Genomic DNA, 57671 nt, shown 5'->3' on the forward strand with positions numbered 1-57671 from the left:
ACTGGCGCAGGGTCGCAACCCGTTACGACAGATGCGCCAAGACCTTCCTTTCCGCCGTCGCACTCGCCGCAACCGTCCTGTTCTGGCTTTGACGATCAATGAGTCTGGAGCCTAAACCCACCGTTTGCCCAGGCGCGACGAATTGGGACTTTGTCCCGCACTGCCGTCGCTTGTTGGCGAAGCAGCAAATGGCGGCGATCATCTAACAAACCGACCTCACGGTCTTTTCCACGGCCGCACCCTCGGCATCGCCGGTGTCACCTCCAACTCCCGTAGCATCCGGCCCGTGATCAACCCATCCCGGATCCAGCCCAGTGAGCAGCCTTACCTGACTGGTCCAGTTTGATTGTTAGTGCATGAGCGGCCTCTGCGCCACTGGGATGATGGTCTCGGGTGCCGGTGATCGATAGCCGAGAGCGCTGTGTGGCCGCTTGGTGTTGTAGTGCCGTCGCCAGCTTTCGATGATGATCTGAGCCTCGCGCAGCGAGTAGAAGATTTCGCCGTCGAGCAGTTCATCTCGGAATCGGCCATTGAAGCTCTCGCAATAGCCGTTCTCCCAAGGCGATCCCGGCTCGATGTAGGCGGTCTTCGCACCGACCGCTCCGATCCAGTCGCGGACCTCCTTCGCCACGAACTCCGGGCCGTTGTCCGATCTGATGTAGGCGGGCGGTCCACGCAGGATGAAGAGGTCAGTGAGTGCATCGATGACGTCGGTCGAGTTCAGCTTCCGACGGACCCGGATCGCCAGGTATTCCCGGCTGAACTCGTCCAGGATGTTCAGCGTCCGGAATGCCTTGCCGTCATCGGTCCGGCAATGGACGAAGTCGTAGGACCAGACGTGGTTGCGATACTCTGGTCTGAGCCGAATGCACGAGCCGTCATGCAGCCAGAGCCGCCCCTTCTTTGGTTGTTTTGATGGCACCTTCAGCCCCTCGCGCCGCCACAGCCGTTCAATGCGACCGTCACTGACCTGCCAGCCCGCGTCTCTCAGCAGGGCCGCGACCCGACGGTATCCGTAACGTCCGTATTGGCGCGCCAGTTCGATCATGTCGGCCACCAGAAGCTCCTCATCGGCACGACCCCTCGGTCGATGTCGCTGAGTGGATCGATGCTGGCCAAGGGCCTGACAAGCCCGACGCTCCGATACTGCCAGCCGCGTGCGGACATGATCGATGCAGGCGCGACGACGCGAAGGGCTCAGAAGTTTCCCCGGGCGGCCTCGGTGAGGATGAGTTTGTCCAAGGTCAAGTCCGAGACGGCCTTCCTCAGCCGCTCGTTCTCCTTCTGCAGCCGCTTCAGCTCCCTCAGTTGGTCGGTTCCCTTCCCGCCAAACTGCTTGCGCCAGCGGTAGTAGGTCTGCTCGGTTACGCGCACTTCGCGGATCGCATCCACGCGCGCCATTCCCTGACCCACCAGCACGTCAACCTGCCGTAGCTTCGTGACAATCTCTTCCGGCTTGTGTCGCTTGTTCGCCATTCCTGGTCCTCCGTTCCCTAAACATAGCGGTGGACCAATTCAGTTGGGGAGGCTCACGAGGGAACCAAAACGTTGGGGTCCGCCTTGCCTGCCGGCGAACAGCCGGTCTACAGGACTTCGAAGAGGCCGGCTGCGCCCATGCCGCCGCCCACGCACATCGTGCAGACGACGTACCGGGCGCCACGGCGTTTGCCTTCGATCAGGGCGTGGCCCACCATGCGGGCGCCCGACATACCGTAAGGATGGCCGATCGAGATCGCGCCGCCGTTCACGTTCAGAAGCTCGTTCGGGATGCCCAGAACGCGGGCCGATTGCAGGACCTGGCTCGCGAAGGCCTCGTTCAGTTCCCAAAGGCCGATGTCATCCATTGTCAGCCCGTGGGCCTCCAGAAGTTTCGGCACCGCATAGATTGGGCCGATGCCCATCTCGTCGGGCTCGCAGCCCGCGGCCATGACGCCGACGTAGCGGCCCAACGGCTGCAGACCGCGCTTCTCGGCCTCCTTCGCCTCCATGATCACGGCCGCCGATGCACCGTCGGAAAGCTGCGAAGCGTTCCCTGCGGTGATGAAACGGCCTTCCTTCACGGTCTGGCCATCCTTGAACACGGGGCTGAGGCCCTGCAGATTCTCCAGGGTGGTCGAGGGGCGGTTGCCTTCGTCCTTCGCGAGCGTGACCTCCTGGTAGGAGATCTCCTTGGCTTTCCTGTCCATGACGGCCATGGAAGTGGTCAGCGGCACGATCTCTTCGTCGAACTTTCCGGCCGCTTGCGCCGCTGCCGTGCGCTGCTGCGATTGCAGCGCATAGGCATCCTGATCCTCGCGGCTAACGCCGTAGCGAGCCGCCACGATCTCCGCCGTCTCCAGCATCGTCATGTAAAGTTCGGGCTTGTGCTGCCGGGTCCAGGGGTCGGCCAGCCAGTCCGTGCGCATCTTCTCGTTCTGGACGAGCGTAATCGACTCCACGCCGCCGCCGATGCAAATCTCCATGCCGTCATGGATGATTTGCTTGGCCGCGGTAGCGATCGCCATCATGCCCGAGGCACATTGGCGATCCAACGACATGCCGGCGATGGACACCGGCAGACCGGCGCGGATCACGGCCTGACGGCCGATATTGCCCCCGGTCGAGCCCTGCTGGATGGCCGTGCCGATCACGCAATCGCTGATCTCATGGCCTTCCAGCCCGGCACGCGAAACGGCGTGCTTCACCGCATGGCCGATCAGTTCCTGCGCCGAGGTGTTGTTGAACGCGCCGCGAAAGGCCTTGCCGATCGGGGTGCGGGCGGTGGAGACGATGACTGCACCACGCATTCTGGGTGTCCTGAGGCTGGAGGTCATTCATTCCACGGCAGTGGCAGGCCACCGGCCGCCGCCGCCATGCGGGCGTATTTGCGGGTCTGGACAAAGGCATTGTCCATCACCTGCTGGTTCGACGGATCACGGATCTTGTCCATCGCGGCGAGAACGCCTTCAGGCGTTAGGTCGGCGCCATGCAGGGCGACGCCTTCCGTCTCGTAAATCCGGGTTTCGGCGAAACAGCCCGCACCACCACCCATGATCATCTTGGTCGGCGCCGCTTCGCTGACGAGCGCCAGCAGCCCGGGCGTGATCGTCTCGGGCTGCAGCAGTTCGAGCAGATCTTGATTCAGCAGCCCCTCGGTCATCCGTGTCGCTGCGGTCGGCGCCAGCATGTTCACGCGGATATCGTACTTGGCCCCTTCCTGAGAAAGCACGTTCATCAGGCCGAGCATGGCGGACTTGGCGGCGCCATAGTTCGACTGGCCGAAATTGCCGTACATGCCGCTGCTGGAGGTCGTGTAGACGATCCGGCCATATCCACGCGCAACCATGTGCTGCCACAGTGCGTGGGTGGTGTTGACCGAGCCCATCAGATGGACCTCCACGACCGTCCGGAAATCTTCCAGCGTCATCTTCGCGAAGGTCTTGTCGCGAAGTATGCCCGCGTTGTTCACCAGGATGTCGACATGGCCAAACTCGGCAATCGCTGCGTCGACCATTGCCTGAACCTGTTCGGCATTCGCAACGTTGGCGCCATTGGCGATCGCTTCGCCGCCGGCGGCCCGGATTTCCGCGACAACGGAGCGTGCAGCGTCTGAACCGGAGCCTGTGCCGTCTCTGGACACGCCCAGATCGTTAACGACCACTTTGGCGCCGCGCGCGGCAAGACCCAGCGCATGGCTGCGGCCCAGACCTGCGCCCGCACCTGTAACGATGGCCACGCGGCCATCAAAACGGACTTCGCTCATTCCTTTCCCTCCGACATGTACCGGCGGCCGATCCATTCCGCGATCAGCGCCGGCTTTTCCTGACCTTCGATTTCCACCGTCACCGAGAGAAGGATCTGGAGTTCCCCCGGGCGTATCTCTTTCATCTCGGTCAAGACGAAACGGCCGCGCACGCGGGCGTTCACCTTGACAGGCGAGACGAAACGCACCTTGCCGAACCCGCAGTTCACGCCCATCACGACGCCTTCGATCGACGGAATTTCGTAGACCATCGACGACAGCATAGAGAGGGTCAGGAACCCGTGGGCGATCGTTGTGCCGAAGGGTGTCTTCGCAGCGGCAACGGGATCAACATGGACAAACTGATGATCGTTAGTGCAGTCCGCGAACTGGTCGATCTGAGCCTGCGTGATCGTGTACCAGTCCGATACACCGAGTTCCTTGCCCATCAGCGCCTCGAACGCGGCCCGGGACAGCAATTCTCCGGATGGAAGTGTCATCTCGTAACTCCTCGTCGAACGGTATATTCGCGATTGCCCACCGCCCGATCCAACGCAGGCACCGCAGAAAACCAATAGTCTAGAAAAGGTCTTACAGTAAAAAAACTGACCAATGGTAACTTAAATTTCTCCGATCCCCACCCCATAGGGCGCCCGCCGCTTCCCGAGTGGCGGAAAGAGGCGTCGTGGCCAGGTTTTAATGTTGCTATTCAATAGCTTGCGCGCGCGGCCCCGGTGTCGGGGGGGGGCGAGGCGATCCGCAGTGACGTTGCGTTCCGACCGTTCACGACTGTCGATGTCGCGCCCGAACTACACGGCATTCCCGGTCCATCACGGCGAATCAACGGTTTGTATTCAGGCATCTGCGGGAAATCCCGCGCGATCGAACGGCGTCAAGCCGATGGCGTGTCGATCGGATGGGCTCGCGCCTGCGCCCCAACAGACGGCGCAGGAAACGCTGGGCGCGGAATGTTCCGACCAGCATTCAAAGCAGATGTACCGCGCCCGCGATGCGGGTCAGGCGAGAAACCCTTGCAAAGTCTCCCGGGCGATGTTTTCGGCCACCTCGGCGGGTTTCATCTTGCCGCCGGGCCTGAACCAGATGCCGACCCAGTTGGCGGCGCCCAGGATGACGAGGCTGGCGAGCCTGGGGTCGAGGTCCGCCCGCATGGAGCCATCCTTCACCCCGTCGGCAAGCAGCTGGCGGATGATCGTGTCAACCTCGTCCCGTCGTTCCTGAACGATGGTTCCATCGGCTTCCTTGACCACTGGCGGAACATAGTTCCAAAGATATTGCATGTCGTTTCGGGTCACGATCTTGATGTATTCGACGATCGTCTTGTGCAGTTTCTCGGCTGCCGAACCCGGGCCTTCCGCAGTCTTGCGAATGGCCTCCAAAATGCTCTCCAAGCCCGCCTGATAGCACTGCATCAGAAGGTCGGACTTGCTGCTCACATAGTGGTAGAGCGCGGTTTTGGTGACGCCCAGTTCGGACGCGATGGAGTTCAGGGAGACGCTGTCAAACCCTTCCCGCCCGAATTTTTCGGATGCGCAGCGAACGATCTCGCGTCGCTTTATCTCGCGCAGTTCATCTTTCGTCGGGAAGCCACGGAATTCGGTCATGCGATTTTGTCACCTGCGAATTGCTTGAAGTCAAGCATATTACCAATGGTCTATTGACTGACCCGTGGTAGGTTTTGTATCCCATTTCATGAGCGCGCGGCTCGAGACCAAGAATCGGCGTCCGTCACTGGCGTAGGCGCGGATGACCTGGGCCGGACCGTCAGGGTGAAACCGCTGGCCAAACTGGTGCCGCGTTTGCTGCGTGAGGACCTGGCTGAGCATAGCCAGGGAATTTTGGAGGCAACCGGTGCTGAAAAAGATCCTGATCGCCAACCGTGGTGAAATCGCCATTCGCATCGCCCGGACTGCTGCGGCGATGGGCATCAAGACCGTGGCCATCCACTCGCCGGATGATGCGCTGTCGCTGCACGTCAAGCATGCCGACGAGGTTCGGAAGCTCAGCAAGCCGGGCGTGTCAGGCTATCTCGACATCGAAGAGATCGTGGCGATTGCGGCCGAGACCGGGTGCGACGCGGTGCATCCGGGCTATGGCCTGTTGAGCGAACGCGCGGATTTTGCACGGGCCTGCGCGGTGAGGGGCATCACCTTTGTCGGGCCCGACGAAGGAATGCTGGCCAGTCAGGGGGACAAGGTTTCGGCCCGGACGCTGGCCAAGCGGGCAGGGGTGCCGGTGATTGAAGGATCCGAGCCGTTGACCTCGGCCGAGGAGGCGCGGGCGTTCTTCGAAACGCAAGGCGGCAAGCCCCTAATGCTCAAGGCGGTTAACGGCGGTGGCGGGCGCGGGATGCGCGTCGTCCATGCGGCGGACGAAATAGAAAGTGCCTTCCGGCAGTGCCAAGCCGAGGCACTGGCCGCCTTCGGCGAAGATGCGGTCTATGCCGAACGGTTCCTGCCCTCAGTGCGGCACATCGAAGTGCAGATGATCGGCGATGGTCAAAACGTCACCCATCTGTGGGAGCGCGACTGCTCGGCCCAACGCCGCAACCAGAAGATCATCGAACTTGCCCCCGCGCCGAACCTCGACCCCGAAACCCGCGCGGGGCTTCTCGACGCGGCGGTCGCGATCGGCAAAGCCTGCGACTATCGTGGACTTGGCACGGTCGAGTTCCTCGTCGAGGCCGGGACGACCGGGCGCGCCGGCTTCTATTTCATCGAAACCAACCCGCGCATTCAGGTCGAACACACGATTACCGAGGAAATCACTGGCCGCGATCTGGTCGAGATCCAGCTGCGCATCGCCGGCGGCGAGACGCTGGCCGACATCGGCCTCGAAGTCGCGAACCCCGCGCCGCCATTGGGGTTCTGCGTCCAGACGCGCGTCAATACCGAGACGTTCAAGGAGAACGGTGACGTCGTCCCGACAGGCGGCGTGCTGACCGCATTCGAGGCCCCGTCAGGCCCGGGCGTGCGCGTCGATACCTACGGCTACGCGGGCTATCGCACCAACCCGAACTTCGATTCACTCCTGGCCAAGGTGATCGTCCATGAGAAATCAGGCGATCTGACGCGTCTGTTTGCGCGGACGGAACGCGCGCTTTCCGAACTGCATGTCGGAGGTGTCGAAACCAATGCCCGGTTTCTCCGCCGCCTGCTGCGCCTGCCGGAACTGTCGGAATGGCGCGTGGACGTCCGTGCCATCGACGCGAAGATCCGCGAACTCGCTTCAAGCGCCGACCACGGCTCGCGCAACCGGTATTTCGACAGGTTCGAAGAGCAGGGCAGCCCGTCCGCGGCCGCTCACATCGACGTGCCGGACGGGGCCGAAGTCGTCCGTGCCCCGATGCAGGCGGTGCTTTACGGCGTGTCCGTCGCCGCCGGTGACGAGGTCAGCAAGGATCAGGAACTTGCCGTCATCGAGGCGATGAAGATGCAGCACGTCTTGACCGCACCTTGCGCGGGTACCGTGATCGATATCTATGCCGAGGCGGGCGCCGTTGTCGGCGGAGGGGACCCCATCATCGCCGTCGAGCCGAATGCAGATGCGGGCGCCGAGACCGAAGCCAGTACGGCGGTCGATCTTGACCGGGTGCGCCCCGACTTGCGGCGACTGCGCGACCGGATCGAGTTGACGCTTGATGAGAAACGTCCGCGCGCAGTTGCGCGCCGCCGCGATCGGGGGCAGCGGACCACCCGCGAACACGTCGCTGCGCTTTGCGAAGGCGGGGATTTCCACGAATATGGCCAGCTGGTGATTGCCGGCCAGCGCCGCAAACTCGGGCATGAGGCCTTGCTGGAAGTGTCGCCGGCCGACGGTATTGTGACCGGCGTTGGCTCCGTCAATGCTGAACAGTTCACGGAAGAGCGCAATCAGGTTGCAATCCTGGCCTATGACTCGACGGTCATGGCGGGCACCCAAGGCATTTTCGGCCACAAGAAAACCGACCGGATGATCGAGGTCGCCCACGATCTGGGCCTGCCGACCATCTTCTTCACCGAAGGCGGCGGTGGGCGGCCGAACGATGTGGATTTCGCCGATACGATGCACTCGGCGCTGGATATCAAGACCTTCAGCGAATTTGCTAGGCTGAAGGGCTGGGGCCCGCGGATCACGGTCAACTCGGGCTACTGCTTCGCCGGGAACGCGGCGCTTTTCGGCACAGGAGACATTCGCATCGCCACGCGCAACAGCTGGATCGGTCTCGCCGGGCCGGCGATGATCGAGGCCGGCGGTCTGGGTAGCTACTCGGCCAAGGAGATCGGCCCGGCACCGATGCACGCGCAAACCGGCCTGCTCGACATACTGGCCGAGGATGACGAAGATGCGGCCAGGCTCGCGCGGCAGGTCCTGTCCTATTTTCAGGGCGCGGTTGCCGACTGGGACGCCGCAGATCAGCGGCATCTGCGCCACATCGTGCCTGAGAACCGAATGCGCGCCTACCCGGTGCGCTCCGTCATCGAAACACTGGCCGACACCGGAAGTTTCCTGGAACTGGGCGCGAAACACGCGCCGGGTCTTGTGACCGGATTCCTGCGCGTCGAGGGACGGCCCCTTGGTCTGATCGCGAACAATCCCCATCATCTGGGTGGCGCGCTTGACGCTCCGGCCTCGGCCAAGGGCGCGCGGTTCCTGAAGCTCTGCGCGCGTTTCGGCATGCCGGTCCTGTCGCTCTGCGACACACCCGGCTTCATGGTGGGGCCCGAAAACGAACGCCAGGGCGGCGTCGCCGCAGCCAGCGACCTCATCGGTGCCGGTGCGCATCTGGGCAGCCCGCTTTTCCTCGTCGTGCTGCGCAAGGGATACGGGATCGGTGCGCAGGCGATGGCAGGCGGCAGCTTTGCCAACCCGGTCTTCGCAACCGCCTGGCCCACCGGTGAATTCGGCGCGATGGGGCTTGAGGGAAGCGTCCGCCTTGGCTTCGCGAAAGAGCTTGAGGCCGAGAAGGACCCCGAGGCGCGGCAGCGACTCTACGACAAGCTGGTGGCCAGCGCCTATGCCGAAGGCGGCGCGCTCAACGTGGCCTCCTACCAGGAGATCGACGCCGTGATCGACCCCTTCGATACCCGCAAGTGGCTTGTCAAGGGGTTGCGCATGTCGGCGGCGAAGAAGCCGTTTTGAAACGTTGACCTGGATCGCTGCCGGCGCATGACCGCATTGTTCGACACGCGATCATGCGCCGCGCTGGCCGGTCGAGGTCAGCATCCAACGAGAAGTCAGGATCGTCGCCGGAGTTTTAGAGGAGGGAGAAGCGTCTCACGGGGTGGTGCGGTCCATACCTCACTGCAGAAGCTGTGCCGCCTCGGCGTATGACAGGCCTTCTACTTCGCACAGGCTATCTACGAGCGTGCAGCGAAAGGTCATTGCATGTTTCGCAACCCTCGCTGCTCGCTCATAGCCCAGTTGATGTACGAGATCGACGGCATTAACCAGGCTGTTCGCCAGCAGCGAGGCGCAGCGCTGCTCATCCGCCTTGATGCCGCGGACACATTTCTCCGCAAGGTGCTCGAACGCGCGACTGAGCATCCGCATGGATTGCAGGACATTGAGCGCGGCGATTGGTTCCATCGCATTGAGTTGCAGCTGACCGGCTTCCGCCGCCAGCGTGACGGTGAGATCATTGCCGATGACCTGAAACGCGACCTGATTGACCACCTCCGGAATGACGGGATTAACCTTGCCCGGCATGATGGACGAACCGGCTTGTATCGGGGGCAGGACAAGTTCGCCGATCCCAGCGCGCGGTCCGCTGCTCAGAAGGCGCAGATCGTTGCACACTTTCGATATCTTGACCGCGATGCGTTTCAGCATGCCGGAAAACATGACGATGTCACCAAGCTCCGAGGAGGCCTCGATCAGGTTGTCGGCAAGCCGAAGCGGGCGGCCAGATATCCGCGACAACTCTTCGATGACACGCGGGGCGTAACCCGTCGGCGTGTTGGTTCCGGTGCCAACCGCAGTGCCGCCAAGATTGATTTCATGCAAAAGCGCCGCTACCTCATCAATGCGCCGGCAGTCCTCCGAAAACGTCACGGCAAAGGCCGCGAATTCATCTCCCAACGAGATCGGCACCGCATCCTGAAGCTGGGTGCGTCCGACCTTCATGATGGGACGGAACTCATCCGCCTTTTCGTTGAAGGCCGCGACGAGCGAGGAAATCGCGGCTTTCAGTGGGCCAATTCCCGCCAACATGGCCAGCCGCAACGCCGACGGATACACGTCATTCGTGGACTGCGACCGGTTGACGTCGTCATTCGGGTGCAGAACGCGATAGTCCCCGAAGGGCAATCCCAGATGCGCCAGAGCCGCATTGGCGATCACTTCGTTGGCGTTCATGTTGGTCGAGGTGCCCGCGCCACCCTGCACCATATCCACGACGAACTGGTCATGATGCTGCCCGCCGATCACCTCTTCGCAGGCTTCACAGATCGCCTGGGACTTCTCTGCGGAAAGCACGCCCAGATCCCGGTTGGTAAGGGCCGCGGCCTTCTTGATCATCGCCAGTGCCACGACAAGCTCGGGAAAGTCCGACAGCTTCAGCGCGGTGAACTGAAAGTTCCCCCGTGCCCGTTCCGTGTGTGCGCCATACATGGCACTGGCTGGAACCTGTACCTCGCCGAGCGAATCCCGTTCAGTGCGATAGGTCTGAGTCATTTCGGAGTTCCGATCTGATGAGGACAGGGTTCGCGATGTTAGCGCGGGCATTCTGAGCTCCGGTCGTCGCAGCTTCCGAGGTAGCGTTCAGGACAAAACTTCCTTTACGGCGTCCGCCAGCTTGCCGACGACCTCATCCGCCTCTTCGCGGGTAAGGCAGAAGGGCGGCGCGAAGCCAAGGATGTCACCCTGCGGCATGGCCCGGCTGATGACCCGGCGGTTCAGAAGCGCGGCATTCACCTTCGCACCCACCGCCCTGGCCGGATCGAAGAAGGTGCGGTCAGCCCTGTCCTCGACGAACTCGACCGCGCAGAGCAGGCCCTCGCCCCGGATGTCACCGACATTCGGATGATCGCCCAGGGCGGAGACAAGTGCGTCCTTGAAATACGCCCCGGTATCGCGGGCATTGCCGATCAGGTCGAGATCGTCGATGAGCTTGAGATTGGCGACGCCGGCGGCGGCGCCGATCGGGTGGGCCGAATAGGTCCAGCCGTGGCCGATCGAGCCGAACTGGTCGGTGCCCTGTTCCAGCACCGTCCAGACCTTGTCCGAAACGATCGAGCCCGACAGCGGCGCATAGGCCGAGGTCAGACCCTTGGCGATGGTGATGATGTCGGGCTTGATGCCGTAATGCTCGGACCCGAACATCGTGCCGAGCCGGCCGAAGCCGGTGACGACCTCGTCGGCGATCAGCAGGATGTCGTGCTTTTGCAGCACGGCCTGGATCGCCGGCCAGTAGCCGGCCGGCGGCGGCACAAGGCCGCCGGTGCCAAGCGCCGGCTCGCCGATGAAGGCGGCGATCGTGTCCGCGCCCTCGCGCTCGATCAGCGCTTCGAGTTCGGCCACGCAATGGGCAACGAAATCGGTTTCGGACTGCGCGAGGTCCCTTCGGCGGAAGTAATAGGGCGCCTCGGTGTGCACGACCTGCGTCAGCGGCAGGTCGAACTTCTTGTGGAACAGGTCGAGACCCGTCAGCGACCCGGTCATCAGACCCGAGCCGTGATAGCCGCGCCAGCGCGAAATGATCTTCTTCTTCGCGGGCTGACCCAGCACGTTATTGAAATACCAGACCAACTTGATGTTGGTTTCGTTCGCGTCCGATCCGCTCAGGCCGAAATAGACCTTGCTCATGTGATCGGGCGCGCGATCGAGAATCATCTTGGCAAGCGTGATAGACGCCTCGGTGCCGTGGCCGACATAGGAATGGTAGTAGGCAAGCTGGTGCGCCTGTTCGGCAATGGCCTCGGCGATCTCGGTGCGGCCATAGCCGACGTTCACGCAGTAGAGCCCGGCAAAGGCATCGAGCAGACGGTTTCCGTTGCGGTCCTGGATATGGCAGCCCGAACCGCCGGTGACGACACGCTGGGGAAGGTTGCCGCGGGCAAATTCCGCGAGGTGGGTCGAGGGGTGAAAGAAGTTCTCGCGGTCCCACTGTTCAAGTTGGTCATTGTGCAGCATCGTGTTTCCTTTCCCTTCTCAGGCCCAGTCCCGGCAGACGTATTTGATCTCCATGAATTCCTGCATTCCGCACCTCGCGCCTTCGCGCCCCAGACCGGATTGCTTGGTCCCGCCGAAGGGAATCGGCGCGCCCGTGACCTTGGTCCGGTTGACCGCGACCATACCGTATTGCAGCGCCCGGCTTAGTCGGTAGATGCGCCGCGGATCGTGGCTGTGCAGATAGGCGATCAGGCCGTACTCGGTGTCGTTGGCCAGCGCGACGACCTCATCCTCGCCGTCGAACGGCGTGATCGCCGCCACCGGGCCAAAGGTCTCCTCGCGCATGATCAGCGCCTCGGCGGGCACGTCGGTCAGCACGGTCGGCTCGTAGAAAAGCGGACCCAGTGCATGACGCTTGCCGCCACAGCCAAGCCGGGCGCCTTTTGCCAACGCGTCGGCGACGTGCTCTTCCTGTTTGGCCACGGCCTTTTCGTTCATCAGCGGCCCGATATCGGGATCGTCCATCCCCTTGCCGACGGTCAGCGCCCGCGTTGCGGCGATGAATTTCGCGCAGAAGGCGTCATAGACCGGACGTTCGACAAAGATGCGGTTGGCGCCAAGGCAATCCTGCCCCGATGTTGCGAACTTGGCCTTGATGCTCTCGGTCACGGCATGGTCGAGATCGACGCCTTTAAATATGATGACCGGCGCATGTCCGCCCAGTTCCATGACCAGCTTCTTCACGGTATCGGCGGACTGGCGGTAAAGCAGCCGCCCGACCTCGGTCGAACCGGTGAACGATAGGGCGCGCACGCGGGTATCTTTCGTCCAGGGTGGAACGACGGTCGAGGCGCGGCCCGTGACCACGTTAAACACCCCCGGCGGAAAGCCCGCGCGCTCGGCCAGTTCGGCCAGCGCCAGCGCCGAATACGGCGTTTCCGACGATGGATGAGCGACGATCGTGCAGCCGGCGGCCAGCGCCGCTGCCGCCTTGCGGGTCAGCATCGCGGCTGGAAAGTTCCAGGGCGTGATCAGCGCCACGACCCCCACCGGTTCCAGCCAGAGTTCAACCTCGGCATCGTTAAGATGGCTGGTCACGCCCTCGATGTTCGGACGCTTTGCCTCTTCGGCATAGTATTCAATGAACGAGGCAGCATAGTCGATCTCGCCGCGCGCTTCCGAAACGGGCTTGCCCTGTTCGAGCACCATGATCCGGGCCAGGTCTTCCTTCGCGGCGATCACCAGATCGAACCAGCGGCGCAGGATCGCGGCGCGGTCCTGCGGCAGCATTCCGGCCCAGCCGGCGAAGGCGCCTTGCGCCGCATCGACCGCGCCCGTGCTTTCCTCTTCCGAAAGCGCCGAGACCTCGCCCAGCAGCGCACCGGTGGCCGGATCGCTAACGGCCAGAACGGCGCCGTCGGCTGCAGCGGTCCATTTTCCGCCGATATAGGAAAAAGACCGGACGAGCCTGGCGTCAGCCACCGGAATTCCGGTTGGGGAGGTTTCTTGGTTCATCACGCGACCTCGAAAAAGTTGCACTTTCGTTGGCCGAAAGAATAGTGCAGCGCGGTCCGTGGGTGTCTCTGTTCTCGCGTTGAAAATCAGAAGAAACAGTAAGTTACGACGGTGAATCCACGGATTTTATCTGCCTGCTGCCGGAAGCTCCTCGGGGATGTCCTTGACGGTCTTGGTGACGATGTAGCCGAAGTACCGCTCGATCCCCAGATCGCTATCGAGAAGCACGTCCATCAGGCGCTGATACGCATCCACATCCGCCACGACCGCCCGAAGGATATAGTCGATGCCGCCGCCGGTCGCCCAGCAGGCCTGGATCTGCTCGACCCCCTGCACGGCCTGCTCGAACCGGCGAAAATCCCCAGCCTTGTGTCCGGCAAGCGTAACCTCGACGAGAACTTCGGTCACGGGTGCGATAGCACGAATGTCGATCATGGCGCGATAACCGGTGATCAATCCGGCCTTTTCAAGCTTCTTCAGGCGTTCCCAGCAGGGGCTCGGCGAAAGGTTGACCCGCTCAGCGAGCGCCGTCTTGGTGATGCGTCCGTTCCGCTGTAGCTCTCGCAGGATAGCGAAGTCAAAGGCGTCGAGTTTCAATGGTCTTGCCATCGCACTCTCCTTGTTGCGCCAACGGCGAGGGATGGGCTGCCAGCCTATTTCAAGAAACATCCTCCGGCGCTGGTGCACCGGAGGATCTTAGGCAGCCGATCAACTGTTGCCTCAGGCTTGGAAGACTTCCTTCGGGAAGTCAAAAAGCGAGCGGCAACCGCTCTCGGTCACGACGATCGACTCGGTGATGCCGACGCCGCCGAAGCCCGGAACTTGGACCCAGGGGATCAGGTGGAAGGTCATGTTCTTCTCCAGCGGCCGGTCATGGGCGTCCACCATCGACAGGATGTGGCCTTCGCCCCAGTCGGGCGGGAAGCCGATCCCGATGGAATAGGCCGTCCGCGCGGCCTGTTCGACATGCGGCGCGCCCTTCTTGATGATGTCGCGGGCGATCTTGTCGATATCGCATGCGGGGACGCCGGGCTTGATCGCTTCCATCGTCGCCTGCATGGCCTCGAGGCAGACCTTCTCGCCGTCCTTGATCTCCTGCGGGGTCTTGCCAATGGTCACGGTTCGCATCATTGGCGCGTGATAGCGGTTGTAGCAGCCCGCGACCTCGAGGAAGACATAGTCTTGGGCATTGGTCACGCGCCGTTCCCAGGTCATGTGACCAACCGCACCACGCCAGCCGGTCGCGACGAAGGGCGCCATCGCCGGCCATTCCGATCCGGCCTTGAGCATCGCGTGATAGATCTCGGCGGCGATGTCGTTTTCCGACACGCCCGGACCGGCGGCCTTGATGCCCGCCATCATGCCCGCCTCAGTCGTCTTGGCGGCCAGTTCCATCTTTTCGATCTCGAGATCGGATTTCACGACACGCAGCTCTTCGACGATGCCGGTGCAGTTGGCGAACTTGGCGTTCGGCAGTTTCGAGATCAGCCCTTCCTGTTCGTGCTTGCGGAAGAAATAGGCGTTCATGTCGAGCCCGATCCTGCCCTTGTCGAGGCCCCATTCAATCAGGGCGTCGGCCAGCACGCGCGTCGGGTCGGTGAAGTCGGCATAGGGCCGCGAATGCTTGATCCAGGTGCGCGCCGGGATGTTGCTCGATTCCAGCAGGCGCGTGACCATGAAGGGTTCTTTGTCGAGCGGAACCACGATGACCTGGAACCAGTAGTAGCCAGGGGTCTGGTAGCCGGAAAGGTAGAACAGATCGTGCGGCATCGACATGATCACGGCATCAAGGCCGCGTGCCGCCATCAGCTTGCGCAGGTTCGCGACACGGGTGTCGAACTCCGCCTGTGGAAATACAAGATCGCCATGTTCGGGCATTCTGAGTGTCCTTCTTGGTTGGTCGGTAGGGGCAGTCGCTCCGGCGGAGCAGCTGGGGGTTGGGTCGATCAGATCACGGTCGGCGGGCGCCATCCCTCGCGCCTTGTCAGATCGGGTAGGAAAAGAGACCGGCCCGCGCCGAAGCGCGAACCGGTCAGGGAGCATCCTCATGAACGGGCAGCATGTTTCGTCGTGTCGGAGGCCAAGCGGCCGGCAACCAGGTGATAAGTCGAGTTCGGGCGGGTCATCGTGCTAACGTTGATGTTGGCGTTGCGGCAGCACGCGATGCCCAAACAGATCGGGCCGATTGCTGAAACCGAAGCGGTCATTATGAGGCCCTCACCAAATGAAATACCGAATGTCACCGTAGAGGTTCCCGCGATCTGAGCCCGATCGGAACATCGCTCGCCGGGCCGTTCCTTGGGATTGAAGCGCAGGTTTCACTATTGTTGAACCCACGAGAACTCGAACTCACTTTGAAGAACCTCAAAGAATTATGATCGTTGGGTCACGGCAAAAGAAAAGCGGCCGAATTTCTTCGACCGCTTATTGTTAATACTTTCAGATTCTTAGTTCATCCAGGCTGACCACATGCTCCGGTTGGTCTCGATCCACTCCTGCGCTACCGCCTCAATATCGCGCCCCTCGACGTCAACTTCGCCGGTGGCGTTTGAAACCGCGGCCGTTTGCATCTGGAACAGATGGACCAGACGCGCCGCTTTCGGGTCGCGATCGCTGAAGGACTTGCTGCCGATCTTCCAGAGCCAGCCTGCGGAATAGCCGCAATCATAGGTGGCATCCGGGTTCGGACCCCAAGCGGCGTCTTCATAGCAGGCGTCGTCATGTTCGCCGAATTCGACGAAGCCGCCCGGTACCTGTTCGAAATACCAGTGCGGCACGAAACCCCAGCCGAGGATCGGTTCCTCGTTGTCGACCGCGCCCTTGACCGTGGCCACCATCGTAACCGGCGAACCCGAGCTGATGGCCTCGAAGTTCAGTTGCAGCGCGTCCATGCGACGCTGGCCGTCGGTTTCCCAATCGGCGGGTGCGTCGACGTACCGGCCGCGCGGTTCGGTTTCAACCGTTGAGAGCGCCTTGACGCAGGCTTCGTTCTGAAGCGCCGTCCAATCAGGCAGGCCCGGGCAGACTTCGGTCATGTAGTCCGGGTACCACCAGCCTTCCTTGATCCGAACGCCGGAGGTACCGAAGTTCACGACAGCTCCCGCTTCCACCGAGTCCATCAAGGTGTGCCATCCCGCAGTATCCCAGAAGGCCGCGACAACATCGATGTCACCGGTTTCCAGCGCGGGGACGAGCGCGGTATAATCCACCCGGACATACTCTACGTTGATCCCGGCCTCTTTCAGCACGCCGCCCAGCGTGTAAGTCAGGAAATCGCCATCAGTCGAGTCAATGACTGCGATCCGAACCGGCTCGGCTGATTGCGCGACGGCACTGCTCGCTGTCGAGAGGATGGAAGCTGCGGCGATGCCCAGAACTGTTGCAGTGGTTTTCATTCGTCTCTCCCCGTGGATGAAAGCCGGTCGCCCGATGCCGGGCAGACCTTCAGAGGCAGGATGCGGACTTTCAGGTTTTCAAGAAGGGACAGTGGCTCAACGTTACTTTGAGAAACACTAAACCGACGGAGTTCGGCTCTGAGGGGCGACCAATGCTTCGAGCATGGCCAAAGCTTACTTGTGGTGTCCAGTCTCCTACCGACAACTCAGTTTGTTAGCCCGTGGTGGAGATTAGCTTCATCGAGAAGGATGAGAGAATGGCACCCAAATGCATGGTTCTGAGTTCGACTGGACCAGAGGGCGGACTTGCCCGCGTACATGACATCGATCCGGCTATGGTCCTGAGCGGATCGCCAAACGAGCACAGCGCGTCATTTGCGAGTGTCGATGGAAAGTTCGATGTCGGGATCTTTCAGGCCGATGCCTACGAAGAGCGCATCGAAAACTATCCCGTGGCCGAGGTGATGGTGATCCTTGAGGGGCAGGCCCGGCTTGAATCCGATGACGGCACCGTAACTGAACTGCGCAGGGGCGATGTGGCCTATATCGAGAACGGCTGGACCGGCTACTGGCGCCAATCGGCGCGAATGCGCAAGTTCACCGTGATGTATACGCCCGATTGACGGAAAGGGGGGGCAATTCACCCCTCGTGGGTGATCTTGCCATCGCAGACGGTCAGCACCGCTCGAACGTCAAGAAGATCCTCCGGTTGCAACGTTTCGAGGTCTTGCGAAAACACGGTCACGTCCGCCAGATAGCCCGGTCGAAGCCGCCCCTTCACATGTTCCATCCCCTCCGCATAGGCAGCGTCGCAGGTATAACCGGCGATCATCTGCATCAGCGTTTGTCTGTCATCGGCGTGATCCTCGCGCAGGCGCGGCCGGGTCATACCGGCGTGGAACGTGACCATAGGATCAAGGGGGGCCACAGGCCAATCGCTGGAAAACGGCATGGCCGGGCTGACGGTACGCAGGCGGCTCCAAGCCCAGCCGTTGCCCAAACGGTCTGCCTGAACGCGCGGCAGGATGAAATCCGCGGGAAGGATGTAGCCCGGGTAATGCGTGGGCTGGAAGCAGGCGATTACGCCAAGTTCTGCAAATCGCGGCAGATCGGCGGGATCCACATGCTCGGCGTGTTCGATGCGATGCCGGCGGCGTTTGGGTCCGTTCTCCCGTATCGCTATCTCGATCCCGTCCAGGGCACGCCGTACGGCCGCGTCGCCGATACAGTGCAGGTCCAGCTGCAGCCCCCTGGCATCGGCCTCGATCGCGATCTTCGCCCAGGTTTCGAAGTCGAAATTTGCCGCCCCCCGATGTCCCGGCTTGTCGGCGTAATCGTTCAGCATGAACGCGGTGTGGCTGTCGAGCACACCGTCCATGAAGAGCTTGACCCGGCCGGAGCGTACGCGGTCGTCGCAGTAGGTAAGGTGCATTTCTTCGGCAATTGCGAGATCGGCCAGCGCCTTGTCGCTTGTCATGTGAAACGGGCTTTGCACGCGAAGGCGGAAATCGCCCGCAACGTCAATCTCGCGGCACAGCTCAAGCGTGTAGAGATTGCCGTCCATGTTGTGGACCGAGGTGAACCCGTAAGTTGCGCAATGCGTCATCCCGTTCAGAAGCATCACCCGGTCACGGGCGCGCGCGGTCCCATCCGGCGCGGGATCGGGCTCGCGCCCGGTCGTGTATCCCAGGGCATCGCGGCCTCCGGTCGGGCCAAGGGCCAGAACCGGGCCGAAGGCGCCGGCCTCAAGCAATTCGCCCGTCGCCGTGCCATCCTGCCCGATCACGACCTGGCTGCCGAACGGCACCTTGCCGCCACGCAAGAGCCCCACCGCGCTCAATGCACAGCTATTGGCCCAAGCCGTGTGCAGCCCGGCATCCATGATCGCAAGGCACCGGTCCGGCAAGATGTGATCCAGCGCGTGTCGGTCGATCACAGCCCCGCCGAACATCGCGTAGGATCCGCCCTCCACATGGATCAGGGCGTCCTGCGGCCGGGTTGCGGCAAAGACGCGGATCCGTTCGGCAACTGCTTCAAAGCTCTCAGCGCCTGACAGGTTTAGCCGTTCGAGCGAGGCGGCGCCCATGAACAGGTGAAGGTGGGACTCTATAAGGCCCGGCGTGGCCGTGGCACCCCGGGCATCGAGTATCCGGGTGTTGGTCCCGCGTAGGGCTGCGATGTCGGCAACGCTTCCCAGCGCCAAGATGCGATTGCCATGTATGGCGAGTGCCTCCGTCCGGGGGCAGGCCGGGTCCATGGTCAGGACCCGAGCATTGGTGATGATCAGATCAGCGCGCAAACGCGGCTCCGGCGCCCACGGCAACCGCGCGGCGGCGGGCGAAATTGGCGATCGCGGTGTCTTGGGCACCGGTTCCGGTCAGATCGCAGATGGTGATCGCCTCGGATGACGGCCGGCCAGCTACCGCACCGGTGACTATCTGGCCCAGCTCCGGCGGCGTCACATCCGTCAGAAATCCGGCCGCACGGGCAGACCGCAACTCCCCCAGCGCTACGCATTGGCTCACACGGTCGCAGACATAGAGATCGGCGGCCGCGATGGCCTTGGGGTCGATCTCGTTTTTGCCGTGCTGATCCGATCCCATGCAGGTGATGTGCAGGCCGGGATGCAACCAATCCGCCATCAGCACCGGGGTGCGCGCCGGGGTCGTCGTGACGACAAGGTGGGATTGGCGCACCACCTCTTCCGCGCTTTCGGCCACCCTGACTAAAGCGCCCGTGGCGGCCGTAATCTCGGCGGCGGCTTCCTGGTTCAGGGCGTCGTCCGGCGACCAGACCAGCGCGTGGCGGAAAGGCCGGACCAGATGGGCCGCGATCATTTGCAGGCGCGCCTGTACACCCGCACCAATGACCCCGGCGGTTTCCACCACCGTCGGCGCCAGGTGCCGCGCCGCAACCGCGCCTGCGGCGGCGGTACGCACATTTGTAAGATACCCGTTGTCGAGCAGCAGCGCTTCGACCAGCCCCGTCCGGGCCGACAGCACGACCATCATGCCGCTCAGGCTGGGCAAGCCGATCTTGGGGTTGTCGAAGAAGCCGGGGCTGATCTTGATCGCGAACGAGTCCATGCCGGGCAGGTAAGCCGTTTTTACATCGACCTCGCCATTGGCCTCTTTCATCTCCATCGACAGGATCGGCGGCATCACCACGCCCGGCCCGGCCAGAGCGCGGAAACAGCTCTCGACCGTGTCGATGGCTTCAAGGTTCAAGGGTGCGGCCCGGCGCAGCTCGGTTTCATTCAGGATGAGGATATCATTCATTTGGAGGACCCCTTCACGGTCAGATCGCCCAGCGTCACGGGGCGCCCCGCAGCCACGGCAGAGAATTGCCTCATGTCGACATTGCGCCCGGTGATGATCGTGGCCGTAGGTCCGCTAAGGGTCAGGCGGCCCGAGAGGATGGCGGCATGTGCGACAGCCGACGCGCCTTCGGCGACAAGCCGGTCTTCGAGGAATAGAGCGCGCATGCCGTCGTAGATCTCCTGCTCGCTCAGCAAGACGACGTCGTCGAGGTAGCGCTGGCAGGCGGCGAAGGAAAAGCGGTTCCGCAGCCCAATTCCGCCACCCAGAGAATCCGCGAGCGACGGCACCTCGGTCACCTCGACAGGCCGCCCCGCTTTCAGGCTTTCGGCCATGGCCGCGCCGCGATCCATGCTCAGCCCAATGACCCGGATCTTCGGATTCAGGGACTTCGCGGCCAGGGCGATGCCGCCGGCAAGGCCGCCACCCGACAGCGGCACCAGGATCGTTTCAAGCTCCGGAATGTCCTCGATCAGCTCGATGCCGAGCGTGCCCTGGCCACAAAGGACGTCGAAATTGTCAAACGGATGAATGTTGGTCACACCGTCCGAGGCGACCAGCCTTTGGACCTCTTCTTCGGCTTCGTCCTGGCTTTGACCGACACGGCGTACTTCCGCACCCAGGGCTTCGATGGCGCGGACCTTCACGTCGGGCACAAGTTCGGAAAGGCAGACGACGGCGCGGATGCCGCGGCGGGCGGCGGCGTAGGAAACGGCGCGCCCATGGTTGCCGGTCGAGCAGCAGGCCACGCCATTCTCAGCCTTGGAGATGTCGAGGTTCAGGATCGCATTGGTCGCGCCGCGCAGCTTGAATGCGCCGGAGGGTTGCAGTGTCTCCAGCTTGAGGTGAAACGGAACGCCACCCGCCCCCACAAGCGCCGAGGCGATGGCCGGCGTGCGGACCACCGCGCCTGCGATCCGCTTGCGCGCCGCGTAGATGTCTTGAAGGTCGGGAAGGTTAGCCATGATCTCCTACTTCTCAAATAGTCGGGCAGAAATCCGAACCGTCCCCAGGCGCAAAGAGGATGTGCGGACGGCAACGCGGAACCCCCAGCCACGGCGACGATTGGCTGTCGTTGCCCCGACGCCGCATGAACGGGTCTCAACATGAGATCGCTTAAGCGAAAATCATGAGTCCCATGAACACACTTGAGGAAAGATCAAAGTGAAACGGCCCGATCAGCCGTCCTCACGCCGCCGCAGCGTGGCAACCTTCTTCAGCGCTGCGACGAAGGGGTTGAGCGCGATCGACTCCCTTGCGCCCTTCTTGGTGATGACCGCATGTTCCGACACGTAAGTCATGCTGACGCGGTCAACGGCGTACAGCTTGCCCTGCTGCTCCCACGGTTTCGCAAAATGACGCGGCAGGAAGCCGAGATAACCCCCGGACAAGAGCATCGTCAGCATACCTTCCATACTGTTGACGGCACCGCCCTCACGCACCGCGTCGAAATGCTCGACACTGAAACCGCGATGATAGGGCCGCTGGATCGTGGCGTATTGGGTAAAGTCAACGTTCTTGACATCGTTGATCGTCGCACCGAATAGCGGGTGCCCTTCGCCGCAGTAAAGATCGTGCGGCTCATAGAAGAGCGGCGTGACGTTCAGCGCGTCGCTGTCCCTCTTGAATGGCCCAAGAGCGGCATGAATCTGGCCCGACAGGACATCGCGCTCCAGGGATTGGCGGGTGCCGACGATCAGGTCGAATTCCACCTCGTTCTTGACCTTGTTGAATTCACGAATTGCCTCGGCGAGCGGAAAGTCGGCATGCGCAGTTAACGCATCGACCATGCCGACCACCAGGCGCCCGGCCAGCAGGCTCTTAGTGCTGGCTACGATGCCAGAGAAATCGTCTATGGTTTTCAGCAGGCGCTTGGTTTCTTCGAAGACGACCTTGCCCCTTTCCGTCAGGCTGAACCCGCGCCGCCCACGTTCGCACAGGCGGATGCCAAGCCGGCTTTCGAGGTTGCCGATATGCAAGGAGATGGTCGAAGTCGATACGTTCAGCACGGACTCGGCCGCCGCAAATCCCTCGGATTCCACGACAACCACGAATACCCGCAGCAGACGCAAATCGATGTCGGAAACGCGATTCATTCTTTGGCCACCCCCGCAGCGCCGCTGACGATTCTTTTGTGAACGCTAAAGTGAACGCCTGATACGAGCAATCCTAGTTGCGAGGGCGGGATGATACTCGGACCAGACACGATGCCTCCCGATCTCACTGGGCGATCGGCGCAGGCGATGGCGAATGCAGGAGGTCGGACGTGTCGCAACTCGGGTTTTCTTCTTTGGAACCGGATCTGCTTGTCTCTGATCTGAGCGAACTGGCGAAGATTGGCGCCACGGACTCTGGCGGGATCACGCGTCCGGCCTATTCGGCTGCTTATAAGCAGGCGCAAGCTTGGCTCATCGCCCGCATGCAGGCGGCCGGGCTTGTGACCAGGGTGGACCCGGCCGGGAACATAATCGGGCGAATTGGGCCCGAAGACGCCCAGGTGATCGCTTGCGGCTCACATATCGACACCGTCCCCGGGGGTGGTGCCTATGACGGCGCGCTCGGGGTGCTTGCGGGACTCTCCGTGGCGCGCGCCCTCGCTCAACACCAGAACAAGATGGCCCTCGCGTTCGAGGTGATCGCGTTCTCCGACGAGGAGGGCGCCTATCTCAGCGAGGCGGGCGCGCGCGCGATGGCGGGCGATCTAACCGCACGCGAGATCCATGAGAACATTGGCCGTGATGGACGAAAAATGAGCGACGCGCTGGTCGATTTCGGGCTGGACCCCGAGGAGTTCGCGGCCGCCCGCCGCCCCGCGAGCGATTTCGCCGCCTATCTGGAACTGCATATCGAGCAGGGTCCCGTGCTGGAGGCGGCCGCGGTCGATATCGGTGTCGTCGAAAGCATCACCGGCATTCATACCGGCGAGCTGACGTTTAGCGGGCAGGCCAATCACGCGGGCACCACGCCGATCAGGCTGCGCCACGACGCCTTTCGCGCGGCCGCCGAAACCGTGAACGCGTGTTTCGACAAGGTGGAAAAATCCTTTCCGGACGAAACCCGTATCACCTTCGGCAAGGTCGACGTGGGACCGGGCGCCACGAATGTTGTTCCCGCCGAGGTTGTGCTGTCGTGTGAGATCCGGGCCGGGAGCGAAGCGCTCATCTCATCAGTTGCGGAGGAAACCGACGAGATCGCCAGGAGCATCGCCGAAGCCCATGGCGTCGCCGTGGAATCGCGGATGATTTCGCGCGAAGCACCGGCCGTGATGGACGGCCTGATCGTGCAAACAATCGAAGCATCCTGCAAGGCAGCGAACGTCAAGTTCGTGCGGATGAATTCCGGCGCGGGCCATGATGCCCAGATCATGGCCGGGTTCTGTCCGACGGGTATGATCTTCGTCCCCAGCCAAGGTGGCATCAGCCACAATCCGGCGGAATACACGTCGGCGGAACAAATCGAGGCAGGCGCGCGGGTATTGCTTGCGACGGTCCGCGCGCTGCTGCGCGAAGAGGAGCGCCGCGTACGTCAGGGGTTTTGACGCCGGACTTCGCGTGTTCGGTGTCAGTTCGACCACTTACTTTGAGAAACTCAAAACTGAACCACAGTATCCCGCTCTGTCTTTGGTGTAATCCGCACCTGAAACTGAACCGGACACAAGAAGAAAAACGGCCCGGACGACACGACAGAGTCACGACCAACAGGAGCCACGGTAAGACCATGACAACGCAAAAAGCTTTTCTCGAATGCAAAGGTGTCTGGAAGGTTTTCGGTCCCGGCGCGGAAGACTTCGCCACCAATCCGGGGGGCGAGGCCAGCACCGAGGAGTTCTCAGCACACGGTCTGATCGCAGGTGTGCGTGACGCCAGCCTGAGCGTCGCCAAGGGCGAGATCTTCATCATCATGGGTCTTTCCGGATCGGGGAAATCCACTCTCGTGCGGTGCATGACCGGGCTGCACGAACTGACGGCGGGCCATGTGCTGATCGATGGCATCGATATCAACAACATCTCTGAAAAAGAGCTGGTCAAGCTGCGCCGGAAGAAGATTTCGATGGTGTTCCAGGACTTTGCCCTGTTGCCGCATCTAACGGTCCTAGGAAACATTGCCTTTCCCCTGAAGGTGCAGGGCGTGCCGCGCGCAGAGCGCGAGGCAACTGCCCGCAAGATGATCGAACTTGTCGGTCTTAGCGGTCGCGAAAGTTACTATCCCGACGAGCTGTCTGGCGGCCAGCAACAGCGCGTCGGTATCGCCCGCAGCCTGACCACCCAGCCCGAGGTATGGTTTCTGGACGAACCGTTCTCTGCTCTCGATCCGCTCATTCGTCAGGAGATGCAGTCGGAATTCCTGCGGTTGCAGGCGATGCTGCACAAGACCATCGTCTTCATCACCCACGATTTCGACGAAGCCATCCGCTTGGCCGACCGGATGGCGGTAATGAAGGATGGTGAGATCGTGCAGATGGGCACGCCGGAGGAGTTCATCCTGAATCCAGCCAACGACTACATTCGCGAATTTACCAAGCACATTCCGAAAGACAAGGTTCTAAAGGTGGGCTCCATCGCCAACGGATCCGACGCGCCCACAAACGATCAGCCGCTACAGGCAAGCGCGAGCCTTCAGTCCGTTGCCGAACAGGTCATCGCCGGTGACGGGCGGCATCCGGTCATCGACGCTGCCGGCCAAGTGATCGGATCGCTGCATCGCAGTGAACTCGGCCCCTACCTGCTCTGAGGAGGGCCCGGCATGTCGCATCAAGGTTCAAGCAAGGCCTCGGCCGCGATCCGCGTCACGGCAATCCTGGCCGCAATCGCGGTTGCGGCTGCTTTCTGCTATCTCCTGCCGCGCAGCAACGGTCTGGTGGTGTTCCCCGCCGATTGGACCGTCGACTGGGCAACGCCGCTGACCGACTGGATGAAATACCTGTCGCGCGATTTCGATGTCTTCGGCCTGCAATTCGCCAAGATCACCCGCTTCCTGGGCTGGCTGGTCTCTCAACCTTTCGAGATTCTCGGCGGTGTCATGGGCACGGGCTTTACCTTCTACCGTGTCGATGCCGAACCTTTCGTGATCCCTCCGCTGCCATGGACCGGCATCACGATCTGTATCGTGCTGGTCGCCCATCACGTCGGCACATCCCGGCTCGCACTCTGGAGCGCCGCCACATTTCTCTTCTTCGCTGTCTTCGGGCTGTGGGAATCGGCGATGCTGACTCTATCGTCGGTAACGATCGCGGTGATCATCGGCGGGTTTATTGGGGTTCTTCTCGGGGTGCTAGGCTATCGCAAGCCGTGGGTCGACGCGCTGTTGCAGCCGATCTACGACATCATGCAGACACTGCCGTTGTTTTCGTATCTTGTGCCGATGATTCTTTTTTTCGGCTTTGGCCCCATCGCCGCGCTCATGGCCACCGTCATCTTCGCGTTGCCGCCGATGGCCCGCGTCACCACGCAGGCGCTGAACGCGGTCCCCAACTCAGTGAAGGAGTTCGGACGGATCGCCGGGGCAACGCGGTTCCAGCGCACCTGGTGGGTGCTGGTACCAGCGGCGCGCAAGCAACTGCTGCTCGGGCTCAACCAACTCATCATGCTGTCGCTCGCGGTGGTGATCGTCGCATCCCTTATCGGTGCTGGCGGGCTGGGCGGCGATGTGCTCAAGGCGCTCCGGTCGGTGCGGATGGGCGATGCGCTTGCTTCGGGTTTTGCGATCACCTTCATGGCGATCACGCTGGACCGCCTCTCGTATGCCGTAGCGATGCGCCGCCACGTCCACGAAACGGTGACACGCGGGTGGTTACAACGCAACAAGCTGCTTGTGTCCTGCCTGGCGGCCATGGCCGCGACGATCGCCCTGTCGACTGTCCTGCCCGCCCTGCACACCTATCCCGATGCATGGACGGTCGAACTCGGCCGCTTCGGCAACGGCGTGGTCAGCTGGATCAGCTCGACCTTCGACGCCCAGATCACCGGATTGCGTGATGGGACCATCGTCTGGTTCCTGAAACCGACCAAGATCTTCTTCCTCAGCGTTCCGTGGGCGGGTTTCGTCCTGGTTGTGGGCGTTGTCGGCTGGGCTCTGGGCGGTTGGCGGCTAGCGCTCCTCGGGGTTGCGATCTTCACGGCCATCGCTCTGCTCGGCTATTGGAAGAAAGCAATGATCTCACTCTACATCGTCGTTCTGTCGGTGTTCGCATCCATGATCATCGGGTTTGCCCTCGGGCTTTGGGGTGGCCTGTCGGACCGGGCAAACCGCGCGCTGACCGCTCTTGTCGACATTCTGCAAACCCTGCCCACCTTCGTCTACCTGATCCCGGTCGTGATGCTGTTCTCGATCGGCGATTTTCCGGCCTTCGTCGCGATCGTTCTCTATGCGATCGCACCGGGCATCCGTTACACTGCGGCGGGCATTCGCGGAGTCAGGGAGAACCTGATTGAAGGCGCGATGATGTCGGGCTGCAACCGGCGTCAGATGATCTGGCAAGTCAAGGTGCCGCTAGCCCTTCCAACCATCCTTCTCGGGCTCAACCAGGTCGTGATGATGGCCTTCGGCATGCTGGTGATCACTGCGCTCGTCGGCACACGCGGCCTGGAGGAAGTTACCCTGGTGGCGATCTCGCGGGTGAACCCGGGTGACGGGCTTATGGCCGGGCTCGGTATCGCCGGCATGGCCATCGTGTTCGACCGTTACATCAAGGCTCTCAACCGGAAGTTGGCCCACCAACTGGGCCTCCCGGTCCCGAAATGAGGAGATCAGACATGCGGGAAGTCTTCGACTATATCATCGTCGGCGCGGGCAGCGCGGGCAGCGTCCTGGCGGAGAAGCTCTCGGCCAGCGGCCGCCACAGGGTGCTGCTGCTTGAGGCCGGCGGAACCGACATCAACCCCTTCGTCGCGGCCCCGGTTGGGGAAACCCAGCTCCTGGAAACCCGCTGGGACTGGGCCTTCAAAGGCGAACCCGAAGAGCGTCTGGGCAATCATCGCCTGGTCCTGTCGCGCGGGCGCTGTCTTGGCGGCTCATCCTCGATCAATGGCCAGCTCTGCTTCCGCGGCCATCCCGGCGACTACGACCGTTGGGCGCGCATGGGCAACGACGGCTGGGCCTACAAGGACGTTCTTCCGCTGTTCCGCGACATGGAGCGGTGGGAAGGCGGCGGCAACGAATATCGCGGCGACAAAGGGCCGCTGCGCACGGCGCGCGGCTATTCTGGCAATCCGATGTTCCAGGCCTTCGTCGACGCCGGCGTGCAGGCGGGCTACCGCGAGACCAACGATTTCAACGGGCCCGAGCCGGAGGGGTTCGGCCATTGCCAGCACACCCACTACCATTGGCCGATCCTGCGGTGCTCGGCTTCTTACGCGTTCCTGCTCAAGGCGCGCTGGACCCGCAAGAACCTGGAGATTCGCAAGGGCGCAACCGTGCACAAGATCGTCCTCGACGGCAAGAAGGCGGTGGGTGTGCGCTATGAGCGCAAGGGCCAGATGCATGAGGCGCGCGCCAATGCCGAGGTGATCGTGTCGTGCAGCCCCTATCAGAGCCCCAAGCTCCTGATGGTTTCGGGCATCGGCCCGGCCGCCCATCTGAAAGAGCACAATGTTCGGGTGGTGCATGACCTGCCCGGCGTGGGCCAGAACCTGATGGATCAACTCGGCAGCTTCGTCCAGCACGACTGTCTTCTGCCGATCACCTACTATCGCTACAAGAACCCGATCCGGGCCTTTGGTGCCGTGCTGGAGTGGCTGTTCCTCTCGCGCGGGCCGGCGACGCTGTTCCCGATGGCGTCGAGCGGGCTGGTGAAATCTTCCCCGGAGGTCGAACTGCCCGACCTGCAGTTCTACATGTTCCCGGCCGCGGTGAACCCGCACAGCGAAGGCACCTATGATTTCAAGCACCACGGGTTCAACGTGCATTGGGGGCTGGTCCACCCCAAGAGCCGGGGCACGGTGCGTCTGCGCTCGTCCGATCCCACGGCGGCGCCGGTGATCCACAACAACTTCTTCAGCCACGAGGACGACCGCATCCTGAACCGCAAGGCGTTCCGCATCGCGCGCGAGTTGCTGAAGCAACCGGCGCTGGACAAGTATCGCGGTGAGGAAATCGCGCCGGGGCCAGATTGCGTCACCGATGAGCAGATCGACGAACACACGTCGCGCTACTTCGCGAATCATTACCACCCGAGCGGCACTTGCAAGATGGGTGTCGATGATATGGCCGTGGTCGACCCCAAGCTGCGTGTGCACGGTATGCAGAACCTGCGCGTCATCGACAGTTCGATCATGCCGATCGTCGTCACTGGCGGGCTCAACGTGCCCTCGATGATGATCGGGGCAAACGGGGCCAAGTTTATCCTCGACGAGCAGCGCTAGGTGATCACGCGCCCGGCCAAGTCGCTTGTTAAAAAAACCAGAAAGACAGAGTCCCATGCATGACAGCGTCAAAGCATATCTCGACCGATACTCCATCACGCCGCAAACGCGGTCTTTTCTGGGAGCAGCGCCGAAATTGTTCGTGAACGGTCAGTTCATCGAAGGCGCCGCCACCGGTACTCTTGACGTGATCGAACCCTCTACCGGGGCGAAGATAGCCGAGGTTCTCATGGGGGCAAAGTCGGATGTCGACGCGGCTGTCGCCGCAGCGCGGCGCGCATTCGACGAGGGGCCCTGGCCACGCATGGCCCCTAATGCGCGCGAACGTATCCTGCACAAGCTGGCCGATTTGATGGAACGAGACGCCCGGCACCTGGCCGAGATCGAATCGCTGGATACCGGCAAAGCCATCGGTCCCTGCCTGGAGGCCGACATTCTCTCTTCGGCCGATCTGTTGCGCTACATGGCCGGTTGGGCGACGAAAATCGAAGGCGCGACGCGCGATATTTCGAGCAAGGGCTTCTTCAGTTACACGCGAAAGGCGCCGGTTGGCGTTGTCGGCGCGATCACACCTTGGAATTTCCCTCTGAACACCTTGTTGTGGAAGTTCGCAGCGGCGATGGCCGTTGGCTGCACGATGGTCGTCAAGACCTCCGAAATCACGCCAATGAGCGCCATGATCTTCGCCCGCCTTACGCAAGAGGCAGGCATCCCCGAAGGTGTGTTCAATGTCGTGACGGGCGCGGGGCGCGAAGTCGGGGCGTCTCTGGCCGGGCATCCCGGTATCGACAAGCTGACCTTCACCGGCTCGACCGCCACGGGTCGCGCGGTGGGGCACGCAGCCATGGACAACTTCACGACCCTGACGCTCGAGCTCGGCGGCAAATCCCCGATGTGCGTATTCCCCGACGCCGATCTCGATGCCCTGGCCGAGGGCACACGCTGGAGCGTCTATTTCAACACAGGGCAGAACTGTTCGGCCGGGACGCGGCTGTATCTGCACAAGGATGTCTACGATGCGGGCGTGAAAGTGATCGTGGACCGGATCGGCCGCATGAACGTCTGCGAGGGCCTCAACCCGGACTGCGATATGGGCCCCATGGTGTCCGCCGCGCAACGCAACAGCGTCCGTCGTTACATTGATATGGGCCGCACGGATGGCGAAGTTCTGATGGGAGCCGAACAGCCTGACGGCCCGGGGTTTTTCGTCAACCCCACCCTAATCGCCATGCGCGACAACAAGCACCCGCTGGTGCAGGAGGAGATCTTCGGTCCGGTCCTCGTCGTCTTGCCGTTCGAGACGGAAGACGAGGTGATCGGCCTCGCCAACGACACGCGATACGGGCTGGCAGCCAGTGTCTGGACTGCCCAAAACGCCCGGGCGGTCCGTGTGTCGGAACGGTTAAACGCGGGTTCGGTCTGGATCAATTGCCACGACATTCTGGACAGCGCCATGCCCTTTGGTGGTGTCAAAGCCTCGGGCTTCGGCAAGGACATGGGACGTGAACAGCTTGACAGCGTTCTTAAGACCAAGGCCGTGACCATGGCCCTGTAGCGGCCAGGCCTCGCCCGAAACACAAGGACTGCGATGTGCCTTTGCTGTCACAGCGTGCAGATGCCGCGCGCACGGTTCGGGCGCGCGGCATTGTTTTCAGGCGTGTGCGGCCACCTCTGTTTCGCCATCGACGCCGGGAAGAACGCGCCCGTGCTCCGACACAATGAAGGTCAGGTCGACGCCAGCGGCCAGCGCGGTCGCGCAGGCGCGCTCCATTTTCCGGGCCATGGCGTCGACATGCGCGGCGGTAATCGGCCTCATGGGGTTGTAATAGACGATCACGAGGAACTGGCGCCCGAACTTGGACACCGAAAGGTCGACGAGCGCGCCGGCATCGTCTTGCACGACCGGGCGGACGGACCGTCGGACGGTCGCGATATGGCGGGGATGGGCGGTGACGCCCGCGAGTTCACCCAGGCCGGACATGAAGTCCCTGTAGTATTGCGAGACCGCAGCGACGCAGAGAAACAGGACGACGATGGAATCCCCGACCGGAGCAATCGGGGCGAGGAAACCGTCGCGAAAGATGTGAACGCCGAACAGACCCACGGCGGCCGATCCGGTGATCAGGGCGTCAAACGCGGCCGCCTGAGCCTCGATCCGCAACACATCGCTGACGCGCCCGGTCTTTCGCCACGCGCGGTAATGAAATCCCCAGAGCAGAACACAGGTCAGCCCGATGAACAGGAAATAAACCACCATCGGTTCGAAGATCAGTTCCTGCGGCGGTTCACCCCGCAGGTAGTCGGCAATGCCGAGCAGTGCGCTCAATGAGGCAAAGAGGACCAGGCCGATCAGCGACAACGACCGAAATGTCGCGAAGACCGCCTCGTCGCCAGAGTAGCCGATGGGGCGCCACTTGTCGGCCTGGCGCGTCACCCGGCGCGACACTCGTTTTCCGAGATAGGCCGCCAGAAAACCGATCAGCGAAAACAACCCATCGAGCAGGATTGCCTGCGAGTTCGAGAGGTAAGCGGCCAGGATGCCAGCGGCGCCCATGAATAGGTTGCCCGCCATGCCGATGTTCATCGCCCGCAGTTCGAAGTGTCTGGCAGATTTCATTTCCGGGCTCCGATAGGCTTGGCGGCACAGCTCATATCGCGGTCTTCCCGCCGTCAATGGCGATCGACTGGCCGGTCGTGTAGCTGTTCACCGGATCGCAGAGCCAGAGCATCGCCTGGACAATCTCTTCGGGGCGGCCGACACGGCGCATCGGGGTGCCGGAGCCCAGCTGGGCCATGCCCTCTTCCACGCCACCGCCACGACGGGCGCCAAGGTTGGCGGCAAACTCCTCGGCCATCGGCGTTGCGGCAAAGAACGGACAAAGCGCGTTCACCCGAATGCCCTTGTGAGCGACTTCGCACGCCGCCGCTTTGGTCAAGCCTACCACCGCGTGCTTGGCGGCAAGATAGGCAGACATCTGCGGCGATCCGCGCAGGCCCGCAACCGAAGCTATGTTGAGGATTACGCCTGCACGGTTCTCGATCATCCCGGGAAGCTGGTATTTCATCCCCAGGAACACGCCACGCGCATTGATGGCCAAGACCCGTTCGAAAGTGTCGAGTGACATGTCTTGAAGCGGCGTGGGGGATTGGCCCGCGCCAGCGTTGTTGATGGCGATGTCGATCCGGCCGAACCGTTCGATGGTCCGCACGGCATGCGCTGCGACCTGTGCTTCGTCCGTGACATCCACCCGGTCGACGATCGCCTCAGCCCCTTCGGGCGTTCCGGCCGCGGCGATGTCGGACAAGGCTAGCCGCGCGCCCTCGGCGGCGAAGCGTCGTACGGCGATCGCGCCGAAACCGCTCGCCGCGCCGGTGATCATGACCACCTTGTTATCGAAGCGCCCGTCAGCCATCCAGTGCCTCCATGCCCTGTCTGGCGAACGACGGCGCCAGGGCGCCCATCTTCAGCCCGTGTTCCACATCCGACGCATTGCCGCTAAGCGCGCGCTTCTTCACGCCCTGAAGAATCCCGGCCATGCGGAAGAAGGTGAAGGCGAGATAGAAGCCGAAATCGGGAATGTGCGTCAGTCCGCGGCGCGCGCAGTAGCGCGCGATGAACGCCTCATCCGACGGAAGGCCCTGTGCTACGCGATCGACGCCGGCCAGCCCGCGGCCCTCGGCCCCTACGGGCATACGCCATTGCATGATGACGCCGGCAAGGTCCGCGAATGGGTGGCCTATGGTCGACAGTTCCCAGTCGAGGACCGCGAGACAGCTCGGCCAATTCTTGGCAAACAGCAGGTTGTCGAGCCGGTAGTCACCGTGGACCAGGGTTCGCTGTCCGTCATCGGGCGGCATACGCTGGGGCAACTCCTCGATTAGCTTGTCCATCGCCGGGATGCATTCGGTCTCGGCGGCGCGGTATTGCTTTGCCCAACGGTCGATCTGGCGGGCGAAGTAATCACCAGGCGGGCTGTAATCGGCAAGACCGGCTGCCTCGATATCGACCGAATGCAGTGCGGCGAGAACCCGGTTCAGCTCGTCGATTATCGGCGCGCGGTCTGCACGTGGAAGGTCTTCGAGGCGCGGATCGAAGAAGCTGCGCCCGTCGACATGGTCCATGACATAGAACATCGAGCCGATGACCGACTCGTCCTCGCATAGCAGGTGCATCTTCGCGACCGGCACATCAGAGCCCGAAAGCGCCGACTGCACCCGGAATTCGCGATCGACCGCATGCGCGGATTTCAGAAGCTGCCCCGGCGGCTTGCGGCGCAGGACGTAGCGCCCCGACGGCGCGGTGAGAAGGAAGGTCGGGTTGGACTGTCCGCCCGCGAATTTCCGGGCCTCGACCGGACCTTCGAAACCCGGCAGATGCGCGGCCAGATAGGTCGCAACGGCTTCGGTATCGAGGGTTTGGGTGATGTTCACCATCTTCGAAGGTTCCTCCTCAGCTATAGGTCGCGAGCGCCGCGCGTTCCGCTGACGCCATGTGCGGCACGGCGTTGAACAGGTTCAGCATGAGCCCACGCGCCAGGCGGATCAGCCGCGTGACACCGGTGTTTCTGCTCTGCAGGTTGAGGTCGATCATCCGGCTGCTCTCCACGCCCAAGGCCTTTGTCACGATCGTGGCGATCACCCCGCCGGAGGTAATCGCCAAAGTCCGCTCAGATGCGGCGAGCTTCGCGAGTGCCACGTCGATGCGCGCCGGAAAGTCCACCCAACTTTCGGGCGCATCGTTCAGGGCGTCGGCGGTCCAGCGCAGGAGCGTCTCGCGCAGTTGACGGAAGTGAAGGTGCCGGTCGGATGCCGGGTGCGCGTGAAAGCCCGCCGCGTTCGGGAGGTCCGTCGCGTCATACTCCTGCAGCCCCTCAACGACCTCGACAACTGCATCCAGCGCCTCCGCGGTCTGCCCCTGCCGGGCCAGAGAACCGCAGACGATGCGGTCGTACCTGTCGCCGGATTCGGCGAAATACACGCCAATCCAGCGCGCCTGCTGAAAACCAATCTCGGTCAATTGATCGTAGTTCGCGGCGCCGAGCGAGGCCTGCCCATGCCGCACGAGTGTCAGCTCCGCCATCGCTCTGCCCGCTCAGTCGCCGCCGAAAAGCGCCGGCCCGGTCGAGACGTTGATGCCGCCGCCACCGGCAGGATCGCACCGGTCAGGAAAGAGCCGCCGCGACCGCACGGGAACAGGAGACACCCGCCGATATTATCAGGCCGCCCGATCCGGCCGCGCGGAACGTGGCGCTGCATCTTCCGTTCCCCCTCGTCGTGGCCGATCGCGAACCTTGTCATCTTGGATTGCAACGGCCCGGGGGCGATGGCATTGACGGTGATGCGCGCGCCCGCGAGCTCCTTGGCAAGGACGCGGATCATGTGATGCACGGCGGCCTTGGAGGCGGCATAGCTGTAGACGGTCTCGCCCAATGGTACCTCGCCCATCACCGAACCGGTGTTGATGACGCGCGCTGGGTCGTCCTCCGTTGCCGCCGCCTTCAGAAGCGGCAACATCGCCTGGGTCAGCGCAAATGGCCCGGTGACGTTGACCGACATGACCTTGTCCCAGACGCTGTAGGGAAACTCCCCGAGCTGCGTGCCCCAACTGACGCCGGCATTGTTGACCAGAATATGCAGCCGGTCGATCCGCTTGCCGATCTCGGCGGCAAGGGCCCGAACCCCGTTTTCGGTACCGATGTCACCGGCAAAGCCCTCGGCCCGCCCCGTGTAACCCGCCGCGTTTAGTTCCGCCGCCACCTCTTCGCAGGCATGGCCCTTGCGGCTGACAATGAGGACGCGCGCCCCGGCGGCCACCAGCGCCTCGGCGGCCATCCGCCCGATCCCAGTTGCACCGCCCGTTACCAAGGCGATCCTGCCCTCGAGCGAAAAAAGGTTGTTCAGGTCCATGGGGTCCTCCAGTCGAAAAGCCCGGCGATCGAGGCAGGTGTCTTAGGCGCGGGAGTTGCGGCCCTGATATTCGCGCACCAACTGCCGACCGAGTGCCATCATGTGGACCTGGTCCGGCCCGTCGGCCAATCGGCACTGACGGGCGTAATTGTAGAGCTCCGCAAGGGGCAGGTCGTCGGTCAAACCGGCCGCGCCGTGCATTTGCATCGCCCGGTCAATCACGGTCTGCGCCATCGTCGGGGCGACGATCTTGATCGCCGCGATCAGATCCTTGGCGACCTTGTTGCCGTAGCGGTCCATCTTGTCGGCGGCTTTCAGGGTCAGAAGCCGCGCCTGCTCAATCTCGCAATAGGACTTGGCAAGGTCTTCGCGGACCGACTGATGCTCACTCAGCTTCCTGCCGAAGGTCTGGCGTTTCTCGACGCGCTCCAACGCCAGATCGAGCGCGCGCTGCGCGCCGCCGATCAGCCGCATGCAGTGATGAATGCGCCCCGGGCCAAGCCGCCCCTGCGCGATCTCGAACCCCCGGCCCTCGCCAAGAAGGATGTTCTCGACGGGGACACGCACATTGTCGAACTCGATCTCGGGCTCGCCATAAGGCGCGTCGTCGAAACCGAGCGTCTTGACCGCGCGCAGCACTTTGACGCCGGGCGTGTTCTTCGGCACCAGGATCATGGATTGCTGTTGATGGCGGTTGGGGTTGTCGGGATCGCTCTTGCCCATCACGATAAGGATTTCGCAGTTCTCGCGCATCGCGCCGGTTGAGAACCACTTGCGTCCGTTGATGACGTAGTGACCACCATCGCGCACGATGGCACAGGATACATTGGTTGCGTCCGACGATGCGACGGCCGGTTCGGTCATGCAGAAGGCAGACCGGATCTCGCCCGCCAGAAGGCCCGGTAGCCAGCGCGTCTTCTGCGCCGCGGTGCCATACATCTGGATCGTCTCCATGTTGCCGGTATCCGGCGCCATGCAGTTGAAGATCTCGGCCGACCACCAGACCTGACCCATGATTTCGGCAAGCGGGGCGTATTCGAGGTTGGTCAGCCCGGCGCCGTGTTCGCTATGGGGTAGGAACAGGTTCCACAGGCCTTGGCGCCTTGCCTCTTGCTTCAGGTCCTCGAACAGCGGCGGGGTCTTCCACTTGTTGTCAGTGGTCTCGATGTAGGTCTTGAAAGCCTGCTCGTTCGGAAAGATGTGCTCCTGCATGAAGCGCTGCAGCTTCTCGCGGAGCGCCTGTACCTTGGGCGAATATTCGAAGTCCATGACATCTCCTGTGTTGCGGGTGCCCTGAGGCTTGGACCCCAGGAAGTCGGTCATCGTCCGCGACCCGGCGTCTGGGCAGGCCATATGGCCAACGGCTCATACCCCTCGCAGTCTCGCGTCAGCAGGAGCCGGCCCGTCCGGTCGAGTCGTTGGCTCCCGGACTCCGGGTCCGATGCTATTTTTCATATCAGATATAATATTGCAATCCATTTCTATTATATATGTGATTTATGCTACTATTCGAAGCACTCCCTGAGGGCTTTTTGCCCGCCACAAGCCGGCCCTGTTCGCCGAGAACATGGCAGAGCTTTTCGCGAGGTAGGCGGAGGTAAGTGCGGCTCGTGATGGATGCGGCGATGCGTCTGGGCCCGCGCCCGAAGCGTTGGACCGGGTGATGTGGCGCAAGGACGAAGGTAAGATTGCGCTTGAGCCCTGAGGCCGAATTTCAATTCAGAACTGCTTGGCGGGTGGAAGCTGGTCACCGATCGCGACCCTGCGCGCCTCAGCGATGCGCGGCGCATTCATCTTCCGGGCCTTTTTGCTGATTGGCTCGGCCCTGGCCCTAAGCATCCGTCCGGATCACTTCGTTACCCACGGCAATCAGCCCGATCAGCGCCCGTGTCCTTTGCCGTATCGACTCGATCAGGTCATCGAGATCCGCATCGTCATCGCGGAAGAAGAAGAGTTGCCGCATCGACATCGATTCAGAAAGCATGTCCCCGATCAACATGACGTCCACATCGGGGCGAAAGAGTCCCTGATCCATCAGCGCTTGCAGCAGCTTGCGCTGAAGTTCCTCGACCATGTTGTAGTTGTCCATGTAAGACGTCGCGAATTGCGTGTGCGGCTGGCTGATCACGATCGCCACCGCTTCACGCCACATCTCCTTGGTCAGCGGGTCAAGCAGTCCCTCGCACATCTTGAACGTCAGCAACTCGACCGCCTCGACCGGGTCAGCCGGCGGATTCTCGACCACCTTCAGGCCGATCTCATACGCCGCCTTGGCATTGGCGTCGACGATGGCGATCAGCAGTTCGGCCTTGTTGCGGAAGTAGTTGTAGATCGTTCCGGTAGAGATCTCGGCGGATACCGCGATTTGCTCCAGCGTCGTTGCCTGGAACCCCTGAGATTGGAACAGCGACACGGCCGCGCGCAGGATACGCTCGCGCCGTTTGGTTTTCTGTCGTTCACGTAAACTTGGCATGCGAATCCAGTACAACATGTCGATGCAGGGCACAATTTTTTATTTCAACTCAAAAATAGATGAGATTTACTTTTGCAGCCGACGCCATAATTATCCCATGCGGCTTTGGCCAGATGCAAACGGGGTGCAGTTGAGTCCGCTGCTCAAGCTTCATGCCGGGGTCTGGGATCGGCTGGTCCGCACGCTCTTGCATCCGATCAGTGCAAGGGCTTTGTCGGAGACGTGGCTCCGCCCGACGAGATCGGGTAAGGCTTGGAGCGTAGCGTCAGACGCCTCGTGGGGGGCGATACGCAAACGGCAACACATTACGCCTGAAGAGTAGGGTACTCGCAGCAGCGAACATAAGCCCGCCGACGACGCCGTTGTCTTGCTCCTGAAGCTTGACGCCGGCCGCAAACCTTAACCGCCTTGGTCACCTCAACGCGGAAACGCATGCGAGTCCGCCGATGACCGCCTTGGGGCCAACCGAAACCACGCATGAAATTGTGACCGTGAGTTCCACAGGGCCGCACCTATCACCTGTCCAGATTTCGCGACTGACAACCGGACCATCACCGATGACTCCGCCAACAGCACGAGTCTCGTTAATTTTTCCCTTCAAGTTAATTTTTATAGGCGGTTATAAAAATTTGTTGAAACGCAATGTTACCTTCGGTAGATTCACTGTACGATGGTATGTCTTGCGATTCTTCGAGGAGGAAGGCCGCAAGCTCTGGGATGGTGCCGAAAAACGGCGAAACTGTTGGAGGAAATCGAATGCCTTTCACCTTCACACGGCGCGCGATCCTTGCTGCCGCGACCGCCTGCACGTCCCTTGGGCTTTCGCTCGCGACGCCTGCCGATGCGGCCGAGAACGTGTTGACCGTCGCGTGGCCGCAGGACATCTTCGACTGGGACCCGGCCAAAGCGGCCGGGGTGGAGCAGGTGCTTTTCCCCAACATTTACGATCTTCTGGTCTGGGCGGACCCTGACTCCGAAGAGCAATTTCGTCCCGGCCTTGCCACCGAGTGGAGCGTCGATGAGTCCGGCCTGGTCTGGACCTTCAAGATCCGTGAGGGCGTGAAATGCCACGACGGCACCGACTTTACCGCCGAGGATGCGAAGGTTTCGATCGAAAGGAACGCGGCAGGACCCGTGGGGTTTATCTGGGCCGCGGTCGAGAAAGCCGAAGCGCCGGATGACTATACCCTCGTACTGACCACGAAATACCCCGCCAACATGCCGCTTTTCGCGTCGTCGTCCCTCGGGGCGTACATGTTCTCGTCCGAGGCGACGGACGAGGATTTCACGGAGGCTAAGGCCTCGTTCGGCACCGGCCCGTATATGCTGCGCCAACACCTGCCGGACCAGCAGTTGGTTATCGACCGGTTCCCCGACTACTGGGGCGGGCCGCTGAAGGGAGGTGGCTTTGACCGCATTGTCCACCGGATCGCCAAGGAAGCCTCGACGCGCATCCAGTTGCTGTCCTCGGGTGAGGCAGACCTCGCCTTCGACATCCCCACGGACCAGATCGAGAGCGTGAGCGCGGGCGGTGACGTCAAGGCCGTCTCGTTTCCCACGTGGCAGATGGGCTTCTGGTACGTTAACAACAAGATCGCGCCGACCGACAATATCCATGTCCGCCGCGCGATTCAGCATCTTTGGGACCGCAAGACCGTGTCCGAGGGGATCTACAACGGGTACACAACGCCCGCGATCGGTCCTCTCGCTGCCAGTCAGCCCGGCGCCGTGGACCTGAATTTGCCGGACTTCAGTATCGAAGCCGCCAAAGCCGAACTGGCAGAGTCGGGCCTGTCCTCAGATGAACTGAAGATCACCGTGGCCTACTTCACCCAGAGCGACGAGATGAAGAATGATGCCGTTCTGTTTCAGGCGAACGCCGCGCAGGCCGGGCTGACGGTCGAACTGACGCCCAACGACTGGGGTACGCTGTGGGCCGCGGCCCAGGATGAGCGCACGGCGTCGAACATGTTGAGCATGTTCTGGGGGCCGATCATCAGCTCGCCGGCCGACCTGCTCTATTCGGCCTTCTACAGCGAGGAAAAGCTCTTCAATCTCTCAATGTACCAGAGCGATGAATACGACGCGAAGCTGCTTGAAGCCATGTCCATTGAGGCCACCGACATCAAGGCCGGTCAGGCGGCGTATGCCGATGCCATGCGCATCCTGGTGCAGGACGCCGCGGCGGTCTGGGATCAGGATCTCAACTTCGTCGTGGGATATCGGGCCGACCTGAATGGGGTCGGCTACAACCCGGCCTACTCGCGCGCCATCTTCTTCGATCCGATCACCGAGTGATCCAACCCTCGGGCCGCCCCGCCCGGCGGCGCGGCCCACCGTCAACGCGCATCATTCACTCGACCTGCGAGGAACGGGAATGTCACGCTATATCCTTCAACGTCTTGGGATGCTCCTGCTCATTCTCTTGGGCGTCCTGGTCATCACCTTCGTGATCTCAAGGGTGCTTCCCGGGTCCGCCGTCGAAATGATGCTTGGCGCCAGGCCGACCGAAGAGCAGATCGCGGCCGTCCGGGAGCAGCTCGGCCTTGACCGCTCCATGCCCGAGCAGCTGCTTCTCTACATCGGCGATACGCTGCGCGGAGAGTTCGGGACGAGCCTGCTGACCAAGCGCCCGGTGCTCGTCGAAATCGCCGAGCGGTTCCCGGCAACGCTCGAGCTTGTCTTCTTCTCGCTGATCCTCGTGGTTTGCGCGGGCATTCCGATGGGTGTCAGCGCGGCCCTGCACAAGAATTCCACAAGCGATTATGCCGCGCGATCTGTCTCGGCCTTGGGCGCGGCCATGCCGACGTTTATCGTCGCGATGATCCTGCAACTTGTCTTCTCGGGATGGCTGGGCGTCTTGCCGCTGCAGGGCCGCATCGACGGGTTGATCCAGCTCGACTACGAATTCCCGACCGTGACCGGGTTCTACACGGTCGACTCGTTGCTGGCCGGCCAATGGGCCGCGTTCAAGAGCTGTCTTCTTCATCTCATCATGCCGGTTTTGGCGCTGTCGTTGAGTGCTTTGGCCATCATCATGCGGATCACCCGCGGCATGATGATCGAGGCCTTGGGCGAAGAGTTCATCATGACCTTGCGCGCCTACGGGCTTTCACCGCGCAAGGTCAATTACGGCTACGCACTGAAGGCGGCGCTGATCCCGTTGCTGACCGTCATCGGGATGACTTTCGGATACATGCTCGGCCTGTCGGTCGTCGTCGAATACGTCTTCGACTGGCCAGGTATCGGCGGCTTCATGGTCGGTGCAATTGTCCGTTCCGACTACCCGGCCGTGATGGGCGTGACGCTCGTTTTGGCCAGTTCGTATCTGATCGCAAATCTCATCGTCGACCTGCTGCATTTCGCGGCAGACCCGCGTCTGCGCTGAGGGAGGGCAAACCATGAGCGAAGCAGCAGTGCTTCCCAAAGGTCGGTTCGCCGGGGCATTCGAGCGGGTTCGCGGCAATGCTGCGTTTTTCGTGGGCGTCGTCGTGTTCGGGCTGATCATTCTGGTCGCGGTTTTCGCGCCGCTGATTGCCACGCATGATCCGCTCAAGATCGACTTCACGGCAAAACTCGCGGCCCCCTCGACCGCGCATTTGTTCGGCACGGACGAGCTTGGGCGCGACATCTTCTCGCGCGTGGTTTACGGCGCGCGGACCTCACTGACCATTGGCCTGATCGTGACTGTGCTCTCGGCCCTGATCGGCACGCCCTTTGGCTTGGTGGCCGGATATTTCGGGGGCCGCATAGAATGGGCGATCATGCGGATGATGGATGTCTTCATCGCCTTCCCTCCGCTGCTTTTGCCGATTGCGATCACGGCGGCTGTGGGGCAGGGCCTCTACGAAGCGATGCTGGCACTCACCGTGTCGTTCTTCCCTTGGTACGCCCGCATCGTCCACGGCGAGGCGAAGCGGATCTCGGGCCAACTGTTCGTGAAATCGGCGCGTGCACAGGGGTTTTCCAACCTCCGCATCATGTTCCGCCATGTGCTGCCCAATGCCTGGATCCCAGCGATCATCCAGGCATCAATGGATTTCGGCTACACGATCCTTGCCGCCGCCTCGCTCAGCTTCATCGGGATCGGTGCGAAGGAGCCCGACCTCGAATGGGGTCTGATGGTGGCGCTCTCGCGATCCAAGTTCCTCGATTACTGGTGGGTAGCGCTCGTCCCTGGCCTGGCGATCTTCCTCACCGTGTTTGCCGTCAACCTGATCGGCGACGGTGTGAACGACATGCTCGATCCGAAAGGAGACAGCAAGTGACCGCCCCTTTGCTCGAAATCAATGACCTGAGAGTCGGCTTTCGCAATCGCCGCGCTGTCGTGCAGGTGCTCCATGGTGTGTCGCTCGACATCCGGCCGGGCGAGATCGTCGGCCTTGTCGGGGAATCCGGGTCGGGGAAATCGACCACGCCGCTCGCCATGCTTGGCCTGTTGCCCGCAAACGCCGTCATCGGTGGTCAGGCCCGTTTCGAGAACCGGACGCTCGACATTGCCAATCCCGCGGCAACCCGCAAAATCCTTGGCGGGCGCGCGTCGCTGATCTTTCAGCAGCCGCTCAAGGCGTTTTCACCCTACGCGACCTTTGGCCGGCAACTTGTCGACGCGATATCGGCACAGACCGGCATGTCGCGCACCGACGCGGGCAAGGTCGCGCTCGCGGCGCTGGAAGACGTGCAGATGCCCGACCCGGAAGGTGCGATGGCACGGTATCCGCACCAGGTCTCTGGCGGACAGGCACAGCGGGTGATGATCGCGCTGGCTCTGTCATGCAATCCGAAGCTGCTGGTTGCGGACGAACCGACGACGGCACTGGACGTCACCGTTCAGGCGCAGGTTTTGCACCTGATCCGCGAGCTGGCCAAATCGCGCGGCATCGGCGTGCTGTTCATTACGCATGATCTTGGCGTCGTGGCCGAGCTGTGCGACCGGGTCGTGGTTCTCTACGCCGGGCGGGTCTGCGAGACCGCGCCGGTCGCCGGTCTCTTCCACCACCCGCAGCACCGCTACACGCGCGCGCTGCTGGGCTCCATGCCCCATCTTGGCTCCGCGCAGGCATTCGAAACCATTCCCGGCTCTGCGCCGTCACCGGCTGCGCTGCCCTCGGGCTGCGCCTTCCATCCGCGCTGCGCGGCCGCAACAGAGCGGTGCAGAACCGAACTGCCGCAAATGGTGACCACCGAAGCCGGGCGGTTCGCGTGCTGGAATCCCGTCGGATCCGACAAGGGGCGCGTGGTATGAGCGAACTGCTTTCCGTTCGAAATCTGGTCAAACGCTACGAGACGCCACGCGGCACCGTCCATGCTGTCGATGATGTCAGTTTCGAAATTCCCGTGGGCCACTCAGTGGCGGTGGTCGGCGAGTCCGGCTGCGGGAAATCCACGCTGGCGCTGAGCGTTCTTCAGCTGGTCGCTCCGACATCCGGGCAGGTCAACTTTGACGGGACCGACCTGATCGGCGCTTCGCGTTCGGCGTTGACCAGGCTGCGCCGCGAAATCGGCGTGGTGTTCCAGGATCCGGCGTCATCACTCAATCCGCGGATGCGTGTCGGCGACATTGTCGGCGAGCCGCTTCGTGTCCACGAAAAGTTGCGTGGCCGGAGTCTGCACGACCGCGTGACTAAGCTGTTCAACGATGTCGGTCTAACCGCCGACGCAATGGATCGCTACCCGCATCAGTTCTCGGGTGGCCAAAGGCAGCGCATCTCAATCGCCAGGGCGCTTGCGCTTGAACCGAAGCTAATTGTTCTGGACGAACCCACATCGGCTCTCGATGTGTCGGTCCAGGCGCAGGTGCTGAACCTCTTGCAGGATCTCAAGGCCCGCAAGAACCTTTCGTATCTCTACATCAGTCACTCTCTGGCCACGGTCGAGTACCTCGCCGATATCCTGATCGTGATGTATCTGGGTCGGGTCATCGAGAAGGGGCCGGCAGACGACATTTTCCGGGATCCGCGCCATCCTTACACGCGGCTATTGATCGACTCGGCGCCGAGCCTTGATCCACTGAATCGCCGTCTTTCCAGGCCGCCGTCGGGCGAGATTCCGAGCCCAAGCAACCGGCCTGCCGGGTGCCACTTTGCATCCCGCTGCAGCCGGGCCACGGATCTCTGCCGCAAGGATCCACAGCCCGACGAGATCGAACGAGCTTCGAACCATCGGGTCACCTGCCATCATCCGATCGGCACCTGACATCGGGGCGTTTACGTCGGATTCACACTCGGAACGCCCGCCAAAGCAACCACAGCAAGCTAAAGAACGAAGGAGAAAGGGACATGAAACCAGCCAGATGGCCGACGCGGCCCCTCGCCATCGGCGCGGGATTGCTCGCCGCTGCCACATTCCAGGGTGGCACCGCGCAAGCGGGCGAGACTCTGACCTTTGGCAATCTTTCCGTGACCCCGGGCCTCGAAATCGGCCTTGGCCTGTTCCACGTGAACAATGCCTTCCATGGTCTGGTCGGCGGGTCGAACGATTGGGCCGAAGGCTTTATTCGTCCGTCGCTCGACGCCGAGTACCCGCTTGCCAGCGGAAGCCTATATGGACGGGTTTCGGCGATTGGGGCCATGGCGCGCGGAGATGACGACGCAGCCTTCTCCGGATCGAAGGACCAGGAAGATCTCGCCCTCGACGAAGCCTATGTCGGACTGGCGCTCGACCTCCCGGGCGGCTGGACGTTCGATACCAAGATTGGTGCGTTCACGATCAAACCCGATGACGGCTTCCTGTGGGGCGACGCTGATATCGAAGGTGGGTCGGACACGACGCTCCTCCTCGCTCCCAGAACGGCGTTCCGCGAAGCCGCGCAGGCTACCGTCTCGAACGACACCTGGAATATCACCGGGTTCTACGGCAAGGCCGACGATCAGTTTGGTCACCGCGAGGTCGTCGGCGGCGATGTGGGTTATACCGCCGAATGGGGAAAGCTCGGCATCAACGCGTCGCACCTGATCGAAGATCCCCTGTTTGGCTACAAGGGGATGGACACGATCGCGGTCCGTGCCAACGACATCGCTGTTCCCGGCGTGCAGAACCTGACAGTGTCGGGCAACCTCGCCAAGCAGTTCGGTTCCGACAACGGGATCAAGTATGATACTTCCGCCTATTCGGGCGAGGCGCGTTACACATTCGCGAATGTGCCGTGGACCCCGATCGTCAGCTATCGCTATTCCCACTTCTCGGGCGATCCCGACGGTCTGGCTGACGGCAAGCAGGAAATGTTCGATCCGCTCTTCTATGATTTCACGGATCTGGACAAATGGGCGCTCGGTCACGTTGGTGCGTCCTACTTCTACTTCAACGCCGCGATGAACGTACACCAACTGAGCGTTCAGGCCTTCGCGAACGAAAACACGCGCGTGTTCTTTCAGGCGCTCCGTTTCGATGCCGTCGATCCGAGCGGTTTCTACGCCGGGCCGGCAACGGCGTCGCATCTCGGGGACGAAATTAATCTCGCGGTCGACTGGTGGGGGCGTGAGAACGTCTATCTTCTGGGTGGCGTAGGGGCGCTGTTCCCCGGCAAGGCCGCCGAACAGATCCTCGGGACCGACAAGACGACCTTCCAGGTCTTCGCCATGGCCAATTTCAAGTTCTGATGGCCACCCGACGAAAACCGAATGCATGAACGGTGCGCCGCGATGACCACGGCAGCGATCTAGCCCCGTCGCGGCGCATCACACCGATACGAAGTTCGGGACATACGTACAAACCGTCCGGAAAACGAGGCTACCCATGTCTGATGATCTAAAATACGCAACGCATCACGAACTGAACATCATGAAGGGATATCCGCCGCCGCCAGACAAGCGGGTCAGACGGGCAGACTCGATTTACGGCGTGCCCGGAAACCGCTGGGCCTACCAGAATATGCGCAGGCTCTTCCCTTCCGCCAACATTGCGCCTTCTCCCAACCCACGGAAGGTGAGGGTGGCGCCGGATGGCGGCATCGAGCGGCTTTCCATCTCCCGCGCAGACGGTTCAGCCGCGACGTTCGACGATTTCCTGAAGGAAAGCTTCACCGACGCGTTCGTGGTGATCAAAGACGACGCGATCGTGTTCGAACGGTACCTCAATGGAAGCCACGCGAACCAGCCGCATATCATGATGTCGGTCACCAAATCCTTCACGGGGCTTCTGGGCTTGATGGCCGTCCATGAGGGACGCGTTTCTGAAGATGCCCATCCGACGGAATATATCCCGCAGCTCAAGGGTGCCGGCGCATTCGAACATGCTACGGTGCAGCAGATCTTCGACATGACCAATTCGATGGCATTCGATGAAGACTACGCCAACCCGGATTCCGATATCCAGACCTACGGCAAGGTGGCAGGCTTCCTCGAAGCGGCGCCCGGCGAGACGCTGGTCGCCGATAACGTCTTTGACTACACGACGACACTCCAGAAAGGCGCGCTCGAACACGGCGAGGCCTTTGCCTATTGCACGCCGAAAACCGAGGTCGTGAACTGGATCGTCAACAACTCCACCGGGCGCTCGTACGAGGAAAACATGAGCCGCCTCTTCGACGCGTTCGGGGCTGAAGGTGAAACCTATATCCTGCTCGACAACAACGCGAACCTAATCGCCGGCGGCGGTTTGAACGCGACACCGCACAACCTTGCGCGCTTTGCCATGATGATGCTGAACGACGGCAAATGCGCTGGCCAACAGGTCGTGCCGCTCCCGGTGATCGAGGCCCTTGAAAAAGGCGGTGATCAGAAGGCGTTTCTGAAAGGCCCGAATGCCGTGGGAATGATGGCCCGTGGCGGCTTCAGCTATCGGGCCCAGTGGTGGGTCCGCACGACCGAAGACAGCGAATGGATCAGCGCCATCGGAATACACGGACAGTGGATCATCATCGACCGCAAACGGGGCATGGCGATCATCAAGCAGTCTTCGCAGCCGGTGTCACTGGACGTCGACATGGACGACTTCGTGATGAACGCGGCGGATGTCATCCGCGACTATCTGAAGGGAAAGTGACCGTGCAACCCGACCAGCGGCAAAGGGAGCTGAGGGTGTTGGACACGTTGCATGAACGCCGCACCGATGTTGGGGATCCCGGCGGCGGGTTCTTCGCACTCGACTGGATCGAGCGTCATGACAGGGACGCCCCACACCGCCTGGCACTGCTCGACGTCGCGAGTGGCCGGCGGGACACCTAACGTCAAGCCAATGAGCGCGTCGACCGCGTCGCGGCCGTGCTGACAAGGCTGGGCGTCGCGCCAAGTACGCGCGTCGGGTTCTTGATGCCGAACTCGACCGATATTGTCGAAATCGTCATGGGCACATGGCGGGTCGGCGCGGTCGCCCTCGCGCTCAACTGCGCCTGAGCGCGCCGGAACTGTCCTTCATCATATCTGATGCAACGCCTGAGGTGGTGTTCTACGACGCCAACCTGGCGCCGGTGGTGACAGAACTGAACACGATGACCGGGGCCCGAACCTGGATCGAAACCGAGGGGCTGGGTGGCCCTCGGACTATGAAACAGCTCTCGGAACGGTTCAGCCGCGGTTGAAAAAGTCGATCGCGCAGCCGCTTTCAGGCATGTGCATGCTGATGTACTCCGCGGGAACGACCGGCCGCCCGAAGGGCGCGATCATCACCCATCTGATGATGCTTTTCACCTCGTTCCACGTGACCCTGTGCGGCTAGCTTACTAACCGCAGCGTCAACCTTACCGCGATGCCGCTTTTACATATCGGGTCGTTCATCGCCTTCACCTTCCCGATCCTCTATGTCGGCGGCACGACCATTATCCAGCGTGGGATCGAGCCGGGAGAAACGCTCGGCCTCATCGACGACGCGGCCCTTGGCATCAGCCATTTCCTTGGTGTCCCCGCCATCTTCAACGCCATGAACGAGCATCCAAGATGCGCGACAACCGACTTTTCGCGCTTTCGGATCGCAGTGACCGGGGCGGAAACGGTTCCGGTACCGCTGGTCTAATGGTGGTACAGGGAACGCGGTGTGGCGCTTCTGGAAGCCTATGGCATGATCGAGACCACGGCCGGCGTTTGCCTGATGGACCACGACGACCTGCCCGAAAAGATCGGCTCGGCCGGCAAGCCGCCGATGCATATCGAGGCGAAGATCCTCGACCCTGACGGCGCCGAGGCCGGTCCGAACACACTGGGCGAACTGTGCGTGCGCGGCCCGGTTGTCACGCCGGGCTACTGGAACCGCCCCGACGAAGACGCCTTTGTCGACGGGTGGTTCCGTACCGGCGACATCGCCCGCATCGACGCGGACGGTTCGTCACGATCGAGGACCGGGTAAAGGACATGTATATCTCAGGCGGGGAGAACGTCTATCCCGCCGAGATCGAGAATGTGCTCTATGAGCTCGACCAGATCCTTGAAGTGGCGGTTATCGGCGTCCCGGATCCAAAATGGGGCGAGGCTGGTTGCGCGGTCACTGTGCTGAAGGACGGCGCGTCCCTGAGCTTGCCGCAATTGCATGCGGCATGTACGGGACAACTGGCCCGCTACAAGACACCGGCGCATCTCGTTTTGCTGCCTGAGTTGCCGCGCAACGGCAGTGTCCCAGGGTTCTCTAATCGCCTTGGTCAAGTGCTGATCTCGCAGCGTTTTATCCTGCGCGCCGGGCTCTGGGGTTCTCTCCGCGGTCGTCGCTTGGGACGCCGCACGTTTGCGTTCAGGGTCGGGCAGATCGAAGTGGTGTGCGCGGTCTTTGCCGCAGCCCGGGGAGCGATCTCACCCTCGCCGCGCGTCCCGGCTGGACGCATTCGGTCGCGCTGAAGATCAGCGTCGGATCAGATTCGAGCTCTACGCCATCACGACCTCCCGGAAGGGCGTGTTGGTGCGCCACATGGCATGCAGGGTCACCGCCAGCTTCCGGGCCAGCGCGACCTTGGCCTTGCGCGGACCGGTTCTCTCTGCAATCGCCTTGGCCCAGTCCCGCAGCCGTGGGCCGCCGAGGTTTCGGCAGAAGATGGCGTTCGCGGCCTCGAACAGGCACTTCCTGGTGAAGCCGTCTCCCCGTTTGGACACCCGCCCGTTCCGGCTGATCTCCCCGGATTCGTAGCGTCTTGGCGTCAGCCCCAGATAGGCACCCACGCTGGACGAACGGCGGAAGCGGGAGGCATCATCGAAGGCGGCGACAACCGCCATGGCGGTAATTGGTCCGACGCCGGGCGCTGTCATCAGCAGGCGGACGGCCGCATGCCGCTTGGCAATTGACCGGATCCGGCTGTCGAGCGCGGCAATGCGGGCCAGGATGTCCCGGCGCGCCCGCATGAGCGCCTCGAAGATCGGCACGAGGTCCGGGGCGACTGCCAACTCGCCTTCGATGATCTCCGCGGCCCGGCGCCTGAACCCGCCAACCCGCTTGCCGAACATGACGCCAAGGTCTTCAGCAGCCCCCTGATCTCGTTCTCCAGCCTGACACGCATGCCGACCAGGGCCTCACGCGCCGTCAGCATCGCCCGGTTGACATAGGCATCATGGCTCTTGATCTGCGCGGCCTTGAACCAACCGGTGCGGACGATCTGCGCGAGACCGCGGGCATCATGCCGGTCGGTCTTGTTCGGCATCATCTTCAGCACGCCGCTCGCGTGGCGGGCATCCATGCAGACGATCGGTACCTGCCGCTCCGTCAGCGCGTTCCAGAGCCAGACGGCCAGCGGGCCGGTCTCCATGCCGACCCGTTTGAGGCTTTCGGTTCGTTCCGTCAGCCAGTCGGCAATCGCGTCCGGGCAAGTCGGCACCTTCGCCTCAGCCACCTGCGTCCCATCCCGACGCACCACGCAGATCGCCGTCTCCTCTTGCGACACGTCCAGCGCTGCAAACATTCCCATTGCGTCCTCCCTGCTCAGGCTCCGGCAGAGTGCCGGAGCGACAGATCCCATCCTGCAAGGAAGAAGGCCGCGGATGGGGCGTGTCGATTGCGCTAAGTGGTGTAGGAGGCCGCGCGCGGAGCCTTCGGCGTAGCGCAGCGCGCGGCCGTGGGTGACGCTGGCGGTCACCGTCGATCTTCGGAGAAGGTTCGGGTTGCAAGACCTGGAACCAAGAACGGAGATGACGATGACCGACGACAGAATGGCGCTGCTCGAGCTGATTGAGAGTGAGGGGCGAGCGCGCCACCGGTCCGAACGCCGCCCCGAACGCCGATGGTGACATGGTGCGCGAGATGCTGGCTTTCGCGGCCGACCGGATCATGGAAGTGGAGGTCGAGGCGCGGACCGGTGCAGCGAAGGGTCACGGTCGCCCTTTCGCGAGGTGCAGCGCAACGGATACCGGGAGCGCGACTGGGACACGCGGGCGGGCCGGATCACGCTGGAAATCCCGAAGCTGCGCAAGGGGAGCTACCTGCCGAGCTTTCTGGAACCGTGCCGGACAGCGGAGAAGGCTCTCGTGGCGGTCATTCAGGAAGCTTATGTCCACGGAGTTTCGACGCGCTCGGTGGACGATCTCGTGAAGGCCATGGGCGCGGGCGGCATGTCGAAGAGCCAGGTCAGCCGCCTTTGCGCCGAGATCGATGAGCGGGTGAATACCTTCCTCGCCCGCCCGCTGGAAGGGGCGTGGCCGTACCTGTGGCTCGACGCCACCTATCTCAAGGTCCGTGAGGGCGGCCGGATCGTGAGCCGTGCTGTGATAATCGCCGTGGCCGTGAACGAGGACGGCAAGCGGGAGGTGCTGGGCGTCGCCAGCGGCCCTTCGGAAGCTGAGACGTTCTGGACGGGCTTCCTGCGTTCGCTGGCCGACCGCGGCCTGCGCGGCGTGAAGCTGGTGATTGCCGATGATCACAAGGGGCTGCGGGCTGCCGCGCGGCGGGTCTTCAATGCCACTCACCAACGGTGCCGCATTCATTGGCTCCGAAACGCGCTCGCCCATGCTCCGGCCAAGCAGCGCACGGCGGTGGCAGCAATGCTGAAGACCATCTTCGCCCAGGAAACCAAGGCCGATGCCGAAGCCCAGTGGGAGGTCGTTGCCGACGCTTTGCGGGAAAAGCAGCCCAAGCTCGGCGCCCTGATGGACGCCTCGCGCGAAGACGTTCTGGCCTACATGTCCTTCCCTCGCGAACACTGGCCCCAGATCGCCAGCACGAATCCCCTCGAACGCGTGAACCGGGAGATCAAGCGCCGCGCCGACGTTATCGGGATCCTTCCCAACGACGCCGCCATCGTCCGCCTGGTCGGGGCGCTGATGCTGGAGACCAATGACGAATGGGCCGTGGCGCGGCGCTACATGAGCCTTGAAACCCTCGCCCGTGTCACCGACACTTCCAATGTCAGGTTGCCCGCCGTGGCATCCTGATCAGCCTCGAACCCCTCCGAGGGTCGGCGTTCCTACACCATCCGGTGGGACACTATCAAGGCTCGGAGCATACGTCTGGACAACGGCCCCGAATTCGCCGGGCTGCTGTTCGACCAGTGGGCCTGGCTGAACAAGGTCGAGCTCGACTTCTCCCACCCCGGAACGCCCAGGGACCATGCCTTCATCGAGGCGTTCAACAGCCGCCTGCGCCAGGAATGCCTGAACGCGTCATGGTTCCTGTCGATGGACGATGCCCGCCGGCGGATCAATGACTGGAGGATCGACTACAACGACCAGCGGCCGCATTCGGCACTCCGAAACTTGACGCCGAGCGCCTTTGCGGCCCAGCTGAAACCAGCCCGGAAGGTCGCATGAAGCCCGGACCAAAGACAGGGTCAAGACCAGAAGGGATAAATCTATCCCAGTTGGTGGACCACTCCAGTGGGGGCACTCCAATCGCCCGCCGCGACACACCATGTCATTCGTGGAAGAGGCCAAGCATCTGCCTGGCCAGAAGTCGCCGGGTCTGGCACGTGCGGGTGGATGTCATGGAAACTCGGGCGCGCTTGGTGATACCGCCTCCGCAGATGCCTCCGGCCCCAGATCAACGAGATGACAGGCAACGCGGTGGCCACCAACGCGCACGCGCAGTGGCGGCTCGGTTTCGAAACAGCGTGGCTCCGCCAATGGGCACCGCGAGGCGAATCGGCATCCTTTTGGCAGATTCAGCAAGTTCGGCGGATCGCCGACAAGCGCGAGCTTCTGCCCCCGATTGCGCAGGTCAGGATCGACGGCCGGCACGGCGGAAATGAGCGCGCGCGTGTACGGGTGCTGCGGATCATTGAAAAGCTGCAGCCGGTCGGCATGTTCGACGATCTTGCCCATATACATGACCGCCACGCTGTCGCACATGTGCTGAACGACACCGAGATCATGACTGATAAAGAGATAGGTCAGCCCGAACTCGTCCTGAAGGCGGCGCAAGAGGTTGATGATCTGGGCCTGAACGGCGACGTCCAACGCCGAGACCGGCTCGTCGCAGATGATCACCTCGGGCTGGGTCGACAGAGCGCGGGCAATGCCGATGCGCTGTCTTTGACCACCGGAAAACTGATGCGGGAACAATCGTTTCTGTTCGGGTCGCAATCCCACTGCGTTGAAAAACCGGTCGACGATCTCGGCCTTCTCCGCCTTGGTCTTGGTGGTCAAGTTGTCCAAGGGTTCGCGCACGATATCCTCGGCACGCTGACGCGGATTGAGCGAAGAAAAGGGATCCTGGAAGATCACCTGAACCTTGCGCCGCATCCAGTCGAGTCCACCGTCCGTCAGGGACACGACATCCTTGCCATCAATTCTGACCTCTCCGGTCGTCTTGCCGGATGCGAGCCGCGCGATCGCAAGCGCCAGCGTCGTCTTGCCGGACCCGGATTCTCCGACGATAGCAAGCGTCTGTCCCCTCTTAGCGGTGAGGGAAACGTCATCGACTGCCGTGAGATTGCGGCGCGCCCCGCCGATACCTTTCGCGCGGATCTCAAAGTGGACCGACAGGTCTCGAACCTCGATCAGATCATTCATCACATGCCCTCCGCATGCCAGCAGGCAGAACGATGCACATCCGAGAAGGCAATTTCTTCAGGTCGCGTCGTGAGACATCGCTCGGTCGCGCGCGCACACCGCGAGGCGAAGAGACAGCGGCCCTGACCAAATTCCGCAAGCCCGGGAACAATCCCCGGAACCTCGTTCAGGTCTTGGCGCTCTTCCGTGAGGTGCGCGACAAGATGCGGCACACAGGAAATCAGTCCCTGAGTATAGGGATGGCGCGCATGCGCGATTACCTTGTCGACCGGCCCTTCTTCAGCCTTGCGCCCCGCATACATGACGATCATGCGTTCCGCCATTTCCGCGACCGCGCCCATATCATGCGTGATCATGATAAGCGACGTGCCAGTCTGGCGCCGGAGATCGCGCAGCAGATCGAATATCTGCGCCTGAACAGTCACGTCGAGCGCGGTTGTCGGCTCGTCGGCGATCAGGATCTTGGGCTTGCAGGCGAGGGCGATGGCGATCATCACGCGCTGCCGCTGGCCGCCTGACATCTCGAACGGATAGGCCGTGGCGCGGGTCTCGGGATTGGGTATCCGCACCGCATCGAGAAGCTCTATCGCCTCGGCCCAAGCGGCCTTCCTACTCAGCCCCTGATGCTCGCGCAGGACTTCGGCGATCTGCTCTCCGACACTATAGACCGGGTTTAGAGAGGTCATGGGTTCCTGGAAAATCATGCCAATCTTGTTCCCGCGAATATGGCGCAGGCGCGCTGGGCTGGCCGCGACCAGATCCTCGCCATCGAACCAGATCTTGCCTGACGCGACGCGTCCGATCCCCTCGGGCAGAAGCCCCATGATCGCGAGTGCCGTCATGGATTTGCCGCACCCCGACTCGCCGACGAAGCTGATCGATTCCCCGTGCGCGAGTTCGAAGCTCAGGTCGTCGATGACCGGCGCGACGCCCGCGCGCATGCGAAGCTCGATGCGGAGGTTTTCAACTTTCAGGAGGAAAGACATCAACGTTGCCTCAGTTTCGGATTGAGCGCATCGTTCAGCCCATCGCCGACAAGCGCGATCGCCAGAACCGCGACGAAGATCGCGATGCCGGGTATGGTCACGGTATAGGCCGACTGAAGGATGAATTCGCGGTTGGAGCCGATGATCTGCCCCCAGCTCATCACGTTGGGGTCCGTAAGGCCAAGGAAACTCAGACCCGCTTCGAACAGGATCGCGGAACCGGTCATCAGTGCGGCCTGGACGATGATCGGCGGCAGCGCATTCGGCAGGATCACCTTCAGCATCAGTTTCGCCGGGGTCGCCCCCGCTGCCCGGCTTGCGGTGACGTATTCGAGCTCGCGGATGCGCAGGAATTCGGCACGGGTGATCCGGGCCACGGCGGGCCAACTGACGATGCCGATTGCGAGCGTGATCATCAGCAGCGATGCGCCGAAAAGGGCAACGATCACCATCGAGAAGAGAAGCGTGGGCAGGACCTGGAAGAACTCGGTGATGCGCATGAGGATCTCTTCCACCCAGCCGCGGTAGAACCCGGCGAGTGCGCCAACGGCCACCCCGATCAGGATTGTCACGATGGCGGCGGCTACACCCACTACAAGCGAAACGCGTGCGCCCACTAGCATCTGGGCCACCAGATCCCGGCCGATGTAGTCCGTCCCAAGCAGGAACCCGTCAGCACCGGGCGGAGAAAACGGCCGCCAGACAAGTTCAAAGGGGTCGGTCGGGTACAGCAAGGGCCCGACGATGGCCCCAAGCATGATCAACACGAGCACGAAAAGCCCAACCATTGCCGAATGGTTGGCCCGAAACTTCGTCCAGGCTTCGGACAGCGGCGAACTGGCCTTTTCCTTTGAAAGGGTGGGAGCGTTCAAGGGTCCGGTCTCGTTCTTGCTGGTCACTGGCCCGTCCTCACTCTGGGGTCGACAAGTCGTTGCACTAGGTCAGTGAGCAGGTTCCCGGCGATGACGATGAGCGCCGAGAAGAACAGGATGCCGAGGATCGTCGGCGTGTCGCGGGCGACGATCACCTGAAACGCAAGGGTTCCTAGCCCCGGCCAGGAAAAGACCGTTTCCACGAGGACCGCGCCCGAGATGACCGCTGAGAATTGCAGCCCCGCAAGGGTGATGACCGGCGAAAGCGCGTTCTTCAGCGCGTGCTTGTAGACGACCGAGCGCATGGGCAGACCCTTGGCCTTGGCGGTGCGGACATAGTCCGAGCCGAGCGTTTCCATCATCGAGGCCCGGCAGAGCCGAGAGTAGAGCGCGAGGAAGGTTGTGCTCAGCGTGAAGACGGGCAACACCATGTGCCGCGCGACGTCGAAGGAATGCGCCCAGAACCCGCCCGTGACCGTAACATCGCGCATGCCGCCCACCGGGAACCAGTGGATCTGGAGGGAAAAGGCGATCAGCAGCAGGATGCCCGTCCAGAAAACCGGCGCTGCGTGGCCGAAAAAGGCGACGATGGTGACCAGATGGCTGAGAAAGCCATTCGGGCGACGCGCGGAAAAGACGCCCGTTACGACGCCGATGACCAGCGCAAGAGTCTGCGCGGTGATCACCAACAGGAGCGTCGCCGGCAGGCGTTCGAGGATGAGTTCTGTAACCGGACGGTTGTAGTAGTAGGAACTGCCTAGATCGAAATGCAGAACCTTCCAGATATACTGACCAAGTTGTACGATAAACGGCTGATCAAGGCCATAGTCCGCCCGGATCTGCGCCAGGATCTCGGCATCCGCACCGCCCATCGATTGCGCGATCGTGTCCGCCACGTCCCCTGGCGCGAGATGGATCATCACGAAGTTCAGCACGACAACTGCGGCGAGCAGCAGCGCTGAATAGACGATCCGGAGAAAGGTTATGCGAAGGACATCCAAAGCCGCATCCTTTTCTGCGTGGATGAAGAGAAGCCCTGACGCTCGCGCGTCAGGGCGCGGCGTTCACGCCTTCAAATATGCGCCGTCCATCGGGTCCAAGACCGACCAGATGCCCTTCGGCAGGCCACCAACGTTGTCGGAATAGGCGGTGTAGAGCGGCGTCGCGTTCACTGGATAGAGCGGCAGGTCTTCCGCGACGATTGCCTGGAACTCGTCGTAAAGCGCCTTCCGCTTGGCCTGGTCATTCTCGTTGGCGGCAAGGGCCAGGATCTCGTCGACCTTCGGATTGGAATAGCCTTGCGTGTTCGACCAGACGCCATTGCCGATATTCGACGAGATAAAGGTACGGTGGACGCCGATCACCGGGTCACCCCAGTTGTAGACGTTGTCCCAGGCCAGATCGAATTCCATCTTACCCATCACATCCGCCCAACTCGCGAAGTCGGGATAGGAGCGGACTGTGACCTCGATTCCGACCTTGGCCAATGCCGCCTTTACATATTCCGTTCGCGACCGGTAGCCGGGGAAGCCCGGCAGTTCGATGTTCAACTCGAAGCGCTTGCCGTCCTTGAGTGGGAAGCCTGCTTCATCGAGCAGCGCCGCGGCCTTGTCGAGATCGAACTCGTAGGTTGGAACGTCTGGGTTGTAGAACGGGCTGTCCGGGTGAATTCCGGTTCTGGCGTCTTTCGCGGTGCCGAACAGAAGCGCGTTCAGAATGAAGTTCTTGTCGATGGCATAGGCGATGGCCTGCCTGACCCGCTTGTCCTGCAGCGGCCCGCGCGTCGTGTTCATCGCGAGCCAGTCAATAGGGCCGATGCCGCCGTATCCGTCGTTCGTGATCGTCACGCCGTCTGCTTTCTGCAGCTGCTGGATGACGGTTGGCTCGCTTTCGAACGCGGTGAGTTGAAGCTCACCGTTTTCCATCGCGATCGTGCGGCCGGAGCTTTCCGGCAGGATGCGGATCACGATCCGGTCAAGATGCGGCAGATGGTCTTCCCAGTAGCCGTCGTAACGTTCCAGGATGATGTGCTCGTCTCGCTGGAACTCGACCAACTTGAAGGGGCCGGAGCCGACGACGTCTTCGCTGTTGCGGGGATGGGTCTTGAGATCCTGGCCGTCGCCGTAGATATGTTTCGGGATGATCGACATAAGCGGGCCCGACATGGCGAGGATCAGGGTCGGATGCGGATGTTCGAGATTGATCACGGCGGTCAGCGGATCGGGGGTGTCCACCGACGTGACAGGCGCAAGCATGGTCTTGAACGGATGGTTGTTCTTGATCACGTCGATCGAGAAGGCCACGTCGTCGGACGTGATCGGCACGCCGTCGTGGAAGGTTGCATTCTCCCGCAGGTGGAGCGTGACCTGCAGACCGTCTTCGCTGACTTCCCAAGCCTCCGCCAGATAGGGCTGAGGGTTCCAGTTTTCGTCGAAGCGCAGCGGCGTGGCGAAAAGCTTGGTGCCCGGCAATCCGGTGCCGGTCCCGGACTGAACCGCCGGGTTCAGCACACGCGGCGTCCCATCGGCCTGCGAGATGATCAGCGTCCCGCCCTTGGTCGGGGTTTCTTGCGCCATGCCGGCCCGTACCAGCATGGTCGACGCCATCATGGCACCAATGAAGGTCCTTCTCCTAAGTTCCATGTGCTTAGTCTCCGAGTTGGGTTTGTCTTGTGCCGTCCACGAGGTTGTCCGGAGACGATAGCGAATGTTCATTAACTCGAATAATATATTTATCGTTGCTAATAAAAACAAAAAATAGTTGATATAGCCATACTGACCGACGGCGGCTCTACGTGATGGCGATGACACGGGGAAGCTTTCGCCGGTCCCGTCGCGTACACGCATACCGCACCGGCGCAGTGGGAAAGGGCCTGCACCCGTTCCGGGCGGACAACCTCTCGGGGCTTTCCGATCGGGGGATCATTTCACCAAGAGATGGTCGAAGCCCCCGGCGTCCCGCAGCGCGATGCAGTTCTCGACGAAGGTTTGCACGATCAGTGGCGGTCGCGCGCTGCCTGGCCGCAGAATGCCGAAGACCTCTGACGCTTTTACGCCTTCGATCGGCAGGACCCGGTAACCAGATTCGCCGGCCCGATAGTCGAAGGGACGAATGTTCAGTAAGCCCACGCCGAACCCGCTCGCGACCAGTGCGCGAAGGATTTCAGACGATCGCGTCGTGTGCACAATATTGAGTGCAAGATCCTCGGATTCGAAAAGCGCGGCATAGGTTTCGCGCGCGCCTGCCAAGTCGAGCATGATGAATGGTCGCGTCAGGAGTTCCGCAAGCGTGGTGCGTGCCGACCCGGCAATCGGATCCGTTGCCGGGACAAGCGCGTACGGTGGCGGGCAAAAGAGGGGCTCCAACACCTGTCCGGGCGCGATGTCGTTAATGTAGCTTAGGGCAAGGTCAGCTTCGCCGGTTTCGATGAACTCCTGGACCTGCTTCATGGTGCCTTCAAGAACCGTGATCGCGACCTCGGGCATCACCTCCGTCATGCTGCGCAAGATCGGCGGAAGAACGGCCGGCGCCGCCGTGCTGTAGCAGGCAATCCTGAGCCGTCCGCGCGCGGTGCCGTCGAGCGACTGCATTTCGGCATCGAAATGCCGCAACCTGTGCAGGAGCCGCCGGATCACCAACATCGCGTCTGATCCCCGGGGCGTGAGGGCGATACCCTTGGCGGGCGTGCGCACGAAAATCTCGTAGCCTAGCGTTTCCTCAAACCCATCAATGGCCGCCGCAATCGAACTGTTCGATATCGCGAGTTCCGCGGCGGCGTTGGCGATCGACCCCAGCCGCGCGGCCGCCTCGACATAGGTGAGTTGCTTCAATGTGTAGTGCATGGCCAGCTATTGGGCAGAAAAATAGGTTTTAATCAACAAATAAATACAGTTTTTGGTTGATTGAATCTAACCTAACTTACCGTCCAGTTCACGAGCGATGGAGAGGGCGCGTGCGGACGACGATCTATTCCGCCAAGAAAATCATAACGATGAACGCCAACCGGCCCAACGTATCACACGTCGCGGTTCGGGGCGGACGGATCCTCGGAGCGGGCACGCTTGCCGAGCTGGAGGGCTGGGGCGACTACGTCTTGGACGAGCGTTTCAAGGATAAGGTCCTGATGCCGGGTTTCGTCGAGGGCCATGGCCATTCAGCAGCGGG

48 protein-coding genes and 5 pseudogenes (1 of these 53 running past the window's edge) are annotated in these 57671 nt (G+C 62.1%); 23 read left to right on the forward strand and 30 right to left on the reverse strand.

Annotated elements, in window-relative coordinates; all coding sequences use genetic code 11:
• A pseudogene (locus OM960_RS18895) lies at positions 1–92 on the forward strand (IS5/IS1182 family transposase); the annotation flags it as partial.
• A gap of 257 nt (positions 93–349) precedes the next feature.
• On the opposite strand, the gene OM960_RS18900 reads toward OM960_RS18895, so the two are convergent.
• From OM960_RS18900 to OM960_RS18920, 5 genes are all read right to left on the reverse strand, one after another.
• Positions 350–1476, reverse strand: a protein-coding gene (locus OM960_RS18900; protein WP_264773048.1) for an IS3 family transposase whose coding sequence is annotated in 2 segments (ribosomal slippage) — positions 350–1212 and positions 1212–1476 — 1128 coding nt in all. Because the reading frame shifts where the segments join, the coding sequence is not laid out codon by codon here.
• A 107-nt stretch (positions 1477–1583) separates the two neighbouring features.
• The gene (locus OM960_RS18905) at positions 1584–2786 is read right to left on the reverse strand and encodes an acetyl-CoA C-acyltransferase (RefSeq protein WP_264773103.1); all 1203 of its coding nucleotides are present in this window, start codon (positions 2784–2786) and stop codon (positions 1584–1586) included.
• A 23-nt stretch (positions 2787–2809) separates the two neighbouring features.
• Positions 2810–3742 carry an SDR family NAD(P)-dependent oxidoreductase gene (locus tag OM960_RS18910; RefSeq protein WP_264773049.1) on the reverse strand — a complete coding sequence of 311 codons (933 nt, stop codon included), beginning with the start codon at positions 3740–3742 and terminating at the stop codon, positions 2810–2812.
• A complete protein-coding gene (locus tag OM960_RS18915; protein ID WP_264773050.1) occupies positions 3739–4221 on the reverse strand; it encodes a MaoC family dehydratase in 483 nt (160 codons plus the stop codon). The genes OM960_RS18910 and OM960_RS18915 overlap by 4 nt, the downstream gene beginning before the upstream one ends.
• Positions 4222–4737: 516 nt before the next feature.
• Positions 4738–5343: a TetR/AcrR family transcriptional regulator gene (locus OM960_RS18920; RefSeq protein ID WP_264773051.1), complete on the reverse strand. Its 606-nt coding sequence runs from the start codon at positions 5341–5343 to the stop codon at positions 4738–4740.
• A 247-nt stretch (positions 5344–5590) separates the two neighbouring features.
• On the opposite strand from OM960_RS18920, the gene OM960_RS18925 reads away from it, so the two are divergent.
• Positions 5591–8860, forward strand: a complete 3270-nt coding sequence (locus OM960_RS18925; protein WP_264773052.1) for an acetyl-CoA carboxylase family protein — start codon at positions 5591–5593, stop codon at positions 8858–8860.
• Positions 8861–9019: 159 nt separating this feature from the next.
• Here OM960_RS18925 and OM960_RS18930 read toward each other — a convergent pair whose 3' ends face one another.
• From OM960_RS18930 to OM960_RS18955, 6 genes are all read right to left on the reverse strand, one after another.
• Positions 9020–10393 carry an aspartate ammonia-lyase gene (locus OM960_RS18930; protein ID WP_264773053.1) on the reverse strand — a complete coding sequence of 458 codons (1374 nt, stop codon included), beginning with the start codon at positions 10391–10393 and terminating at the stop codon, positions 9020–9022.
• 87 nt (positions 10394–10480) lie between these two features.
• Positions 10481–11851, reverse strand: a complete 1371-nt coding sequence (locus OM960_RS18935; protein ID WP_264773054.1) for an aspartate aminotransferase family protein — start codon at positions 11849–11851, stop codon at positions 10481–10483.
• Between the two features lie 18 nt (positions 11852–11869).
• Positions 11870–13312, reverse strand: coding sequence for an NAD-dependent succinate-semialdehyde dehydrogenase (locus tag OM960_RS18940; protein ID WP_432759530.1), 1443 nt, complete (start codon positions 13310–13312; stop codon positions 11870–11872).
• 159 nt (positions 13313–13471) lie between these two features.
• Positions 13472–13954, reverse strand: a complete 483-nt coding sequence (locus tag OM960_RS18945; RefSeq protein WP_264773056.1) for an Lrp/AsnC family transcriptional regulator — start codon at positions 13952–13954, stop codon at positions 13472–13474.
• Positions 13955–14065: 111 nt separating this feature from the next.
• Positions 14066–15223, reverse strand: a complete 1158-nt coding sequence (locus OM960_RS18950; protein ID WP_264773057.1) for a M24 family metallopeptidase — start codon at positions 15221–15223, stop codon at positions 14066–14068.
• Positions 15224–15792: 569 nt separating this feature from the next.
• A complete protein-coding gene (locus OM960_RS18955; RefSeq protein WP_264773058.1) occupies positions 15793–16740 on the reverse strand; it encodes an ABC transporter substrate-binding protein in 948 nt (315 codons plus the stop codon).
• Positions 16741–16964: 224 nt separating this feature from the next.
• On the opposite strand from OM960_RS18955, the gene OM960_RS18960 reads away from it, so the two are divergent.
• A complete protein-coding gene (locus tag OM960_RS18960) occupies positions 16965–17363 on the forward strand; it encodes a cupin domain-containing protein (protein ID WP_264773059.1) in 399 nt (132 codons plus the stop codon).
• 17 nt (positions 17364–17380) lie between these two features.
• Here the strand turns inward: OM960_RS18960 and OM960_RS18965 are convergent, their stop codons facing one another.
• The 4 genes from OM960_RS18965 to OM960_RS18980 form a co-directional block, all read right to left on the reverse strand.
• A complete protein-coding gene (locus OM960_RS18965) occupies positions 17381–19039 on the reverse strand; it encodes an amidohydrolase (protein WP_264773060.1) in 1659 nt (552 codons plus the stop codon).
• Complete coding sequence (locus OM960_RS18970) at positions 19029–20018, reverse strand: cyclodeaminase (RefSeq protein WP_264773061.1); 990 nt, start codon at positions 20016–20018, stop codon at positions 19029–19031. The genes OM960_RS18965 and OM960_RS18970 overlap by 11 nt, the downstream gene beginning before the upstream one ends.
• Complete coding sequence (gene eutB / locus OM960_RS18975; protein WP_264773062.1) at positions 20015–21022, reverse strand: hydroxyectoine utilization dehydratase EutB; 1008 nt, start codon at positions 21020–21022, stop codon at positions 20015–20017. Before eutB ends, OM960_RS18970 begins: the two co-directional genes overlap by 4 nt.
• A 213-nt stretch (positions 21023–21235) precedes the next feature.
• Positions 21236–22153 carry a LysR family transcriptional regulator gene (locus OM960_RS18980; RefSeq protein WP_264773063.1) on the reverse strand — a complete coding sequence of 306 codons (918 nt, stop codon included), beginning with the start codon at positions 22151–22153 and terminating at the stop codon, positions 21236–21238.
• A gap of 170 nt (positions 22154–22323) precedes the next feature.
• On the opposite strand from OM960_RS18980, the gene OM960_RS18985 reads away from it, so the two are divergent.
• The 5 genes from OM960_RS18985 to OM960_RS19005 all read left to right on the forward strand — a co-directional run bounded on the left by OM960_RS18985 (position 22324) and on the right by OM960_RS19005 (position 29972).
• Positions 22324–23595, forward strand: a complete 1272-nt coding sequence (locus OM960_RS18985) for a Zn-dependent hydrolase (RefSeq protein WP_264773064.1) — start codon at positions 22324–22326, stop codon at positions 23593–23595.
• A 179-nt stretch (positions 23596–23774) separates the two neighbouring features.
• A complete protein-coding gene (locus tag OM960_RS18990; RefSeq protein ID WP_264773065.1) occupies positions 23775–24788 on the forward strand; it encodes a quaternary amine ABC transporter ATP-binding protein in 1014 nt (337 codons plus the stop codon).
• Between the two features lie 12 nt (positions 24789–24800).
• On the forward strand, positions 24801–26798 hold the full coding sequence (locus tag OM960_RS18995) for an ABC transporter permease (RefSeq protein ID WP_264773066.1): 1998 nt from the start codon (positions 24801–24803) through the stop codon (positions 26796–26798).
• An 11-nt stretch (positions 26799–26809) separates the two neighbouring features.
• Positions 26810–28417: a choline dehydrogenase gene (locus OM960_RS19000; RefSeq protein ID WP_264773067.1), complete on the forward strand. Its 1608-nt coding sequence runs from the start codon at positions 26810–26812 to the stop codon at positions 28415–28417.
• A gap of 55 nt (positions 28418–28472) precedes the next feature.
• A complete protein-coding gene (locus OM960_RS19005; RefSeq protein WP_264773068.1) occupies positions 28473–29972 on the forward strand; it encodes an aldehyde dehydrogenase family protein in 1500 nt (499 codons plus the stop codon).
• Positions 29973–30068: 96 nt separating this feature from the next.
• On the opposite strand, the gene OM960_RS19010 is transcribed toward OM960_RS19005, so the two are convergent.
• The 7 genes and pseudogenes from OM960_RS19010 to OM960_RS19040 form a co-directional block, all read right to left on the reverse strand.
• The gene (locus tag OM960_RS19010; RefSeq protein ID WP_264773069.1) at positions 30069–31034 is read right to left on the reverse strand and encodes a cation efflux transmembrane domain-containing protein; all 966 of its coding nucleotides are present in this window, start codon (positions 31032–31034) and stop codon (positions 30069–30071) included.
• A 31-nt stretch (positions 31035–31065) separates the two neighbouring features.
• A complete protein-coding gene (locus OM960_RS19015; protein WP_264773070.1) occupies positions 31066–31830 on the reverse strand; it encodes an SDR family NAD(P)-dependent oxidoreductase in 765 nt (254 codons plus the stop codon).
• Positions 31823–32851 (reverse strand): phosphotransferase family protein, encoded by a 1029-nt coding sequence (locus tag OM960_RS19020; RefSeq protein ID WP_264773071.1) that lies wholly within the window; start codon positions 32849–32851, stop codon positions 31823–31825. Before OM960_RS19020 ends, OM960_RS19015 begins: the two co-directional genes overlap by 8 nt.
• A gap of 16 nt (positions 32852–32867) precedes the next feature.
• The gene (locus OM960_RS19025; protein ID WP_264773072.1) at positions 32868–33497 is read right to left on the reverse strand and encodes a histidine phosphatase family protein; all 630 of its coding nucleotides are present in this window, start codon (positions 33495–33497) and stop codon (positions 32868–32870) included.
• A 12-nt stretch (positions 33498–33509) separates the two neighbouring features.
• Positions 33510–34324: pseudogene (locus OM960_RS19030) on the reverse strand (SDR family NAD(P)-dependent oxidoreductase).
• A gap of 42 nt (positions 34325–34366) precedes the next feature.
• Positions 34367–35593, reverse strand: a complete 1227-nt coding sequence (locus tag OM960_RS19035; RefSeq protein ID WP_264773074.1) for an acyl-CoA dehydrogenase family protein — start codon at positions 35591–35593, stop codon at positions 34367–34369.
• Positions 35594–36155: 562 nt separating this feature from the next.
• Positions 36156–36815: a TetR/AcrR family transcriptional regulator gene (locus OM960_RS19040; RefSeq protein WP_264773075.1), complete on the reverse strand. Its 660-nt coding sequence runs from the start codon at positions 36813–36815 to the stop codon at positions 36156–36158.
• Between the two features lie 738 nt (positions 36816–37553).
• On the opposite strand from OM960_RS19040, the gene OM960_RS19045 reads away from it, so the two are divergent.
• The 12 genes and pseudogenes from OM960_RS19045 to OM960_RS19095 all read left to right on the forward strand — a co-directional run bounded on the left by OM960_RS19045 (position 37554) and on the right by OM960_RS19095 (position 47557).
• Complete coding sequence (locus OM960_RS19045; RefSeq protein WP_264773076.1) at positions 37554–39095, forward strand: ABC transporter substrate-binding protein; 1542 nt, start codon at positions 37554–37556, stop codon at positions 39093–39095.
• 79 nt (positions 39096–39174) lie between these two features.
• Positions 39175–40185 carry an ABC transporter permease gene (locus tag OM960_RS19050; RefSeq protein WP_264773077.1) on the forward strand — a complete coding sequence of 337 codons (1011 nt, stop codon included), beginning with the start codon at positions 39175–39177 and terminating at the stop codon, positions 40183–40185.
• A gap of 13 nt (positions 40186–40198) precedes the next feature.
• Positions 40199–41065 carry an ABC transporter permease gene (locus OM960_RS19055; RefSeq protein ID WP_264773078.1) on the forward strand — a complete coding sequence of 289 codons (867 nt, stop codon included), beginning with the start codon at positions 40199–40201 and terminating at the stop codon, positions 41063–41065.
• Complete coding sequence (locus OM960_RS19060; protein ID WP_264773079.1) at positions 41062–42042, forward strand: ABC transporter ATP-binding protein; 981 nt, start codon at positions 41062–41064, stop codon at positions 42040–42042. The genes OM960_RS19055 and OM960_RS19060 overlap by 4 nt, the downstream gene beginning before the upstream one ends.
• Complete coding sequence (locus OM960_RS19065; protein ID WP_264773080.1) at positions 42039–42992, forward strand: ABC transporter ATP-binding protein; 954 nt, start codon at positions 42039–42041, stop codon at positions 42990–42992. Before OM960_RS19060 ends, OM960_RS19065 begins: the two co-directional genes overlap by 4 nt.
• Before the next feature lie 83 nt (positions 42993–43075).
• Complete coding sequence (locus OM960_RS19070) at positions 43076–44395, forward strand: alginate export family protein (RefSeq protein WP_264773081.1); 1320 nt, start codon at positions 43076–43078, stop codon at positions 44393–44395.
• A gap of 136 nt (positions 44396–44531) precedes the next feature.
• On the forward strand, positions 44532–45779 hold the full coding sequence (locus OM960_RS19075) for a serine hydrolase domain-containing protein (RefSeq protein WP_264773082.1): 1248 nt from the start codon (positions 44532–44534) through the stop codon (positions 45777–45779).
• Between the two features lie 35 nt (positions 45780–45814).
• Positions 45815–45961, forward strand: coding sequence for a hypothetical protein (locus OM960_RS19080; RefSeq protein WP_264773083.1), 147 nt, complete (start codon positions 45815–45817; stop codon positions 45959–45961).
• Positions 45962–45997: 36 nt separating this feature from the next.
• Positions 45998–46129: an AMP-binding protein gene (locus tag OM960_RS25565; RefSeq protein WP_354003566.1), complete on the forward strand. Its 132-nt coding sequence runs from the start codon at positions 45998–46000 to the stop codon at positions 46127–46129.
• Complete coding sequence (locus tag OM960_RS19085; RefSeq protein ID WP_264773084.1) at positions 46087–46314, forward strand: hypothetical protein; 228 nt, start codon at positions 46087–46089, stop codon at positions 46312–46314. The genes OM960_RS25565 and OM960_RS19085 overlap by 43 nt, the downstream gene beginning before the upstream one ends.
• Positions 46311–47075 (forward strand): annotated as a pseudogene (locus tag OM960_RS19090) (AMP-binding protein). The gene OM960_RS19085 and the pseudogene OM960_RS19090 overlap by 4 nt, the downstream one beginning before the upstream one ends.
• 5 nt (positions 47076–47080) lie before the next feature.
• Positions 47081–47557, forward strand: a complete 477-nt coding sequence (locus OM960_RS19095; RefSeq protein ID WP_264773085.1) for an AMP-binding enzyme — start codon at positions 47081–47083, stop codon at positions 47555–47557.
• A 27-nt stretch (positions 47558–47584) separates the two neighbouring features.
• Here the strand turns inward: OM960_RS19095 and OM960_RS19100 are convergent, their stop codons facing one another.
• The gene (locus OM960_RS19100) at positions 47585–48076 is read right to left on the reverse strand and encodes an IS110 family RNA-guided transposase (RefSeq protein ID WP_264773086.1); all 492 of its coding nucleotides are present in this window, start codon (positions 48074–48076) and stop codon (positions 47585–47587) included.
• The gene (locus OM960_RS25570) at positions 47962–48783 is read right to left on the reverse strand and encodes an IS110 family transposase (protein ID WP_264773087.1); all 822 of its coding nucleotides are present in this window, start codon (positions 48781–48783) and stop codon (positions 47962–47964) included. Before OM960_RS25570 ends, OM960_RS19100 begins: the two co-directional genes overlap by 115 nt.
• A 58-nt stretch (positions 48784–48841) precedes the next feature.
• Here OM960_RS25570 and OM960_RS19110 point away from each other — a divergent pair.
• Positions 48842–50074, forward strand: a pseudogene (locus OM960_RS19110) (IS256 family transposase).
• A 57-nt stretch (positions 50075–50131) separates the two neighbouring features.
• Positions 50132–50449: pseudogene (locus OM960_RS19115) on the forward strand (integrase core domain-containing protein); the annotation flags it as partial.
• 171 nt (positions 50450–50620) lie between these two features.
• Here the strand turns inward: OM960_RS19115 and OM960_RS19120 are convergent.
• From OM960_RS19120 to OM960_RS19145, 6 genes are all read right to left on the reverse strand, one after another.
• Positions 50621–51649, reverse strand: a complete 1029-nt coding sequence (locus OM960_RS19120; protein ID WP_264773088.1) for an ABC transporter ATP-binding protein — start codon at positions 51647–51649, stop codon at positions 50621–50623.
• Positions 51649–52590 (reverse strand): ABC transporter ATP-binding protein, encoded by a 942-nt coding sequence (locus OM960_RS19125; protein ID WP_264773089.1) that lies wholly within the window; start codon positions 52588–52590, stop codon positions 51649–51651. The genes OM960_RS19120 and OM960_RS19125 overlap by 1 nt, the downstream gene beginning before the upstream one ends.
• A gap of 44 nt (positions 52591–52634) precedes the next feature.
• Complete coding sequence (locus OM960_RS19130) at positions 52635–53507, reverse strand: ABC transporter permease (protein ID WP_264773090.1); 873 nt, start codon at positions 53505–53507, stop codon at positions 52635–52637.
• Positions 53508–53530: 23 nt separating this feature from the next.
• Positions 53531–54508 carry an ABC transporter permease gene (locus OM960_RS19135; RefSeq protein WP_264773091.1) on the reverse strand — a complete coding sequence of 326 codons (978 nt, stop codon included), beginning with the start codon at positions 54506–54508 and terminating at the stop codon, positions 53531–53533.
• A 63-nt stretch (positions 54509–54571) separates the two neighbouring features.
• Positions 54572–56221 carry an ABC transporter substrate-binding protein gene (locus OM960_RS19140; protein WP_264773092.1) on the reverse strand — a complete coding sequence of 550 codons (1650 nt, stop codon included), beginning with the start codon at positions 56219–56221 and terminating at the stop codon, positions 54572–54574.
• Between the two features lie 207 nt (positions 56222–56428).
• Entirely contained in the window at positions 56429–57349 is a 921-nt protein-coding gene (locus OM960_RS19145) for a LysR substrate-binding domain-containing protein (protein WP_264773093.1), read from the reverse strand.
• A gap of 110 nt (positions 57350–57459) precedes the next feature.
• Between OM960_RS19145 and OM960_RS19150 the strand changes: the two genes are divergently transcribed.
• A protein-coding gene (locus OM960_RS19150) for an amidohydrolase (RefSeq protein ID WP_264773094.1) crosses the window boundary here: on the forward strand, positions 57460–57671 show its beginning. The gene runs 1429 nt beyond the window's last position; 212 of the gene's 1641 nt are visible here — the first part of the coding sequence; its start codon is at positions 57460–57462; its stop codon lies off the right edge, out of view.

This window comes from Defluviimonas salinarum (assembly GCF_026013545.1).
Taxonomy (GTDB): Bacteria; Pseudomonadota; Alphaproteobacteria; order Rhodobacterales; family Rhodobacteraceae; genus Albidovulum; species Albidovulum salinarum.

Bases quoted from the DNA above. Each gene is read 5' to 3' on its own strand.
- eutB (WP_264773062.1), bottom strand. From the start codon at position 21,022: ATGGCTAACCTTCCCGACCTTCAAGACATCTACGCGGCGCGCAAGCGG.
- OM960_RS19040 (WP_264773075.1), bottom strand. From the start codon at position 36,815: ATGTTGTACTGGATTCGCATGCCAAGTTTACGTGAACGACAGAAAACC.
- OM960_RS19000 (WP_264773067.1), top strand. From the start codon at position 26,810: ATGCGGGAAGTCTTCGACTATATCATCGTCGGCGCGGGCAGCGCGGGC.
- OM960_RS19005 (WP_264773068.1), top strand. From the start codon at position 28,473: ATGCATGACAGCGTCAAAGCATATCTCGACCGATACTCCATCACGCCG.
- OM960_RS19015 (WP_264773070.1), bottom strand. From the start codon at position 31,830: ATGGCTGACGGGCGCTTCGATAACAAGGTGGTCATGATCACCGGCGCG.
- OM960_RS18980 (WP_264773063.1), bottom strand. From the start codon at position 22,153: ATGAATCGCGTTTCCGACATCGATTTGCGTCTGCTGCGGGTATTCGTG.
- OM960_RS19095 (WP_264773085.1), top strand. From the start codon at position 47,081: ATGTATATCTCAGGCGGGGAGAACGTCTATCCCGCCGAGATCGAGAAT.
- OM960_RS19065 (WP_264773080.1), top strand. From the start codon at position 42,039: ATGAGCGAACTGCTTTCCGTTCGAAATCTGGTCAAACGCTACGAGACG.
- OM960_RS19140 (WP_264773092.1), bottom strand. From the start codon at position 56,221: ATGAACATTCGCTATCGTCTCCGGACAACCTCGTGGACGGCACAAGAC.
- OM960_RS18990 (WP_264773065.1), top strand. From the start codon at position 23,775: ATGACAACGCAAAAAGCTTTTCTCGAATGCAAAGGTGTCTGGAAGGTT.
- OM960_RS18995 (WP_264773066.1), top strand. From the start codon at position 24,801: ATGTCGCATCAAGGTTCAAGCAAGGCCTCGGCCGCGATCCGCGTCACG.
- OM960_RS19050 (WP_264773077.1), top strand. From the start codon at position 39,175: ATGTCACGCTATATCCTTCAACGTCTTGGGATGCTCCTGCTCATTCTC.
- OM960_RS18945 (WP_264773056.1), bottom strand. From the start codon at position 13,954: ATGGCAAGACCATTGAAACTCGACGCCTTTGACTTCGCTATCCTGCGA.
- OM960_RS19010 (WP_264773069.1), bottom strand. From the start codon at position 31,034: ATGAAATCTGCCAGACACTTCGAACTGCGGGCGATGAACATCGGCATG.
- OM960_RS18915 (WP_264773050.1), bottom strand. From the start codon at position 4,221: ATGACACTTCCATCCGGAGAATTGCTGTCCCGGGCCGCGTTCGAGGCG.
- OM960_RS19070 (WP_264773081.1), top strand. From the start codon at position 43,076: ATGAAACCAGCCAGATGGCCGACGCGGCCCCTCGCCATCGGCGCGGGA.
- OM960_RS19120 (WP_264773088.1), bottom strand. From the start codon at position 51,649: ATGAATGATCTGATCGAGGTTCGAGACCTGTCGGTCCACTTTGAGATC.
- OM960_RS18950 (WP_264773057.1), bottom strand. From the start codon at position 15,223: ATGCCCGAACATGGCGATCTTGTATTTCCACAGGCGGAGTTCGACACC.
- OM960_RS19045 (WP_264773076.1), top strand. From the start codon at position 37,554: ATGCCTTTCACCTTCACACGGCGCGCGATCCTTGCTGCCGCGACCGCC.
- OM960_RS19075 (WP_264773082.1), top strand. From the start codon at position 44,532: ATGTCTGATGATCTAAAATACGCAACGCATCACGAACTGAACATCATG.
- OM960_RS19085 (WP_264773084.1), top strand. From the start codon at position 46,087: ATGGCGGGTCGGCGCGGTCGCCCTCGCGCTCAACTGCGCCTGAGCGCG.
- OM960_RS18920 (WP_264773051.1), bottom strand. From the start codon at position 5,343: ATGACCGAATTCCGTGGCTTCCCGACGAAAGATGAACTGCGCGAGATA.
- OM960_RS18935 (WP_264773054.1), bottom strand. From the start codon at position 11,851: ATGCTGCACAATGACCAACTTGAACAGTGGGACCGCGAGAACTTCTTT.
- OM960_RS19025 (WP_264773072.1), bottom strand. From the start codon at position 33,497: ATGGCGGAGCTGACACTCGTGCGGCATGGGCAGGCCTCGCTCGGCGCC.
- OM960_RS19125 (WP_264773089.1), bottom strand. From the start codon at position 52,590: ATGCGCGCGGGCGTCGCGCCGGTCATCGACGACCTGAGCTTCGAACTC.
- OM960_RS18955 (WP_264773058.1), bottom strand. From the start codon at position 16,740: ATGAAAACCACTGCAACAGTTCTGGGCATCGCCGCAGCTTCCATCCTC.
- OM960_RS19020 (WP_264773071.1), bottom strand. From the start codon at position 32,851: ATGGTGAACATCACCCAAACCCTCGATACCGAAGCCGTTGCGACCTAT.
- OM960_RS18910 (WP_264773049.1), bottom strand. From the start codon at position 3,742: ATGAGCGAAGTCCGTTTTGATGGCCGCGTGGCCATCGTTACAGGTGCG.
- OM960_RS18970 (WP_264773061.1), bottom strand. From the start codon at position 20,018: ATGAATGATATCCTCATCCTGAATGAAACCGAGCTGCGCCGGGCCGCA.
- OM960_RS19035 (WP_264773074.1), bottom strand. From the start codon at position 35,593: ATGGACTTCGAATATTCGCCCAAGGTACAGGCGCTCCGCGAGAAGCTG.
- OM960_RS18905 (WP_264773103.1), bottom strand. From the start codon at position 2,786: ATGCGTGGTGCAGTCATCGTCTCCACCGCCCGCACCCCGATCGGCAAG.
- OM960_RS19055 (WP_264773078.1), top strand. From the start codon at position 40,199: ATGAGCGAAGCAGCAGTGCTTCCCAAAGGTCGGTTCGCCGGGGCATTC.
- OM960_RS19145 (WP_264773093.1), bottom strand. From the start codon at position 57,349: ATGCACTACACATTGAAGCAACTCACCTATGTCGAGGCGGCCGCGCGG.
- OM960_RS18930 (WP_264773053.1), bottom strand. From the start codon at position 10,393: ATGACTCAGACCTATCGCACTGAACGGGATTCGCTCGGCGAGGTACAG.